At 69.3% G+C, this 46,994-nt stretch carries 43 protein-coding genes, 1 tRNA gene and 1 other RNA gene; 39 read left to right on the plus strand and 6 right to left on the minus strand.

The window, feature by feature from the left end:
- Window positions 1-518: 518 nt before the first annotated feature.
- The 11 genes from JYK17_RS34300 (at window position 519) to JYK17_RS34350 (ending at window position 14,067) form a co-directional block, all read left to right on the plus strand.
- On the plus strand, window positions 519-1,994 hold the full coding sequence (locus JYK17_RS34300; RefSeq protein WP_222811915.1) for a xanthine dehydrogenase small subunit: 1,476 nt from the start codon (window positions 519-521) through the stop codon (window positions 1,992-1,994).
- Window positions 1,991-4,375: a xanthine dehydrogenase molybdopterin binding subunit gene (xdhB, locus tag JYK17_RS34305; RefSeq protein WP_108015678.1), complete on the plus strand. Its 2,385-nt coding sequence runs from the start codon at window positions 1,991-1,993 to the stop codon at window positions 4,373-4,375. The genes JYK17_RS34300 and xdhB overlap by 4 nt, the downstream gene beginning before the upstream one ends.
- A 1-nt stretch (window position 4,376) precedes the next feature.
- Window positions 4,377-5,186, plus strand: coding sequence for a xanthine dehydrogenase accessory protein XdhC (gene xdhC, locus JYK17_RS34310; RefSeq protein WP_108015679.1), 810 nt, complete (start codon window positions 4,377-4,379; stop codon window positions 5,184-5,186).
- A gap of 201 nt (window positions 5,187-5,387) precedes the next feature.
- Complete coding sequence (locus tag JYK17_RS34315) at window positions 5,388-5,891, plus strand: nucleoside deaminase (protein ID WP_108015680.1); 504 nt, start codon at window positions 5,388-5,390, stop codon at window positions 5,889-5,891.
- 245 nt (window positions 5,892-6,136) lie between these two features.
- Window positions 6,137-6,487 carry an ArsR/SmtB family transcription factor gene (locus tag JYK17_RS34320; RefSeq protein WP_108015736.1) on the plus strand — a complete coding sequence of 117 codons (351 nt, stop codon included), beginning with the start codon at window positions 6,137-6,139 and terminating at the stop codon, window positions 6,485-6,487.
- Window positions 6,488-6,613: 126 nt separating this feature from the next.
- On the plus strand, window positions 6,614-7,096 hold the full coding sequence (locus JYK17_RS34325) for an NADH-quinone oxidoreductase subunit B family protein (protein ID WP_108015681.1): 483 nt from the start codon (window positions 6,614-6,616) through the stop codon (window positions 7,094-7,096).
- Window positions 7,093-9,126 carry a proton-conducting transporter transmembrane domain-containing protein gene (locus JYK17_RS34330; RefSeq protein ID WP_222811916.1) on the plus strand — a complete coding sequence of 678 codons (2,034 nt, stop codon included), beginning with the start codon at window positions 7,093-7,095 and terminating at the stop codon, window positions 9,124-9,126. Before JYK17_RS34325 ends, JYK17_RS34330 begins: the two co-directional genes overlap by 4 nt.
- 10 nt (window positions 9,127-9,136) lie before the next feature.
- Window positions 9,137-10,093, plus strand: coding sequence for a respiratory chain complex I subunit 1 family protein (locus JYK17_RS34335; RefSeq protein ID WP_108015683.1), 957 nt, complete (start codon window positions 9,137-9,139; stop codon window positions 10,091-10,093).
- Entirely contained in the window at window positions 10,090-10,782 is a 693-nt protein-coding gene (locus JYK17_RS34340) for a hypothetical protein (protein WP_108015684.1), read from the plus strand. The genes JYK17_RS34335 and JYK17_RS34340 overlap by 4 nt, the downstream gene beginning before the upstream one ends.
- A complete protein-coding gene (locus JYK17_RS34345) occupies window positions 10,782-12,578 on the plus strand; it encodes a proton-conducting transporter transmembrane domain-containing protein (RefSeq protein WP_261996466.1) in 1,797 nt (598 codons plus the stop codon). The genes JYK17_RS34340 and JYK17_RS34345 overlap by 1 nt, the downstream gene beginning before the upstream one ends.
- 4 nt (window positions 12,579-12,582) lie before the next feature.
- A complete protein-coding gene (locus tag JYK17_RS34350; RefSeq protein ID WP_222811917.1) occupies window positions 12,583-14,067 on the plus strand; it encodes a hydrogenase large subunit in 1,485 nt (494 codons plus the stop codon).
- A gap of 232 nt (window positions 14,068-14,299) precedes the next feature.
- Here JYK17_RS34350 and JYK17_RS34355 read toward each other — a convergent pair whose 3' ends face one another.
- Window positions 14,300-14,551 carry a DUF397 domain-containing protein gene (locus JYK17_RS34355; protein WP_308011730.1) on the minus strand — a complete coding sequence of 84 codons (252 nt, stop codon included), beginning with the start codon at window positions 14,549-14,551 and terminating at the stop codon, window positions 14,300-14,302.
- On the minus strand, window positions 14,548-15,429 hold the full coding sequence (locus JYK17_RS34360; RefSeq protein ID WP_222811918.1) for a helix-turn-helix domain-containing protein: 882 nt from the start codon (window positions 15,427-15,429) through the stop codon (window positions 14,548-14,550). The genes JYK17_RS34355 and JYK17_RS34360 overlap by 4 nt, the downstream gene beginning before the upstream one ends.
- Window positions 15,430-15,563: 134 nt before the next feature.
- Between JYK17_RS34360 and JYK17_RS34365 the strand changes: the two genes are divergently transcribed.
- Both JYK17_RS34365 and JYK17_RS34370 read left to right on the plus strand, forming a co-directional pair.
- Window positions 15,564-16,904 (plus strand): tetratricopeptide repeat protein, encoded by a 1,341-nt coding sequence (locus JYK17_RS34365; protein WP_222811919.1) that lies wholly within the window; start codon window positions 15,564-15,566, stop codon window positions 16,902-16,904.
- Between the two features lie 55 nt (window positions 16,905-16,959).
- Window positions 16,960-17,664: a 2'-5' RNA ligase family protein gene (locus JYK17_RS34370; RefSeq protein WP_128802337.1), complete on the plus strand. Its 705-nt coding sequence runs from the start codon at window positions 16,960-16,962 to the stop codon at window positions 17,662-17,664.
- Here JYK17_RS34370 and JYK17_RS34375 read toward each other — a convergent pair.
- Entirely contained in the window at window positions 17,560-18,105 is a 546-nt protein-coding gene (locus tag JYK17_RS34375) for an ATP-binding protein (RefSeq protein WP_128802336.1), read from the minus strand. The two genes, JYK17_RS34370 and JYK17_RS34375, sit on opposite strands and share 105 nt — an antisense overlap.
- Window positions 18,106-18,504: 399 nt before the next feature.
- Between JYK17_RS34375 and fxlA the strand changes: the two genes are divergently transcribed.
- From fxlA to fxlM, 4 genes are all read left to right on the plus strand, one after another.
- Entirely contained in the window at window positions 18,505-18,708 is a 204-nt protein-coding gene (gene fxlA, locus JYK17_RS34380) for an FxLD family lanthipeptide (RefSeq protein WP_181362656.1), read from the plus strand.
- A gap of 79 nt (window positions 18,709-18,787) precedes the next feature.
- On the plus strand, window positions 18,788-21,841 hold the full coding sequence (locus JYK17_RS34385; RefSeq protein WP_222811920.1) for a lantibiotic dehydratase: 3,054 nt from the start codon (window positions 18,788-18,790) through the stop codon (window positions 21,839-21,841).
- Window positions 21,841-23,016 (plus strand): lanthionine synthetase C family protein, encoded by a 1,176-nt coding sequence (locus tag JYK17_RS34390; protein WP_241662340.1) that lies wholly within the window; start codon window positions 21,841-21,843, stop codon window positions 23,014-23,016. The genes JYK17_RS34385 and JYK17_RS34390 overlap by 1 nt, the downstream gene beginning before the upstream one ends.
- A gap of 87 nt (window positions 23,017-23,103) precedes the next feature.
- Window positions 23,104-24,333, plus strand: a complete 1,230-nt coding sequence (gene fxlM, locus JYK17_RS34395; protein WP_108015691.1) for a methyltransferase, FxLD system — start codon at window positions 23,104-23,106, stop codon at window positions 24,331-24,333.
- A 143-nt stretch (window positions 24,334-24,476) separates the two neighbouring features.
- On the opposite strand, the gene JYK17_RS34400 is transcribed toward fxlM, so the two are convergent.
- Window positions 24,477-24,995: a hypothetical protein gene (locus tag JYK17_RS34400; RefSeq protein WP_128802334.1), complete on the minus strand. Its 519-nt coding sequence runs from the start codon at window positions 24,993-24,995 to the stop codon at window positions 24,477-24,479.
- Window positions 24,996-25,659: 664 nt separating this feature from the next.
- Between JYK17_RS34400 and JYK17_RS41325 the strand changes: the two genes are divergently transcribed.
- From JYK17_RS41325 to JYK17_RS34420, 4 genes are all read left to right on the plus strand, one after another.
- Window positions 25,660-26,667, plus strand: coding sequence for an AAA family ATPase (locus JYK17_RS41325; protein WP_372465360.1), 1,008 nt, complete (start codon window positions 25,660-25,662; stop codon window positions 26,665-26,667).
- A gap of 846 nt (window positions 26,668-27,513) precedes the next feature.
- Window positions 27,514-28,908 (plus strand): S8 family peptidase, encoded by a 1,395-nt coding sequence (locus tag JYK17_RS34410; protein ID WP_222811922.1) that lies wholly within the window; start codon window positions 27,514-27,516, stop codon window positions 28,906-28,908.
- A 174-nt stretch (window positions 28,909-29,082) separates the two neighbouring features.
- On the plus strand, window positions 29,083-29,535 hold the full coding sequence (locus JYK17_RS34415) for a GntR family transcriptional regulator (RefSeq protein ID WP_222811923.1): 453 nt from the start codon (window positions 29,083-29,085) through the stop codon (window positions 29,533-29,535).
- Complete coding sequence (locus JYK17_RS34420) at window positions 29,532-30,434, plus strand: phosphotransferase enzyme family protein (RefSeq protein WP_222811924.1); 903 nt, start codon at window positions 29,532-29,534, stop codon at window positions 30,432-30,434. Before JYK17_RS34415 ends, JYK17_RS34420 begins: the two co-directional genes overlap by 4 nt.
- Here the strand turns inward: JYK17_RS34420 and JYK17_RS34425 are convergent.
- A complete protein-coding gene (locus JYK17_RS34425; RefSeq protein ID WP_222811925.1) occupies window positions 30,431-31,813 on the minus strand; it encodes an NsdA family TPR-like regulatory protein in 1,383 nt (460 codons plus the stop codon). The two genes, JYK17_RS34420 and JYK17_RS34425, sit on opposite strands and share 4 nt — an antisense overlap.
- A gap of 630 nt (window positions 31,814-32,443) precedes the next feature.
- On the opposite strand from JYK17_RS34425, the gene JYK17_RS34430 reads away from it, so the two are divergent.
- From JYK17_RS34430 to JYK17_RS34505, 16 genes are all read left to right on the plus strand, one after another.
- Entirely contained in the window at window positions 32,444-33,256 is an 813-nt protein-coding gene (locus JYK17_RS34430; RefSeq protein WP_222811926.1) for a DUF4097 family beta strand repeat-containing protein, read from the plus strand.
- A 103-nt stretch (window positions 33,257-33,359) separates the two neighbouring features.
- Window positions 33,360-33,650 (plus strand): hypothetical protein, encoded by a 291-nt coding sequence (locus JYK17_RS34435; RefSeq protein ID WP_222811940.1) that lies wholly within the window; start codon window positions 33,360-33,362, stop codon window positions 33,648-33,650.
- Entirely contained in the window at window positions 33,647-34,312 is a 666-nt protein-coding gene (locus JYK17_RS34440; protein ID WP_372465359.1) for a GGDEF domain-containing protein, read from the plus strand. Before JYK17_RS34435 ends, JYK17_RS34440 begins: the two co-directional genes overlap by 4 nt.
- Window positions 34,312-35,442 (plus strand): conjugal transfer protein, encoded by a 1,131-nt coding sequence (locus JYK17_RS34445; RefSeq protein WP_222811927.1) that lies wholly within the window; start codon window positions 34,312-34,314, stop codon window positions 35,440-35,442. The genes JYK17_RS34440 and JYK17_RS34445 overlap by 1 nt, the downstream gene beginning before the upstream one ends.
- Window positions 35,439-35,822: an RRQRL motif-containing zinc-binding protein gene (locus JYK17_RS34450; RefSeq protein ID WP_222811928.1), complete on the plus strand. Its 384-nt coding sequence runs from the start codon at window positions 35,439-35,441 to the stop codon at window positions 35,820-35,822. The genes JYK17_RS34445 and JYK17_RS34450 overlap by 4 nt, the downstream gene beginning before the upstream one ends.
- Before the next feature lie 137 nt (window positions 35,823-35,959).
- Window positions 35,960-38,155, plus strand: coding sequence for a cell division protein FtsK (locus JYK17_RS34455; RefSeq protein ID WP_222811929.1), 2,196 nt, complete (start codon window positions 35,960-35,962; stop codon window positions 38,153-38,155).
- Between the two features lie 141 nt (window positions 38,156-38,296).
- Window positions 38,297-38,554 carry a hypothetical protein gene (locus JYK17_RS34460; protein WP_222811930.1) on the plus strand — a complete coding sequence of 86 codons (258 nt, stop codon included), beginning with the start codon at window positions 38,297-38,299 and terminating at the stop codon, window positions 38,552-38,554.
- 25 nt (window positions 38,555-38,579) lie between these two features.
- Window positions 38,580-38,849 (plus strand): hypothetical protein, encoded by a 270-nt coding sequence (locus tag JYK17_RS34465; protein WP_222811931.1) that lies wholly within the window; start codon window positions 38,580-38,582, stop codon window positions 38,847-38,849.
- Window positions 38,846-39,040 (plus strand): hypothetical protein, encoded by a 195-nt coding sequence (locus JYK17_RS34470; protein WP_222811932.1) that lies wholly within the window; start codon window positions 38,846-38,848, stop codon window positions 39,038-39,040. The genes JYK17_RS34465 and JYK17_RS34470 overlap by 4 nt, the downstream gene beginning before the upstream one ends.
- 13 nt (window positions 39,041-39,053) lie before the next feature.
- Window positions 39,054-39,521: a hypothetical protein gene (locus JYK17_RS34475; protein WP_222811933.1), complete on the plus strand. Its 468-nt coding sequence runs from the start codon at window positions 39,054-39,056 to the stop codon at window positions 39,519-39,521.
- Window positions 39,522-39,532: 11 nt separating this feature from the next.
- Complete coding sequence (locus JYK17_RS34480; protein ID WP_222811934.1) at window positions 39,533-40,327, plus strand: deazapurine DNA modification protein DpdA family protein; 795 nt, start codon at window positions 39,533-39,535, stop codon at window positions 40,325-40,327.
- An 89-nt stretch (window positions 40,328-40,416) separates the two neighbouring features.
- Complete coding sequence (locus tag JYK17_RS34485) at window positions 40,417-41,334, plus strand: bifunctional DNA primase/polymerase (protein WP_222811935.1); 918 nt, start codon at window positions 40,417-40,419, stop codon at window positions 41,332-41,334.
- On the plus strand, window positions 41,331-41,654 hold the full coding sequence (locus JYK17_RS34490; RefSeq protein WP_234548032.1) for a hypothetical protein: 324 nt from the start codon (window positions 41,331-41,333) through the stop codon (window positions 41,652-41,654). Before JYK17_RS34485 ends, JYK17_RS34490 begins: the two co-directional genes overlap by 4 nt.
- Window positions 41,655-41,665: 11 nt before the next feature.
- A complete protein-coding gene (locus JYK17_RS34495) occupies window positions 41,666-43,213 on the plus strand; it encodes a YfjI family protein (protein ID WP_222811942.1) in 1,548 nt (515 codons plus the stop codon).
- Window positions 43,214-43,515: 302 nt separating this feature from the next.
- Window positions 43,516-43,743: an excisionase family DNA-binding protein gene (locus tag JYK17_RS34500; RefSeq protein WP_222811936.1), complete on the plus strand. Its 228-nt coding sequence runs from the start codon at window positions 43,516-43,518 to the stop codon at window positions 43,741-43,743.
- A gap of 85 nt (window positions 43,744-43,828) precedes the next feature.
- The gene (locus tag JYK17_RS34505; protein ID WP_222811937.1) at window positions 43,829-45,112 is read left to right on the plus strand and encodes a tyrosine-type recombinase/integrase; all 1,284 of its coding nucleotides are present in this window, start codon (window positions 43,829-43,831) and stop codon (window positions 45,110-45,112) included.
- A 62-nt stretch (window positions 45,113-45,174) separates the two neighbouring features.
- Here JYK17_RS34505 and JYK17_RS34510 read toward each other — a convergent pair.
- Window positions 45,175-45,262, minus strand: a tRNA-Ser gene (locus tag JYK17_RS34510).
- 73 nt (window positions 45,263-45,335) lie between these two features.
- On the opposite strand from JYK17_RS34510, the gene ffs reads away from it, so the two are divergent.
- Both ffs and JYK17_RS34520 read left to right on the plus strand, forming a co-directional pair.
- An RNA gene (gene ffs, locus JYK17_RS34515) (signal recognition particle sRNA small type) lies at window positions 45,336-45,430 on the plus strand.
- A 60-nt stretch (window positions 45,431-45,490) separates the two neighbouring features.
- The coding region (locus JYK17_RS34520; protein ID WP_222811938.1) for a DNA polymerase III subunit gamma and tau at window positions 45,491-46,994 on the plus strand (1,504 nt) is incomplete at its 3' end.

Consider the following 46,994-nt stretch of genomic DNA (forward strand, 5'->3'; position numbering starts at 1 on the left):
TCAAGGACAGCCCGCCCGGATTCGACCCCACGGCCGCCGCCTTCGACGCGGACGACAACGCGAGCAACGGCTTCGTGGAGACCGAGCAGTACTGACCACCGAAAAACCCAGCAGTACTGAACACCGAAGGGCCGGACCACGCCACGTGGTCCGGCCCTCGGTCCGATGCCACCCCTTGACCCCCGATGCCACCGGCCACTAATTTGCGATAAGCGACGACCCGTATGCACGAAGGAAAGGAGGCGACCAGCGGATGAACACCAGCTCTGATCTCGGTCGCCTCGCCCAGCGCAACGTCTGGGTTCCCGGTCGTATCGCGCACGGCTGCTGACCAGCCGTTCTCCTGTGCCCTCTCGCGGCACGTTCCGGGTTTTTCCCCGTCACCATCTTCCGGTACACCGTTGACGCGTGCCGTTTTGCGCCCGCTCCTGTGATGTGGCGCGTCTGAACACAGAAAGCTGCCTGAAATTGGCGAACATCATGAATCGATCTGTCACGCACCGAAACGAAGGCCTGTCATGACAGAGGCGCGCATCACGGTCAACGGGAAAGAAACACCGATCGCACCGGCCGCACCCCACACCACCGTGCTGGATTTTCTGCGCGAGCGCGGTCTCACCGGCACCAAGGAGGGCTGCGCCGAGGGTGAGTGCGGCGCGTGTTCGGTCCTGGTGGCCCGTCCCGGGGTGCACAAGCCCACCGACTGGGTGGCGGTCAACGCCTGCCTGGTACCGGCGGCGGCGCTCGACGGCCAGGAGGTCATCACCTCCGAGGGGCTCGCCACCGTCGGCGCACCCGGCACACCCCCCGAACTGCACCCGGTGCAGCAGGAGATGGCGGTCCGCGGCGGCTCCCAGTGCGGTTACTGCACGCCGGGATTCGTGTGCAGCATGGCCGCGGAGTACTACCGTCCGGGCCGCTGCGCGCACGCGGACCCGAGCGGCGGCACCGAGGCACACACCGACCCCGAGCACGGCCCCAACGGCTTCGACCTGCACGCCCTGAGCGGCAACCTGTGCCGGTGCACCGGCTACCGCCCGATCCGCGATGCCGCCTTCGCCGTAGGGGAACCCGCCGACGAGGACCCGCTCGCGCGGCGCCGTGAGCAGGCCCCGCCCGCCGCGGTCGCCACCGAGTACGCCCGGGACGACAGCACGTTCCTGCGCCGCGGCACCCTGGCCGAGACGCTGCGGGAGCTGCGCGAGCGGCCCGACGCGGTGGTGGTCGCCGGCTCCACCGACTACGGCGTCGAGGTCAACATCCGCTCCCGCCGGGCGGGTTGCGTCATCGCCATCGACCGGCTGCCCGAACTGCGGGAGCTGCGCGTGGAGTCCGACCACATCGAGATCGGTGCGGCGCTGACCCTCACCGAGATCGAGCGCCGGCTCGACGGCCAAGTACCGCTGCTGGCAGAGCTGTTCCCGCAGTTCGCGTCCCGGCTGATCCGCAACGGCGCCACCCTCGGCGGCAACCTGGGCACCGGCTCGCCCATCGGCGACAGCCCGCCGGTGCTGCTCGCCCTGGAGGCCTCGCTGCTGCTCGCCGACGCCGACGGGGAGCGCGAGGTCCCGCTGGCGGACTACTTCACCGGCTACCGGCAGAGCGTGCGCCGTCCCGGCGAGCTGATCCGCGCCGTACGCATTCCGCTGCCACTGGCCCGGGTCACCGCCTTCCACAAGATCGCCAAGCGGCGCTTCGACGACATCTCCAGCGTCGCGGTCGCCTTCGCGCTCGACATCGAGGACGGCATCGTCCGCAGGGCACGGATCGGCCTGGGCGGGGTTGCCGCCACCCCGATCCGCGCCCTCGCCACCGAGGCCGCCCTGGAGGGCAGGCCGTGGACGGTCGAGACCGTCGAGGCCGCGGCCCGGGTGCTGCGCGGCGAGGGCACGCCGATGGACGACCATCGCGCCAGCTCCCTCTACCGCTCCGCGATGCTCGGCCAGAGTCTCAAGAAGCTGCACGCACAGACCACCGAGGCGGTGTCGTCATGAGTCATCTGTCCGAGCGTCCCGAGAAGCCCGCCGTCGGCGTCGCCCTGCCGCACGAGAGTGCCGTCCTGCACGTCACCGGCACCGCGCTCTACACCGACGACCTGATCCACCGCACCAAGGACGTGCTGCACGCCTACCCCGTGCAGGTGATGAAGGCGCACGGCCGGATCACCAGGCTGAACACCGGGCCCGCGCTCGACGTGCCCGGCGTGGTCCGGGTGCTGACCGGCGCCGACGTACCCGGTGTCAACGACGCCGGCATGAAGCACGACGAGCCGCTCTTCCCCGACGAGGTCATGTTCCACGGCCACGCGGTGGCCTGGGTGCTCGGCGAAGACCTGGAAGCGGCCCGGCTCGGAGCCGCGGCCGTGGAGGTCGAGCTCGACGAGCAGCCCGCGCTGATCACCCTGCAGGACGCGATGGCCGCCGACAGCTACCACGGCGCCCGGCCGCTGATGGAGAGCGGCGACATCGACGCCGGTTTCGCCGACTCGGCGCACGTGTTCACCGGTGAGTTCCAGTTCTCCGGCCAGGAGCACTTCTATCTGGAGACCCACGCGGCCCTCGCCCAGGTCGACGAGAACGGGCAGATCTTCATCCAGAGCAGCACCCAGCACCCCTCGGAGACCCAGGAGATCGTCTCCCATGTGCTCGGTGTGCCCGCCCACGAGGTGACCGTGCAGTGCCTGCGCATGGGCGGCGGCTTCGGCGGCAAGGAGATGCAGCCGCACGGGTTCGCGGCCGTCGCCGCGCTCGGCGCCAAGCTCACCGGCCGCCCTGTCCGCTTCCGGCTCAACCGCACGCAGGACCTGACCATGTCCGGCAAGCGGCACGGCTTTCACGCCTCGTGGAGGATCGGCTTCGACGCCGACGGCCGTATCCAGGCCCTCGACGCCACGCTGACCGCGGACGGCGGCTGGAGCCTGGACCTGTCCGAGCCGGTCCTCGCCCGGGCGCTGTGCCACATCGACAACACGTACTGGATCCCCAACGCCCGCGTCGCCGGGCGCATCGCCAAAACCAACACGGTCTCCAACACCGCCTTCCGCGGCTTCGGCGGCCCCCAGGGCATGCTGGTGATCGAGGACATCCTGGGCCGCGTCGCCCCGCAACTCGGCCTCGACCCCATGGAGTTGCGCGAGCGCAACTTCTACCGGCCCGGCCAGGGGCAGACGACGCCGTACGGCCAGCCGGTCACGCAGGCCGAGCGGATCTCCACCGTCTGGCACCAGGTGCAGGAGAACGCCTCCCTCGCCGACCGCAGGCGCGAGATCGCCGCGTTCAACGCCGCGCACCCGCACACCAAGCGGGCGATCGCGGTCACCGGCATCAAGTTCGGCATCTCGTTCAACCTCACCGCCTTCAACCAGGGCGGCGCGCTGGTGCTGATCTACAAGGACGGCTCCGTCCTGATCAACCACGGCGGCACCGAGATGGGCCAGGGCCTGCACACCAAGATGATCCAGGTGGCCGCGACCACCCTGGGCATCCCGCTGCACAAGGTCCGCCTCGCCCCGACGCGTACCGACAAGGTGCCCAACACCTCGGCGACCGCGGCCAGTTCGGGCGCCGATCTGAACGGCGGCGCCATCAAGAACGCCTGCGAGCAGCTGCGTGAACGGCTGCTGCGGGTGGCCGCCACCCAGCTCGGCGCGAACGCCTCCGACGTACGCATCGTCGAGGGCGTCGCGCGCGCCCTGGGCAGCGAGAAGGAGCTGGCCTGGGACGAGTTGGTGCACACCGCGTACTTCCAGCGGGTGCAGCTGTCGGCGGCCGGGTTCTACCGGACCGAGGGGCTGCACTGGGACGCCAAGACGTTCCGCGGATCGCCGTTCAAGTACTTCGCCCACGGCGCCGCCGCGACCGAGGTGGAGGTCGACGGCTTCACCGGCGCGTACCGCATCCGGCGCGTGGACATCGTGCACGACGTCGGCGACAGCCTTTCCCCGCTGATCGACATCGGCCAGGTCGAGGGCGGCTTCGTGCAGGGCGCGGGCTGGCTGACGCTGGAGGACCTGCGCTGGGACACCGGCGACGGGCCAGGCCGCGGCCGGCTGCAGACCCAGGCGGCGAGCACGTACAAGCTGCCGAGCTTCTCCGAGATGCCCGAGGAGTTCAACGTCACGCTGCTGGAGAACGCCACCGAGGAGGGCGCCGTCTACGGCTCCAAGGCCGTGGGCGAGCCCCCGCTGATGCTGGCGTTCTCGGTGCGGGAGGCGCTGCGGCAGGCGGCTGCCGCGTTCGGGCCGCGCGGGGTGAGCGTCGAGCTGGCCTCGCCCGCGACACCGGAAGCGGTGTACTGGGCGATCGAGGAGGCCCGGGCCCTTCGCGACCCGGCCGCCGTCGACGGCCGCGCGGTGGAAGCGCTGAGCGGTGCCTGACATGACCTGGGTCGCCGCGGTCGCGCGGTTGCGGGCACGCCGGGAGACCGGCGTCCTGGTGACCGTCGCGACCGTGCGCGGCCACGCCCCGCGCGAGGCCGGCGCGAAACTCGTCGTGGGGGAGACCGGGACCTGGGGCTCGATCGGCGGCGGCAACGTCGAGGCCGTCGCGATCGGCCGCGCCCGGGAGATGATGGCCGCGGCCGAGCGGGAGCCGGAGCTGATGGACTTCGCCCTGAACGACAAGGTGACCAACCAGCACGGCGTGCAGTGCTGCGGCGGCACGGTGACGGTGCTGCTCGAACCGCTGCCTGTGGTACGGGCGGTGGCGATCTTCGGCGTCGGCCACGTGGGCCTGGAACTGGCGCGCATCCTGTCCCGCCAGGACCTCGACCTCCATCTGATCGACACCCGCTCTGACATCCTCACCAAGGAGCGGCTCGGCGTGCTGGCGGACGCGGTGGCGCAGGTGCACGTGCATCACACGCCGCTGCTGCCCGAAGAGGTGCTTCAGGAACTGCCGCGCGGCACTCACGTCCTGATCATGACCCACGACCACGCCGAGGACGCCGCGCTGTGCGACGCCGCCCTGCGCACCGATCACCTCGGCTCCATCGGTCTGATCGGCTCGGCGGCCAAGTGGGCGCGGTTCCGCAAGCGGCTGTCCACCGAGGGAGGTCACGAGGACTCCGCCATCGACCGGATCAAGACCCCGATCGGGCTGCCCGACATCACCGGCAAGGAGCCCGCGACCATCGCCGTGAGCGTCGCGGCCGACCTGCTGCGCACCTTCGAGACCGCCGGGACCTGACGTCGAAACCGCCGGGACCTGACTTCGGACGAATCTCCAAGGGTGCCCCGCCGACCAGCCAGGTCCTTCATGGTTTCGGTGACTGACCCCCGACGGTACCCGGCGGGTGTACTTGCGAACGACGCCGATACGACGCCGAATGCGACACCGAAAACGACGCCGATACGGGGAATCCCCGCCGTGTGCCCACAAGGAGTGACCGTGACCGCGTACACCCAGGAAACGAGCATCGCCGACCTCGAGCGCGGCTGGCTGGACGAGGCCATCGGCCTCGCCACCGACAGCGTGCACAACGGCGGCGGCCCGTTCGGCGCCCTGATCGCCAAGGACGGCGAGGTTGTCGCGATCGGCAACAACAAGGTCACCTCGGACCTGGACCCGACCGCCCACGGCGAGGTGAGCGCGATCCGCCTCGCCTGCCGGAAACTGGGCACCTTCTCGCTCGACGGCTGCGTCCTGGTCACCTCGTGCGAACCGTGCCCGATGTGCCTCTCCTCCGCCCTGTGGGCGCGCGTGGACCGGATCGTCTACGCCGCCGACCGCGACGACGCGGCGGTGGCCGGCTTCGACGACCGCAAGTTCTACGACCTCTTCGAGAAGCGCCCGGCGGAACTGTGGCCGATGGCGATCGAACGCCTCGACATGCCCAACCGCACGGCCCCGTTCGACGCCTGGCTGGCCAAGTCGGACCGTATCGACTACTGAAACGGCGCCACCCGCGGCGGACCGATTCCCACACACCCCCCTCGCAGCACCTAGAGAGTTGCTAAACTTAGCAATTGTTGATTTCTGCACCGCCGGCTCGCGGCGGTGCGGCCCTCCCGCGCGGATTCCGCCTGGCCGTAGCCGCAGGCGAGGATGGGCCACATGTGTGTGACGAGTGGGTGGACGCGATGTACCGAGGACAGGCCGCCGCGGCCGTGCTGCTCCGCTGGGGAGGTGACGGCACGGTGAGTACGCCGCTGTACCAACTCAAGGCCGAGTTCTTCAAGACGCTCGGTCATCCCGCGCGCATCCGGGTCCTGGAGCTGCTGAGCGAACGCGAGCACGCGGTCGCCGAGATGCTGCCCGAGGTCGGGATCGAGCCCGCCCACCTCTCGCAGCAGCTCGCGGTGCTGCGCCGGGCGAACCTCGTGGTCACCCGCAAAGAGGGCTCGACCGTGTACTACTCGCTGACCAGCCCGCACATCGCCGACCTGCTCCGGGTCGCCCGCACCATCCTGTCCGGAGTGCTGGCCGGCCAGGCCGAACTGCTCGCCGACCTGCGGGCCGCCCAGAACCAGGGGAAACCGCCGTCGTAGCGACGCCGCCGTTCGAACCGGCACGGTTCCAAACCGGAGCAAAGTGTCGGCAAACGTCGTAACTCCAGCCGTGGGACGTCTCGTTGGTCTCCCACGGACACGTCCTCACCGAGTCACGGAGTAGGCATGGGCTTGCTGCGCAGGATCCGCGAGACCGGGCGGGCGGCGGAACCCGCCCCGCCGCGCCCCGAGGGCGACGTGCCCGAGAAGGCGCGGGAGCTGGGCGGCTCGGTCCAGGTGCGGTGCGTCGACGCGGGCTCCTGCAACGGCTGCGAGATCGAGATCGCGGCGGCTTTCAACCCGGTGTACGACGCCGAGCGGTACGGCGCCCGGCAGGTGGCCTCGCCCCGGCACGCGGACGTGGCCCTGGTGACCGGGCCGGTGACACGGAACATGGCGGAGCCGCTGCGGCGCACGGTCGCCGCGATGGGCGAGCCCCGTCTCGTGGTCGCCGTCGGCGACTGCGCGATCAACTGCGGGGAGTTCGCTGGTGGTCACGGCGTGGAGGGCGCGGTCGCCGATGTCGTACCGGTGGATCTGACCGTGCCCGGGTGCCCGCCGGAGCCGGACGCCATTGTGGCGGCCCTGCGGAGAGTGACCGGGCGGTGAGCGCGATTCCGGCCGCCCTCGCGACGGCCACCACCCTGGGCGGCGCGGGCGCGCTGGCCGGGCTCGGACTGCCGTACCGGCTGCGCGTGCCGGTCGTCGGACTGCTGACGGCCGGTGCGGGCGTGGCCGGTGCTGCGGCGGGCGTGGCCGCGCTGGGAGGCAGCCGGTGGGCCACCGACCTGCCCGGACTGCTGCCGCTGGTCGGAACGCATCTGGCGGTGGACGCGCTGGCGGGCGTCTTCATGGCGGTGGCCGGGGCGGTCGTCGTCGCGGTCGCGGTCTACGGCGTCGGCTACGCGGCCGGGCACGGTCCGCACGGGCTCGGCTCGCGCACCGCGCAGGCGATGCTGCCGCTGTTCGCGCTCACGCTGGTCCTGGTACCGGCGGCGGCCTCGGTGTCCACGTTCCTGGTGCTGTGGGAGCTGATGGCGCTCGTCTCCCTGCTGCTGGTCCTCGCCGAACACCGCGAGCGTGCCTCGGTACGGCAGGCGGGCGTCTGGTACGCGGTGATGACCCACCTCGGACTGGTGCTGCTGCTGGCCGCGTTCGCGCTGTTCGCCGCCAGGGCGGGCGGCGAGACCTTCGCCGCGCTGCGGGCCGGCGCGCACACCGTCTCGCCCACGGTGCGCGGACTGGTCTTCGTCCTGGCCGGGCTGGCGTTCACCTCCAAGGCGGGCGCCGTGCCGCTGCACGCCTGGCTGCCGCGCGCGCATCCCGAAGCACCCAGCCCCGTCTCGGCGTTGATGAGCACCGCCATGGTCAACCTCGGCGTCTACGGCCTGATCCGCACCGGCCTCGACCTGCTCGGCGGCGGCCCGGCCTGGTGGTGGCTGGGCCTGATCGCGGTGGGCGGGGTCAGCGCGGTGTACGGAATCCTCCAGGCGGCGATGGCCTCCGACCTCAAGCGCCTGCTGGCCTACTCGACCAGCGAGAACATGGGCCTGGTCTTCATCGGTGTCGGCGCCTGCGGGCTCTTCACCTCCTACGGCGACCGGCCGCTGGCCGCGCTGGCGCTGGCCGCCGCGCTGCTGCACGTCGTCAACCACGCCGCGTTCAAGGCCCTGTTGTTCTGCGCGGCCGGGTCGGTGGTGCGCTCCACCGGGCTGCGGGACCTCGACCGGCTCGGCGGCCTGCGCTCGCGGATGCCGGCCACGGCCGGACTGTTCGCGCTCGCCGCTCTCGGCGCGGTGGCGCTGCCACCGGGCAACGGGTTCATCAGCGAGTGGCTGCTGCTGCAGTCCCTGATCCACGGCCTGCAGGTGCCGGGCGTCGCGGTGGCCGTCGTGCTGCCCCTGTCGGTGGCGCTGATCGCGCTGTCGGCCGGCATCGCCGCCGCCGCGTTCGTCAAGGCGCTCGGCGTCGGCTTCTTCGCCCGGCCCCGCAGCCCACGCGCGGACGGCGCGCGGGAGGCACCGCCCCTGATGATCGCCGGAATGGGACTGCTCGCCGCCGCGTGCGTGGCGCTCGCCCTGGTGCCGGGGCTGCTGGGCGACGCCCTCGACCGTGCCGTGAGCGCGATCGGACTGCCCGGCAGCGGCGCGCTGTCGGGAGGCGGAGTGCGGGTGCGGCTCACGGACATCTCGGCGTCCCTGTCGCCGCTGTGGGTGGTGGCCGCCCTCGCCGTCGCGATCATGGCGGCCGTGGGACTGCCCCGGCTGTACGGGCGCCGCCGGCGCCGAATGAACGCGCGCTTGTGGGACTGCGGCGGCGGGGCGCCGACCCCGCGCATGGCGTACACGGCGACCTCGTTCGCCGAGCCGCTGCAGCGCGTCTTCGACGACGTCCTCGCCCCCGAGCAGGACCTGAACGTCACGCCCGTGCGCGAGTCGGCGTACCTGGTGGAACGGGTGCGCTTCGAGCGCCGGGTGCCCGACCGGATCGAACACCGGCTGTACGAGCCGGTGTTGCGGGCCCTGGCCGGGACGGGCCGGTCCGCGCGGCGGCTGGCGGGCGGCAGCGTCCACCTGTATCTCGGCTACGGCTTCGTCGGCCTGGTCGTCCTGCTGGTGGCCTTGGCGGTGGGCTGGTGAGAGCGAACTGATGAGTGCTGTCGGATATGCGGCCGTGGCCGGGCAGATCGTCGTCGTCGGCGCGGGGGCGCCGCTGCTGACCGGGTGGATGCGGCAGGTGCGGGCCCGGTTGGAGGGCCGGGCCGGGGCCGGGGTGCTGCAGCCCTGGCGGGACACGCGCAAGCTGCTGCGCAAGGAGCCCATCACGCCGGTCGGGACCGGGAGCGCCTTCCGGACCGCGCCCGCGCTGCTGGTCGCCACCACCGTCGTGGCCGCCGCCCTGGTGCCGCTGCTGTCCACCGACACCCCGGTCAGCTCCCACGCGGACCTCATCCTGGTGGTGGCGCTGATCGCGCTGGGCACCGTGGCGCTGGCCCTCGCCGGACTCGACACCGGCACCGCGTTCGGCGGGATGGGCGCCTCCCGGGAGATGACCGTGGCCGCGCTGGTGGAGCCGACCATCCTGCTGTCGGTGTTCGCGCTGTCGATACCGGCCGGGACGACCAACATCCCGGCCATCGTCAGCGGCGCGGTCGACGAACCGGGCCGCCTCGCCTCACCGGCCGGACTGCTGGCCACCGCGGCCCTCGCGGTCGCCGTGCTCGCGGAGACCGGGCGCATTCCGGTGGACAACCCCTCCACCCACCTCGAACTCACCATGATCCACGAGGCGATGGCGCTGGAGTACGCAGGACCCGACCTGGCCCTGGTGGAACTCGGCGCCCAGATGCGGCTCACCCTGCTGCTCGGGCTGCTGTCCTCCCTGTTCGTGCCCTGGGGCATCGCCACCGGCACCTCCTGGGCGGCCCTCGCGGTGGCGCTGGTGCTGTTCGCGGCGAAGGTGTGCCTGCTGGGCGCGGTGCTCGCGGCGGCCGAGGTGTTCTGGGCGAAGATCCGGCTGTTCCGGGTGCCCGAACTGCTGGCCGGGTCCTTCCTGCTGGCGCTGCTCGCGGTGACCGCCTCCTACTTCCTGAGCGGAGCGTCATGAGCGGCGGCCTCTACACCCAGCTCCTCGACCTGGCCTGCGGCGCCTTCCTGCTGGCCGCCGTGATCGTGCTGTGGGTGCGCGAACTCACCGCGATCATCCGGGTCTTCGCCCTGCAGGGCATCGCGCTCGCCGCCCTCGCGGTCCTGCTCGGCGCGCACGAACACCGGTGGGACCTGGTCGGCGTGGGCGTCGGCATCGGAGCGCTCAGAGCGGGCGTGCTGCCGTATCTGCTGCGCCGCGCGCTGGCCACCCTCACGGCGGACCGGCAGCGCTACGGCACCGCCGCGGCCGAGACCCGGGAGACCCAGCCGCTGGTCAACGTCGCCGCCTCGCTGCTGACCGCGGCCCTGCTGACGCTCCTGGCCTACGCGGTCGCCCGACCCCTGACCGCGCTGGACCCGACCCCCGCCACCCGCGCCCTGCCGGTCGGTCTCGCCGTCGTCCTGATCGGCTTCTTCGTGCTGGTGACCCGCAGGCGGGCGCCCGCCCAGGTGGTCGGCTTCCTGCTGCTGGACAACGGCATCACCGCGACCGCCCTCCTGGCCACCTCCGGAGTACCGCTGATCGTCGAACTCGGCGTCTCCTTCGACGTGTTGCTGGCGGTGCTGGTGCTTCAGATGCTGACCACCCGGATGCGGGAGGCGTTCGGCACCACCGACATCGACGACCTGCGGGAGCTGCACGACTGATGGACCCCACCGCTTCCGCTCTGCTGCTCACCGCGCCCGCCGCCGTGCCGTTCCTCATCGCCGGCGCGTACGCGGTCCCCGCCCTGCGCCCCCGCGCGACCGCCGCGACCCACGCCCCCGCACAACTCGCCGAGCCCCGCCGACGCGTGTCCGCCCAGGGTTCCGTCCTGGTGACGGAGGCACCCGAGTCCGCACTCGTGCCCGGACCCGCCCCCGTGCCCGGACCCGCCCTCGTGCCCGAGCCCGCCCCCGTGCCCGAGCCCGCCACCGTGCCGGGACCTCCCCCCGTGCCCGCACTCGCCACCGCGTCCGAGCCCGCCACCGCGTCCGAGCCCGCCACCGTGCCCGAGCCCGCCACCGTGCCCGAGCCCGGCACGGCGCCCGAGCGGCCTGGGCGTGGACGTGGACGCGGGTGGGACTGGACCGGGCTCCTCTCACCCGCAGTGATCCTCACCTGCGCCGGCCTGCTGGCGAAGGACGTGGACGACGGCGGATCCCGGCGGGCGTATTCGGGTCTGCTGCGTGCGGACGCGCTGACCGTGTGGATGCTGCTGGTGGTCGGCGCGGTCGCCCTGGTCGCCTGCGGCTCCGCGCCGACGTATCTGAGCGGCGAGCGGGCCGCAGGGCGGGCGAGCGAGCGGTCCGTGTGGCGCTACCACGTTCTGGTCCAGGCGTTCCTGGCCGCGATGTGCCTGGCCGTCGTCACCGCCAACCTCGGCGTGCTGTGGGTCGCCGTCGAGGCCACCACGATCGTCACGGCCTTCCTCGTCGGCCACCGCCGCACGCGGACGTCGGTGGAGGCGGCCTGGAAGTACGTGGTGATCTGCTCGGCGGGCATCGCGCTGGCCTTCCTCGGCACCGTGCTGATCTACTACGCGGCCCGGCAGGCCGGCATCTCCGAGGCATGGGCGCTGGACTGGCCCACCCTCGCCGCCCGCGCCCACCGGCTCGACCCGGCGGCGACCCGGCTCGGCATCACCCTCGTCGTCCTCGGCTTCGGCGCCAAGGCCGGTCTCGTCCCGCTGCACGCCTGGCTGCCCGACGCCCACAGCGAGGCACCCGCGCCGGTGTCCGCCCTGATGTCCGGAGTCCTGCTCTCGGTCGCCTTCGCCGCGATCCTGCGCTACCGCGTCATCGCGGACGCCGCTCTCGGCGCCGGCTTCACCCGGGTCCTGCTGGCCGGGATCGCGCTGCTCACCCTCGCCCTCGCGGCCGCACTGCTGCTCGCCCAGCGCGACCACAAGCGGATGCTGGCCTATTCGTCCATGGAGCACATGAGCCTGATCGCCCTGGCCACGGCGATCGGCAGCCCGCTCGCGCTGTCCGCCGCACTGCTGCACATCGCCGGCCACGGGCTCGCCAAGTCCGTCGCCTTCTGCGCCTCCGGCCGCATCCTCCAGCTCACCGGCACCACGCGGATCGGACGCGTGCGTGGCCTGATCGCGAAGGCGCCGCCGCTGGCCGGGGCGTTCGGGCTCGCCGCGTTGGCGCTGATGGCGTTCCCGCCGTTCAGCCTCTTCGCCTCCGAACTCGGCATCGCCCGGGCCGGTTTCGCCGCCGGGCGGGGGCTCGCCTGGGTCACCGCGGCGGCCCTGCTGCTCGTACTGGTCGTCTTCGCCGCGCTCGCCGTCCGCGTCGCCCGGATGCTGCTCGGCACGGGAACACCGGTAACGGAAAGCCCGTCCGCCGTATGGCCGTTGATGCTGGGCCTGGCTGCCTGCGCCGCCCTGGGCGTGAGCCTCGGCCCGCTCACCGACCTGCTGCACACCGCGGCCGGGACGATCGGAGGCCACTGACGTGATGCGCACCACGCACGAGATCGACGCCACCGAACTGCCCCTGCGGGCCGAACGGTTGCTGGCGGACGGCCACCGGCTCGCGCTGATCGCCGCCCACCACGACGACGACGGCCTGCGCGTCGTGTACCTGTTCGTCTCCGGCCCGCCGGACACCCGTACGGAACTCCACGTCCGCCTCGACCCCGACCGGCCCGAGGTGCCTTCGCTCGCCCATCTCTCCTTCCCCGCGGGCCGGTTCGAGCGCGAGATGCGCGACCTGTTCGGCATCGTCCCCCTCGACCACCCCCTGCCGCGCCGCCTGGTCCGTCACTTCCACTGGCCGCGCGGCTGGTACCCGATGCGCCCCGACGCGGGACCGGCGCCGGCCTTCGGCGAGCAGGAGGGGCCGTACCCCTTCCTGGAGGTCGAGGGCGACGGCGTGTACGAGATCCCGGTCGGCCCGGTGCACGCCGGCCTGATCGAGCCCGGTCACTTCCGCTTCTCCGTCGTCGGCGAGACCATCCTCAAGCTCAAGGCCCGCCTCTGGTTCGTCCACAAGGGCGTGGAGAAGCTGTTCCAGGGGCGCTCGGTGGCAGCGGGACTCCCGCTGGCCGAACGCATCAGCGGCGACACCGCCGTCGGCCACGCCCTCGCGTACTGCCTGGCCGTCGAGGAGGCCACCGGCACCGAGGTCCCCGTGGCGGCCCAGAACGCCCGCGCGATGCTCCTGGAACTGGAGCGGATCCACAACCACGTCGCCGACCTCGGCATGCTCTGCAACGACGCCGGCCACGGCGTCCTCAACGCCCAGGCGCAGCGGGTGCGCGAGCAACTCCTGCGCCTCAACAAGGAGATCACCGGCCACCGGCTGCTGCGTGGCGGCGTCGTCCCGGGCGGCGCGGCCCTGCACGCCCTGCCCGACCCCGGGCGCCTGAAGGCGATCGGCGAGGACGTCCGCGAGATCGCCGACCTGGCCCTGGGCCACTCCACCGTCCGCGACCGCTTCACCGGCACCGCGATCCTGCACGCCGACGCCGCCCGCACGATGGGCTGCCTCGGCTACGTCGCCCGCGCCAGCGGCCTCGGCGCCGACGCCAGGACCGGCCACCCGTTCACGCCGTACGACGGCACAGGGCTCACGGTGCCCGTCCACGACAGCGGCGACGTCCTGGCCCGCTTCCTGGTCCGCGCCGAGGAGATCGACGTCTCCCTGACCCTGATCGAGTACTTCACCGAGGGACTGTCGGCCCCCATGACCGTGCTGTCACCCCCGCCGCCGTCCGCAGCGGCCCCCCGCACCGGCGTGGGCATCGTGGAGGGCTGGCGCGGCTCCATCACCACCCGCGTCGAACTGACCCCCGACGGCACCCTGACCCGCGTCAAGCCGGTCGACCCGTCCTTCTTCAACTGGCCCGCCCTACCGGTCGCCCTGACGGACACGATCGTCCCGGACTTCCCCCTGACCAACAAGAGCTTCAATCTCTCGTACGCGGGCAACGATCTCTGACGGTTTCGAGTGGGGCCCATTGCAAGGGGGGTTCAGATTCTGCTCGCACTGGGCGCCAGTCGCTGAACGGCGCCCACCGGCCGATGCAAGACTCCCGATGGCGATAGTTTCCCCAGCGATACTGTCGTCGGCGCTACCATTCCCCCTTCACGCCCGTCTTGAGACGGGGGCACCTGTGCCCACCATGACGGCTCTCACGGCTGTCTCTCACGCGCCAGTTCGCCTTTGGGTATCAACGCTCGCTGATCGACCCGTTGGCAATCCCGCCAACCAGCGCGCGCATCGTCGCCGTCGAGAAGAGCAACGGCCCACGGCTGATGTCCTTGGAGTCGCGTACTGCGGCGCGGTCGCCCAGCGCAGCAACTTCCACGCAGTCGTTCGCACCCCCGCTGTATGAGCTTTTCCGCCACCGCGCGCGTGCGAGATCGACGTCGTGCGGAGCTGTCGTGACATAGCGCGGGACGGCCATGCGGGGCGTGCTCACTCTTCGAGCTCCTTGCTGATGTGTGCGATGCGGGTGCGGGTCTCCGACGTGTCGAGGGCGGTGTCCCTCAACTGCTCAAAGATTGCCGTGTAGTTGTCGACGTCCTCCGGGGATTCGAGATACACGGAGTTCTTGGGGTTCTCCAGCCACACCAGGTTCGGCGTGGGGGCGGGGAAGGTCAGGATGACGAACGGGCCGTACAGGCCGGGATGCGCTCCGAGGGAGAACGGCAGCAGCTGGACGGTGACGTTCGACTGCTCGCTCGCGTCCACCAGTTTCCGCAGCTGATCGTGCATGACTTCTGTGGAGCCGACCGTCCTGCGCAGCACGGCTTCGTCGAGGATCGCCCAGAGTCTGGCGGGGGTTTCACTGCCCAAGCGGCTGTTCTGCCGCTCCATGCGGACCCTGACCAGAGACTCGACCTGTGGCGGTGACAGCTCCTTCCTCATCTGGGAGATCACGGCACGGGCGTAGCTCTCGGTCTGGAGAAGTCCCGGCACGAGCATCGGCTGGTAGCTGGCGAGGTGCGTCGCGCCGGCCTCCAGTGCGAGGTACCCGTCGTAGCGGGTCGGGGTGAGCACTGTCGAGTACTTCCGCCACCAGGGCTTCTGCTGTTCCTTGTCCGCCCGTACGAGATCGAGCACGTCGGCGCGCCGGTCCTCGTCTTTGACGCCGTACAGGTCCAGCAGAGCCCGGACGAGGATTGGCGTCGTACCTCGTTCGCCGTTCTCGATCCGGCTCAGCGACCCCTGGTTCACCTCCAGTTGATCGGCGACCTCGGTGAGGGTGAGCCCGGTTGCGTCACGCAGCTCCTTCAGTCGGGCCGCGAGCTGCCGTCGGTACACCGACTGCGGGACCAGGCTTTTCTTCAAGGCCATGCCGGAAGTCTCTCCGTACCGGCGACACCTCTACAACCCATACGAGTCAACTTCACCAGACATATTGTCCAGTTGCTTGTTGCGTCGGCATGCTGTCAGGCGTCACGGCGCGTGTTCGTAGGGGAGGGTGGGCCATGCCTCGGACAACGCTGCTTCGGCAGCTGCTCCAGCAACGGCACCTGACGACGCACGAGGCTTTCGCGGCCCAGTACGAGCGGGCCGCCGCCCGGCTGGCAGAGCTCGACCAAGACCCCCGACTGGCGTCCCTCCAGGTTTCTCCACGTCAGTTCGACCGCTGGTACGGCGGGGAGCTGCTGACTCTGCCCCGCCCTGACGCCTGCCGGGTTCTGGAGCACATGCTGGGCAGATCCGTGTCCGAGCTGTTCTCCACGGCGCACGAGGGCGACTCCGCGCACGACCACAACGAGGAGGCGAGCACGGGCCGGCAGGGGACGAGTGCGCCTCCGCCACGCGAGGACGACGAGAACCCACTGGACATCGTCACCCGGGCCCGGCAGCTCACGGCCGGCAACGCCGACGACGCGACGCTCGCCTTCCTCGACTCCTCGCTGGAGGACATCGCCGGCCGGTACGAACAGGACGGGCCGTACGTCCTGCGCCCCCAGGCCCGCCAGGTGCGGCAGCTCGCTCACACTCTCCTCGACGGCCGCCAGCCCCCACGCGCCCGCCGGGAGCTCTTCCGCCTCGCCGCTCGCGCCTCCGGCCTGCTCGGCTACATGGCGGTGAACATGGGCGACTTCGCGCTGTCGGAGGCGTACTGCACCGAAGCCCGGGATCTCAGCCGTGAGATCGGCGACCTGGACACCGACCTCTGGGCGTGCGGCACCCTCTCCTTCAGCCTGTACTACGCCGGCCGGTACGACGAGGCGGACGCCTGCGCCGCCGCGGCCGTCGAGCGCGCCCCACGCCACGCCCAGTCCATCCGCCTACTCGCCAACGGCCGCGCCCAAGCCCTCGGCAAGACCGGCGACCGGCGTGCCGTCGAGCAGGCCATCGGACAGGCGCTCCGCCTCTCCGACCTCCACGAGGTGACCGTCGGGCTGACCTCCTGCATCTCCTTCGAGCCGTACGGACGGGCAAGAACCCTGGCCAACGCCGTAACATCACACGTGGCGTTGCGGAACACGGCCCAGGTACTGCGCGACGCCGAGCACATCGACGATCTCGTGGAGCACTCGACCTCCTCCTGGAGCCGTTCGCTCGTACGTCTCGACGTCGCCACTGCGCTGTTGCAGCAGCGCACGCCCGAAATCGACCACGCGATGGCGCTGGGCTGTGAGGCCCTGCGGCTGTGCGGTGACACACCGATCAGCTCCGTCTACCAACGCTCCCGAGACCTGCACGAGCAGGCCGGGCCGTGGCGTGATCACCGGGCGGTACGCGATTATGGCGACGAGTTCCGGACCTGGAGCTCGCAGCCAGCGGCCCTGGCCATGGCCTCATCCGCGTCGTAGGCGCCGAGGGTGTCGTCGTACTCCAGGGCAGTGTGAAGCCGAAGGAGTACGTCGGGTGCCCCTGCTCAGCGCCGATCCCGCCGCGTTCCCCGCCGAGCCCCCCGCCGACACGCACGATCCAGCGGTCACCGCGGCCCACGACTGGGCGGCGTTCAGGGCACTCGACGAGATGACCGACCACTGGGCACGCCCTGGCTGGTCGGACGGCAGCCGGGCGTACTACTGGATGCTGACCTTCCCGGATGATCAGCGGCTCGCTGCTCTCGCCGGGCACTGTCTGGAGGAGCTGGCGTCCCTCGGCCTCGACCCGGTGCCGACGGACGGCTTGCACATCACCCTCGCCCGAGTCGGTACGCCGGGAGCCGTCAGCCCTGGCCAACTGGACAGCCTGGCCCGGGAAGTCGAGGCGCTGCTGCCTTCCGCGTTCTCCGTACACGCCATGCCGCTGGCCGGGTCCCGAGGCGCTGTCCGCCTGTCTCTCGGCCCCTGGGAACCCCTGCTCCGGCTGCACCACGCGCTGGCCCGGGCGGGGAGCAGCGTCGGCCTGGCCCCGAAAAAGCCGACGTCCGCCTTCCGGCCGCACCTGAGCCTCGCGTACAACAATCGACGGCGTCCCGCCGCGCCCGTCGTGGAGACGGTCTCAGGACTTCGCGCTCTACCGGCTGTCGAACTCTCCGTCTCCGCCATCCAGTTGGTGGAACTCCGCCGCGAGGGGCGAACGTACCGCTGGGATGTGCGGAGGAACGTCGCGCTCAGGTAGCCCGCCGGTGGACAAGGCGAGAATCACGACCAATTCCTTGCCGATCGCCGTCGGCCGGACGGACCACGCGGAGGCCAGCTCGCCGACGAGCAGCAGTCCGAGACCACTGCCCGTCAACTCATTGACCGGCTCCTCGGCAGAGCGTGCCCGCACCCTGGAGACATCCCGTCCCGTGTCATGGACGCGCAGTACCGCCACGTCCTGGTAGATCTCCACACACATGCGGTCCGGTCCGCCGACTGTGTGCCTGAGCGCGTTGCCCACAAGCTCCGAGGCGATAAGAACGGCGTCGTCGACCCGTTCCGGTGCGGCACGTCCATCGAGGAACTCTCGTACGTGTCTGCGCGCGAGACCCGAAGGCTCGGTGCAATCCGCCAACTTCACCCAATGACGCCATATCGGCATCCGCCTGCAGAGGCGCTCTTCGTCCACCGCGTCCATCGCCGCTTCTCGTTTCCGCTTGGCACTGGATCGATCAGCCTCGTCACGCCGGAGCCGCGGCGGTACGCCGCAGCTCCGCCTCTCCGCGCGCTGCCGGACGGCGGACAAACGGCGTGCTGACGGCGTACCGCCGCCGACGGCCCCCGACGAGGCTCTTCGTCGAGGCGCCGGACCTTTGGCGTCTCGGCTCACGTGGCTGGAGGCAACGCGGAATGCGCGCCAGTGCTGGGCAGACCGCACCACACGAGGTGCCCCCGGGCACGCAGCGGACGGGACCCGGTCGACCGGAGAGGGGCCGCACCCAAGCTGCGAACGCAGAAAGCCGGCCTGCGGCAATCCATACGCAGGCCGGTCGGAACGACGAACCGTTCGGAACCTTCCGACAGAACAGGAAATGCGATGACCGCAACCATGCTCAGCCCGATCATGACGGCCACCACCGGGGCGTCCGCTGCGACGGCCACCCCCGAGGCGCCCGCCGACCCGTTCGACGTCGACCTGACCATCGTCACGGAGATCGGCGCCGACCTGCTCCCCAAGGCGTGCGGGACCGGTGACGGGTGCGCGGCTTCCTGCGCATCGTCCTGCGCCAGCGCCGTCTGACGACGGCTCATGCGCGGGGTCGGGGGCGCAGCCGCCCCCGACCCCGCTGGTTCACAGCACTGACGGCGGAGGCATGGGGATGGGAAGCGACGGAAAGCTCTACCAGCACACAGGCGCGGCGCTGTTGCGGGCCGCCGCGATGCCGCTGACGGGTCTGCCGACTTGGTGGCCAGACCCCTCCGACACAGAGGCGTGCCGCAGGTGGCTGAAGCAGGTGTGGGCCGATGCGCGGTTCGCCGACGCCGTCCGGCAGGGAAGCGACGATCTGGCCACACGGGTCGACGCGATCTGCGCTGGGCATCCGACACGCTACAAGCAGGTCCGTCGCGCCGCCATGGCGACCATCCGCTACTTGTTGCGGGCCACCGGGCGACCGACCCCGTTCGGCCTCTTCGCGGGAGTCACCGCAGCCGGCGTGGGTTCGACCCCACATGTGAGGTGGGGAGGCGCGCATCAGGCCGTGGTGCGGGTGGACACCGAGTGGCTGGACGACGTCATCGTCCGCTTGGAGGCGTGCCCGGCCCTGCTGGAGCGCCTGGATGTCGTCATGAACAACCTGTCGGCGCGCCGCGGTGGACGTCTGCACGTCCCACACGGCGGACCGATGGGCGCCACCATCCGGCGCACCAGCGCGGTCCGCGTGATCGAGGACCTCGCGCGCGGCCCGGTCCGCTTCGCCGCCCTGGCTGAGCAGTTGGCGGCCTCCTTCCCCCGAACCGAGCCGCGGAACATCCGCACACTGCTCGGCGCGCTGGTGCGCGAGAAATTCCTGATCACCAGTTTGCGCGCGCCGATGACCGACACCGATCCGCTGTCCCACCTGATCGAGCGGCTGCACGGCGCGGACGCGCGCACGGTGCCGCAGGTGGCGCAGGTTCTGCACGAACTGGAAGCTGCGCAACGCGCCGTGCACGAGCACAACCGGCGCCCGGCGATCGCGCAAGGGCCGGCTCGGGAGGAACTCACGGGTCGCCTGCGTGGGCTCTCCGACGCGGGTCGAAGCCCTTTGGCCGTCGACCTGAGGCTGGACGCCGAAGTACGGATCCCCGAGAGCGTCGCGCAGGAGATGGAGAGAGCTGCCGATGCTCTACTGCGGCTCACGCGCCGACCGGCGGGCCAGGGTGTGTGGAAGGAGTACCAGGTCGCGTTCTGGGAGCGGTATGGCACCGGCACGCTCGTGCCGGTGAAGGAGGTCGTCGACCCGGCGTCCGGACTCGGCTATCCGGCCGGGTACCCCGGCAGCCGCATGACCGCACCGCCCCCGGCAGTGTCCGAGCGTGACGAGCGGCTGCTGGCCCTCGCCTGGCAGGCGCTGGCCGACGGCAGCCAAGAGGTCGTCCTCACCGACGGCCTGATCGACCGCCTGGCCGGCGATGCGCCGACCGGGCAGGAGGTACCACCACACGTGGAGATGTGCGCGCGCCTGCACGCCGACAACATGTCCACCCTTGAGCGCGGGAACTTCACGCTCACGGTGACACCGGCCCGCGCCGCGGGGACGCTCACCTCCCGGTTCACTGCGGTCGCCACCGGCACGGGACTCGACGAGGTCTACCGCCAAGTTCCCACGGGCGTCGAGAACGCGCTGACCGCCCAGCTCTCCTTCCCGCCCCTTTACCCGCACACAGAGAACGTCGCCCGTATCCCCGCTTATCTTCCTCACGTCATCCCGTTGGGCGAGCACCGCAGCCCCGACGACAACACCACTCCGACGGTCATCGACGTCGACGACCTCGCGGTCACAGCCACGCACACCCGCCTGTACCTGGTCTGCATCTCCCGCCGTCGCCTGGTGGACCCGCAGGTCTTCCACGCCATGGCCCTGGACAAGCAACCTCCGCCCCTGGCCAGGTTCCTGGCGCACCTGACACGCTCCTTCGGCCCTGCCTGGACCGGCTTCGACTGGGGGCCGCACGGCGCACGGCTGCCATTCCTGCCGCGCGTCCGCTACGGGCGAGTGATCCTCTCTCCCTGTCGCTGGAACCTGACCGCCGACGACCTGCCAAGCCGTGGCGCGGACATGCGGGAGTGGACCGACGCTCTCGGCCGGTGGCGGAAGCGCCGGCACTGCCACGGCACCGTCGAGCTGCGGGAGGACGACCGGGCACGTCGGCTCCAGCTCGACGTGCCCGCCCACGCCGCGGTCCTGCGCGCCCACCTGGACCGGGAAGCCCATGCCGTGCTCATGGAGGCGCCGGCCGAGGAGGCCTACGGCTGGATCGGCGGCCACGTCCACGAGATCGCCCTGCCGATGACCAGCACCCGCCGACCGATACCCGACCCGCTCTCCGGCTTCCTCCCCGTCCTCACCAACAGCACTCTCGGGCCCGTGCCGGGTGCGGTGCAGGCACCCTGGCTGAACGCCAAGATCTACAGCCACCCCGAACAGTTCGACGAGCTGATCGGCACTCACCTCGCGTGCCTCGTGGCCCAACTTCCAGGCACACCCGAGTGGTGGTTCGTCCGATACCGCACCCCGAACGACTTCGACCACCTGCGTCTGCGTATCCGCACCCGCAGCCCCGGGCAGTACGCCGCCTGCACCGAGCTGGTCGGCCAATGGGCCGCCGGGCTGCGACGCCAAGGGCTCAGCAGCGGGCTCGTGTTCGACACGTACACCCCGGAGATCCGACGCTACGGACCAGGTGCGGCACTGCGCAGGGCCGAGGCGGTCTTCACGGCCGACTCGGCCTACGCTCTCGCCGCCCTGCAGGGCCCCGCAGCCGACGGCATCGACGGACGCGCGCTGGCCGCGGTCGGCATGGTGGACATCGCCTGTGGCTTGCTCGGCCCCGACGAGGGCATGCAATGGCTGGCGAACCGCCCCGCGCCTCCGGCCCGCGTCGAGCGAGGCGTCAGCGACCAGGCCGTCGCACTCGTTCGCCACACCACGCCTCGGGCCCGCGGCTGGGGCGAGGCGCTCGCCCAAGCGTGGCACCGTCGCGCCGTGGCCCTGGCGCTGTATCGCGAGCGCCTCGCGGAGAGCATGGACCTCGACTCCGTGCTGGAATCCTTGCTGCACATGCACCACAACCGTCTGCGCGGCCTGGACCGGGAGGACGAGAGGATCTGCCGACGCCTTGCCCGTCAGTCCGCCGTCGCATGGGCCGCCTGGCCGGGGGAGAGCCGCTGATGAACTACGACGCGCCGCCCACACCCACGGGGCCCGGCTGGGGGCAGTCGCTGTACTCCGGCGCGGCGGGAGTCGCGCTGCTGCACGCCGTCAGGGCCCACACCGGCGAAGAGGACCGGGACGCGCTCCGGCCGTGGGCCGCCGCCATGCTCAAGGGCCCGATCCAGGCTGTGCCCGAAGCATGTGGCCTGTACGAGGGCGCCCCGGCCGTCGCCTACGTCCTCAGCTTCACGCACACGAACACCGCCACACGCGCCCTGGCCACCCTGGACACACACCTCGCCGACGTCACACGCCATCGTCTCAAGCGGGCGCACGCCCGCATCGATCGCGGCGCGTTGCCCACCCTGGGCGAGTTCGACCTCATCAGCGGACTGACCGGGCTGGGCGTGTACCACCTGCACCGCGGCCACAAGACGGAGCTTCAGGACGTCCTCGCCTACCTGGTGCGGCTGACGGAACCGATCACCATCGAGGCGCAACGTCTGCCCGGCTGGTGGACAGGAGACAGCCCTGATCTGCGACCGATGCCGCAATGGCCAGGCGGACACGGCAACTTCGGCCTCGCCCACGGCATCACGGGACCGCTGGCGCTGCTGGCCACGGCCCTGCGACAGGGCCACACAGTGCCCGGGCAAACGCAAGCCATCACCCGGATCTGCGGCTGGCTCGACCGGTGGCGCAACGACACAGGCTTGCGCGCCTGGTGGCCGGACTTGATCACACGAGCCGAACACCGACTCGGCGAGCTCCAGCGCTCAGGACCGAGACGCCCGTCCTGGTGCTACGGCACCCCCGGCATCGCCCGCGCCCAACAACTCGCCGGCCTCGCCCTCGGCGACCGTGACCGGCAAAGACAAGCCGAGCAGGCCCTGGCCGGATGTCTGGCCGACGACCAGCAGCTCGCCCAGCTCACCGACACGTCCCTCTGCCACGGCTGGGCGGGGCTCACCCAGACCATCTCCCGTGCCGCCGCCGATGCCGTAGACGACGAACTCGCGTCGCATATACCCCGCCTGAATGCGCGGCTCAACAAGCATGTGGACCATCGCGGACTGCCGGACGGCGTCGGCCTGATGGACGGATCGGCAGGCATCCACCTGGTTCGTCTCACCGACCCCGTCAGCACGGCGATCACCGCTTCCTGGGACCGTTGCCTGCTCCTGAGGGGATGAAGCCGCGACCCACACCCGCGCACCGCAACAAATACGTACGATCTGCCCCTGCCGCCCGCGCGGCCGGGCACCTTCCGGAAGGACGCGATGAACACCACCACTGGCGCCTCCCCCGAGCACCTGCGCAACCGCCTGGTCGACGCCATTCTGAAAGAGGACCTCTCCGGCCTTCGCGACGCACGCGTCGAAGGCATCATGCGGAGCGTCCCCCGCCACGCCTTCCTCCCCGAAGCACCCATCGAGGAGGCGTACGCCAACAAGAGCGTGACGATCAAGGAGAACCCCGACGAGGACGCGCTCCCGCTGAGCTGTGCCTCCCAGCCCGATGTCGTGCACTTCATGCTGGTCCAGCTCGCCGTCCGCGAAGGCGACAACGTCTTCGAGATCGGGGCCGGCACGGGCTACAACGCCGCCCTGCTCAAGCACCTCACCGGGGAGTCCGGCCAGGTCACCACCTGCGACATCGACGCCGACGTGACCGCTTACGCCCGCCGGACGCTGGATGCGAACGGATACGAAGACGTTCGCGTGGTCACGCGGGACGGTGCCCTCGGCGCCCCGGAGTTCAGCCCGTACGACCGAATGATCGCCACGGTTGGCATGTGGGACCTCCCCGGCGCCTGGTGGGACCAACTCGCCGTCGGCGGACGCCTCGTGGCCCCGCTGCGATGGCGCGGACTTTCCAGGGCTGTGGCCTTCCAACGCGAGGAAGGGCGGATGCGGTCCGACTCCGTCAAGATGTGCGGCTTCCTCCCGGTGATCGGCCAGGACGGAGAGCGGAACGGCTACATCGACGACGACCGGCTCGTCAGGCTCTACTGGGACGAGGACCAGTCCATTGCCTTGGACCTCCTGCGCGACGCGCTCACCCAGCCGAAGGCGGTCGCTTGGACCGATGTGACGGTCGGCCCCGTCGAGTCGTTCGACGGCGTCTGGCTACGGCTGAGCGCCACGGAGCGAGCGACCTGCCGCATCACCGCGAAGCCCGCAGCAATGGAGGCCAGCCTCCACCGCCCCGCCTCACCAGCCCTGAGCCCCGCCCTCGTTGAGGGGGACTCCATCGCATACCTCACTCTGGAGCGGACCGCCGAAGACTCTGAGACAAAACCCCGTTTCCGGCTGGGAGCCGTCGGCTACGGTCCCGCCGGCGCCGATCTCGCCGAGCGGATCTGCGCGCAGATCCGCGCTTGGAGCCCGGCCCGGACCGCGGAACCCGTGGTCACGGCCTACCCCGTGGACACATCGGACAGCGACCTCGCCGACGGAGCCGTGATCGACCGGCCCTCCGTGCGGCTCGTCATCGCCTACCGATCCTGACGCCGGTGGGCGTGACTGTTGGCAGGCGCGGCCGTGCTCACCGAAACGAAAACAGCGCCGCGTCGGAGCACGGTGGTCGGCTCTGGGCGAGGTTCGTACTGGGGCGTCGCGCTCGCGACCTGTGGGTGGAGAAGGGTACGTGTTCAGCTGATCCCGGGCGGCTCCTCCTGCCCCGGTCTTCCACGTCCGACCGTCAGGGACCAGCGCACGGCCGAGGGTGCCTCCACGGAGACGACTCCGCTGTGGTCCACGCCCGCGACCTTCACCTGGTTGTAGGTGGTGCTGGTTTCGGTGGCGAGGCATTTCTGCGTGAAGGAGACGTGTACCGACTGCACCGCGACGTTCATGGTGCCCTTCCCCCGGCAGCGCACCGCGACGATGAGTGCGTCGCCCTTCCTTCCCTTGCTGAACTCGATGCCGGCGTTCCCGGTGGTGGCCTTCTGGCGGCCGGCGAGGGTCTCGTCGGGGTCCAGTTCCGGCGGCTGCTGGGCGGGGGGTGGGGTGCTGCGGGGGGTGGTGGTGGCGTCGGCCGAGTTCGAGCGGGCGGTGCTGGTGGAGGGCGCGGGGTGCCGGGCGGCGGTGTGGGCCGGCGTGCAGGCGGCGGCCGGGAAGAGTGCTGTGGTGCACGTGATGCTCAGCACCGTGAGGGTTCGGCGGGACATGTCACTTCTCCCAGATGTCCCGGCCGACGCGGTGCGGCGAGCCGAGACCGAATTCGAGCCGGCCAACGTCGAAGGGCCCCACCGCAGGCGGTGGGGCCCTTCGACATCGTGCCCGGTGAGGCACTGGCGGAGGATACGAGATTCGAACTCGTGAGGGGTTGCCCCCAACACGCTTTCCAACTATCCGCAGGGCCGTACAGCGGCGTCCGTAGGCGTTCACAGGCCAGTTCAAACGGGGTGTGCGTGCGTTGGTGAACGGTGGCGGCCGCCGACGCACTGGACAAGAAACAGGACAACGAGGCGCAAGGCGCTCCCACCCAGCCGGGCCCGTTCGAAACTTGGGGCCCTCGCTGCTCACAGCCGCTGAGCGCCATGGCTGGCTATGACGTATCTCGAATCAGCCGCATCCCGCACAAGCAGGTCAAGCCGGGGCACGCGGCCACTGTCAGTGCCGTCCGACAGACTGGTTGTAGAGACGCCAGGTGGACTAGTCAGCCGCAGATCGCTGTGGTTTAGGCCACCAGGCTATAGGCTGTTCTCCATGGTAGAGAGGACATTGGTGAGCCCTATGGGCGAAACTGAAACATACGAGCGAGATCTAGTCCACCTGGCGAGGGTTGCGATGGCCGGGCGAGCACAAGACGTGCAAACCCTGGTCCAGCGCATGGCCCGTCGCTACCAACGATCAAATGAATCCCTTGCTGGCTCGCTTCGAGAGCTGCTGCGTTCAGCCCCAACTGCACAGACGCCCTTGCGTGGATTTGGTAACACCGCCTCCCTCCCCCTGGACAGCGATAGCCGCCTGCCCCTGATCAGGGCGGAGCAGCTCGGACCGGCAGTTCGTCCAGTCTTGGCTCCGCCCGTGAGAGCGGCCGTGGAGCAACTCCGTGACGAGCATCGGAGCGCAGACCGACTCGCACGACAAGGTCTAACACCTAGTCGTACCGGGCTGTTCACTGGACCTCCCGGTGTTGGCAAGACACTCGCTGCCCGATGGCTTGCGGACGAACTGAAGCTACCGCTGCTCGTTCTAGATCTTTCCTCCGTAATGAGCAGCTACCTCGGCCGAACTGGGGGAAATATTCGCAAGGTGCTTGATTACGCGAAATCAAGCCCATCGGTCCTGCTACTGGACGAACTTGACACAGTAGCTAAACGGCGCGATGACATGGCCGAAGTGGGAGAACTGAAGAGGCTTGTTACGGTCCTCCTCCAGGAAATTGATGACTGGCCTTCTGGGTCATTGCTACTGGCTGCTACGAATCATGCCGATCTTTTGGATCCGGCAGTGTGGCGGCGATTCGATCTGGTAGTCCAATTCCCCTTGCCCGGGCCAGTCGAGCTAGAGGAAGCGCTTCTCCACTATTGCGGAAACGAGGCACCGAGAAATATTGCATTCCTAGCGAGGATTCTTCACGGTGCCTCGTTCGCTGATGCGGAGCGTTTCGTTATGACGGCTCGCAGGAAAGCGGCCCTCGGTGGCGATCATACGTTCGATGTCTTGCTGAGCATGGGACAGGAACGTTTGGCGCAAATGAACCATGTCGAACGCCTTCAGGTGGCACTGGATCTAGTGCAAGATGGGAGCCTCTCGCAGAGGAGGGCTAGCGAGTTGACGGGAGTCAGTCGCGACACGATTCGACGCAAGCAGCGCACGGACCAAGAGCAGTAGGGCTAGGGGGACACTATGGCTGGGGAGCGCAACTTCTTACTCGGACACGGCGAACGTCTCGTCGAGAGAGTGACACCATCGACGGGTGGAACAACGCCCGTACTCCCATACACGGCAGAGGAGGCCCGACAGCGGCTTCTTCCTCAACTCCAGACCGCAGTGGAGACATTCGATTCCTTGCCAGACGAGGCTTGCCCCTCAGGGAAGACGGTAGGCCTAGTCACACTGCATCCCCAGTGGATTGCCAAGTCCTACCATCCCGCTGACTTCCTTCGGGATAACGGGCTTTCGTACATTGGCTCCCGGGGCGCAAAGGTCACGCCAGAAAAGTGGACGCGTCAAGGCGAACCTGTCGAGTTGGATACAACGGAGCTATTTGTATCCGGGCAGCGAGAATCATTTTCGCAGCTTGCGGAGCGACTAGAGTCTTCTAGCGCATTCCCTGAGGGATCGGCATTGCAGAGAGTCGAGGCATTCCGAGCCCCGATCGCTTCGGATAAGCAGCGCGGGGTTATGTCATTGCCTCCCGCCTCATCCATTTTCGAGGTGGGTCTTCATATCCCGAGCGTGGACCGTGATGCCATCGTTAGATCATTCCAGCGATGGGCACGTGCATGTGGCGCCTCGGCCGACCTCGCTAGGAGCATCCCGGTATCTGGGCTGATTTTTATGCCCGTCGCCGTCCAGCCGGATGAACTGGACGAGCTCAGCAGGTTCTCTTTCCTCCGGGTCATTCGACCGATGCCGAAGCTTCGCACGCTGCATCCAGTTGAGCGCAGCCTCTCCGTAGGTGACCTGCCTCCGATTGAGGTGCCAGAAGAGCCCGTAGTCGACAGTTCTATCCGCATGGCCATCTTCGACGGCGGACTACCGTCAAACGGCCCCATGAGCCCGTGGGCCCAGTCCCTCGATGTGCCTGGGGTCGGCGCAGCCGTGGAAGAGTGCGTTGATCACGGCCATATGGTGACGTCAGCCGCCCTCTTCGGCTGCCTGACTCCGGGAGAGGTCGCACCGCGACCTTTCAACAGCGTGGACCACTATCGGATCCTCGACGACGTAGAGGAGGACTCCTACGCTCTCTACACAGCACTAAATCGCATCCGCGATGTGTTGGAAGAGAAGAACTACGACTTCGTGAACCTCAGTCTCGGCCCGGAGCTCCCTATCGAGGATGATGAGGTACACCCGTGGACAGCGGTACTGGACGAATACCTCTCCCATGGACAGACCTTCATGACCGTAGCAGCCGGAAATAACGGCAACGACGACTGGGCCTCAGGAAATGCCCGTGTCCAGGTGCCATCCGACTGTGTGAACGCCCTCGCTGTTGGATCCGCCAATAGCAAACTGAAAAACTGGGATCGTGCTGGTTACAGTGCAATTGGCCCAGGACGCTCGCCAGGCCTGGTGAAGCCAGACGTGCTGAGTTTCGGAGGCACTCAGTACGAGCCCTTTATCTTCCTTCCGGGCAATGGGACAGATTCCCCATTGTCGGCGATGGGGACGAGCTTCGCAGCCCCGGCCACCCTCAGGATGGCCGCAGGCATTCGAGCGCACTTCGGCGGACACATTAAACCCCTCGGTCTTCGGGCTCTGCTCGTACATTGTGCCGAGCGCGGTATCATGCCTGTAGAAGAGGCTGGTTGGGGACGGGTTCCTGACCAGATCGACGCCTTCGTAATCTGCCCTGCTAACTCGGTTCGCGTTTTGTATCAGGGGGCAATCGAGCCAGGCCAGACGATGCGAATGCCAATTCCTCTGCCCGAGGATGTAAAGACGGGAAACGTCGAAATTAGCGCGACCTATTGCATCAACTCACCGACTGACTCGCGTAGCCCAAGTACATACACGGCCAGTGCCATCGAACCTGTTTTCCGTCCACATGCGGAAAGATTCAGTAGCGAAGACAGTGTGCACCCGAAGACCGATTCATTCTTCAGGTCGAGTGACTTCCTCCCAGAGAATGATCTGCGAAAGGGGGCACACAAGTGGGAGACCACCAAACACAGGACCCTCACCAAGAGGGCCTCATCTTTGCTCCGGCCGGTATTCGACGTGAAATACCATTCCAGGATTGAGCAGCTCGTCGGCGTCGCAACTGAGAAGGTAGAGTACGCGCTTGTGATCACTCTCACCTCATCCCGAGATGCGGACATCTATAACAAGGTTGTCCGTACTTATAGCGGGCGATTGGAAATCTTGCAGCCGCAGGTAGAAATTCCAATCACTGTGCAGCCGTAGCCTCCCCACTGAATGCATGCTCCCAACGGCGAGAGCCGCTCACCTTGAGTGGCTCTCGCCGCGGTCCATCGTGCAGCTCGCGGCAGATGCCCAACTCATCGGTCAGTTGGGTGGGAAGCTGGACACTGTGAGGCGCAACATGGACGCCAGCGAGATCGAGGAAGGGGAGGACACGTGCCGCAGGGCAGTCCGCGAGGTACGTACCTGGAGGTCTCGGAAGCCCTCCGCGAGAAGATCAGGAAAGGCGAGATCACTGAAGCGCTGCCATCTCAGTCCGCACTCGTGAGCGAGTACCGCGTGAGCCGCAGCACCATCGAGCGGGCGCTTGCCGCACTCAAGGGTGAGGGCGCCATCGAGTCGGTACAGGGTGCTGGGTGGTTCGTTGCAGGGACCGGCGACCGCCGGCCGTTGGTCGAGAAGGTGACCGACCTGTTGAGGGCCGATGGGGTCAACGTCGGTGACAGCTTCCCCACCGAGAAGGAACTGTGTGAGCGGTTCGGAGCCTCGCGGACGGCCGTCCGCTCCGCCATCGCGCAGATGGAGGGTCAAGGGCTCATCGGCAAGGGCGGCACGCGAGGTCGGCAAGTACGTGCGTTGCCGGCCGGTCGGGGGACGCAGACGGCATGACGATGACCGAACGAACTGAGTTCGACGCTGACGGCGCGGGCGCCATCCTGCGCAAGGCGTGCGAGGTTGCGCACGTGGAACCGGACGGCATCGAGATGCTGCGGTTCGGGGACCATGCAGTGTTCCGCATAGACGGCGGCCGTATCGTCTCCCGGGTTGGCCGCAGTCCTGACAGGCTTCCCTCCGTACGGAGGGAAGTGGCCGTGGCGGAATGGCTCGCCTCCGAGGGATACCCAGCGGCGCGACTCGTAACGGCGGCCGAACAGCCGGTCGTCGTTCAGGGCCACCCGGTGACGTTCTGGGAGGGGCTCTCCAACGGCGACACGTACGCGAGTACGGGGGAAATGGGTGCACTGCTGCGCTGGCTCCACAATATGGAGTCGCCGCCTTTTTCGCTCCCGCCTCTCCAGCCTTTTGACAAGGTCGCACAGCGCTTGAATCATGCCGCCATCCCGGACGCAACGCGCAGGTTTCTCCGAACCATGGCCGACGATTTGGCGGCTGACTACGGCCGTCTCCAGTTCGCGCTTCCGGCGGGTCATCTGCACGGTGACTTCAATGTCGGCAACGTCCTGCGTGACGCAGTCGGCCGTCCGAAGGTCATTGACTTGGACGGGTTCGTCACGGGCCCCCGAGAGTGGGACCTCATGCAGACTGCCATGTACTACGACAGCTTCGGTTGGCACACAGAATCCGAGTACGCCGATTTCGTTGCAGGGTACGGTTTCGACGTGCGGGAATGGTCCGGATATACCATTCTCCGGCGCATCCGCGAACTGCTGATGGTTACGTGGCTCTCGCAGAATGCCGGTACCAATCCGCGTGCAGCCGAGGAAGTCGAGAAGCGGGTAGCGACTCTCCGCTCAGGAGGATCACGCCGAGACTGGGCACCTTTCTAGGGCGTCAAGGCGCATTGCTGCCACAGGCGGAAGATGCGCGCTTCTTCCACGAAAGTGCGGAATTCCACAGCGCCTCGCATTGTTGAGCCAACGCGTTCGCGAAATTCTCGAACGTACTGAACGCAGCGTGCTGACTTCAGTCCCTCGCCGATTTTTAGTGCAGTCTTGGCAATTTCGCAGCCGCGCCCGACTTCACCTTGGTTGATAAAAGCCTCGGCCTGCACCATCGTGGCGAAGAAATCGCTTCGATTGTTCAGACCGTCGCCGAATATTGACCCCGCGCCTCGTTCCGCCGCCTCTGCGGATCGACCCAAATCGCGGAAACAATGGCCGATCTCTGCTGCAAGTTCTATTTCATCGAAATACGCGATGTATGGCGGATCGCTGTCCGGGGTCCGCTGACTGAGTTTGCGCTCTGCCTCGACCAAAGCGAGGTCGCACCCTCGTTCGTCGCCGAGACGGGCCAGGGCTCGCGCCTCCATGGCGCGGAACTGCGCGGACATCGTGGGACCTAGCACGCCGGCCGGTCCTGTATAGGCCGCACGAGCAAGAGTGGCCGCGTCCTGATAGCGCCCGAGGAACGTGGCCTGGTGGCTCATTGCGGAAAGGATGCTGCCGCCAAGGAGCCGGTCGCCTGCTGCTTGCGTCATGCGCAGTGCCTGGATGAAGTACCGCTGACCGATGCCGTGAAGGCCGCTGTCGTACGACATCCACCCGGCTAGCAAGAGCGCTTCCGCCACGGCCGAGTGGAGCTGTTTGCCCACGGAGTCGGAGTACTTCCCGTCCAGCATCGGGCGGACGTCGGTGTGCAGGTACTGGATCAGTGCGCGTCGGGCGTGACCACCGCCGAACTTGCCATCGAGCATGCTGAATGCGTCAGCGGTGGAGCGGATCATTTCCACGTCCACCGTGCCGATCGCACGGCTGCCCGCGCGCGTCAGCTCCCCGTCGGACGGAGCGACGATCCAGCGTAGGGAAGCCGTGTTCCAGGCGGCTGAATCCGGCTGTGCTCTGACCAGTACCTCAGCCTCGGCAAGGTCGGCACGCCAGAGGTCTGTGATGGTCTTGGCTGTTGTCTCGTATCTGTCTGCGAATTCAAGTCCGAGGTCAGGCTGTACGGAGGACACAGCTGCGTCACTCATGCCGACGTCGTCCAGGGTGAGCCGGCGCCCCACCTTCTGCCCGACGGCATCCGCGATGAACTGCGGCATGTTGCCGCGCGGGATTGCCCCCTTGAGCCATCGCGAGACGTACGTGTGATCGCAGGTGATGTCTTCACCTGACCGAGCGGCAGCGGCGACCACCGCGCGAGCAAGGGACTTGTGCGAGAAGTCGCCTTCCTGCATGAGCGCGGCCAGTCTGGCGTTCCGGTCTGCCATAGGACCCCCAGAGTGCGGCCGTAGTACCAGCTTGACTCATCGTCACTCTACGCAGGTCAGACCCGGGGTGCAGGGGGTTCGCACCTAGGAGTGCACGAGTGCACCCCCAAGTACTCGCTCCCGAATTGGGCCCCGGATGGCGACAGTTGAACTCACCACCGCACAGGACAGGCCGGCGGTTCCGAGTCGAAAGCCACGGGTTGACGGCGCGGGATCCTTCTGCCAACGTGAGTGGTAGGTAATACACACCACGCTTCACGGTGTGTGGCACCGAAGCACGACCAATGGGGGCCACGTCCACCGGACGCGGTCTCAAGGGGCCCGGGACAGAGCGGGCCGAGGGCGCACCCGACCCTGGTCATTCGGGAGGGCTTAGACCGAAAGGTCACGTCTCCATACGCCTACAACGGGGTCATGCCGAGCTACCTGATACGGGCGCGGCACCCCCGAAGGAGACATCTTCACCGCCCCGGCATCACGCCGTGAGGGCGCCCGATCGGATCGGGCCCGGGGCACTTGGCCTGCCGCTTCGTGCGGCATTGGCCTGCTTACCGAGCGCGGCGGCTCCCGGACAAGGACATCCCGTCGCGCTCGGTCTTCCTTTCCCGACGCAGTCAGGAGCAGTAGCCCATGACCGAGCGCATCATCCCCGTGGACGTCGTTGGCCCGATCGCCCTGGATCTGGCGATGAGCACCGGCTGTATCCGCGTCGTTGTCGACCCGGCGCTGAAGCAGGCGCGCATGATGCTTGCGACGGAGGCGACCTCCGGCCCGTCCGCCGACGCGATCCGCGACACCACCGTCAGCCTCACCGGCCAGAACCTCCGGGTCCGCGTCCCCGACGTGGCTGGCGGGATCGGCGGGAGCTCCACGATCCGGGTGGGTGGCAACACCATGACGTTCTCCGGTGGCAACGGCGTGCAGATCGTGAACGGCAACGTCCACATCACCGGGCACGGCGGCGGCAAGGTGTTCGTCAACGGCCGCGAGGTCACTGCGAGTGGCCCGGCTGGGGACGCTCTCACCCCGATCACCGCCACGATCCACCTGCCCGCCAAGTCGGTGGCCGCGATCAGCACCAACAGCGCGAACACCGTCGTCACCGGCGCGCTGGCGCGGCTGGAGTACGACGGCACCTCCGGGACGCTGACCGCTGAGCAGGTCGGCGACCTGGAAGCCGTCGTCACTTCCGGCAGCGTCATCGTCGGCGAGGTCAGCGGCCCGCTGGACCTCAACCTCTCGTCCGGCAACGCCAACATCGGCGCCTACAGCGGCCCTTGCGCCCGGCTGAACCTCACCTCCGGCAACGTCCGCATGGCCGCCACCGCGCAGGCCAGCGGCCGCCTCACGGTCAACGCCACCTCGGGGAGCGCGCGCATCACCGGCGCCGCTCACCTGAGCGTCCGCCGCCGGGTGACCAGCGGCCACGTGCAGATCAGCTAGCACCGCCTGACCCCCGTTCTTCGCGGGGCGGTCGCTCCCGGACAGGACAACCGACCGCCCCGCGCCCTTCCCGACGCTTTCAAGGAGAGACCCCACCATGCGTATGCGCACCTACGTCGCCGGCCAAGAGGCGTACGGCGACATCGAGTTCGCGGAACTGGCGCTCGGCATCGACGTCGACCTGTTCCGCGGCCCGCTGGAGTTCGAGACGGACGACGACCGTGCCGCCCGCGAGGACGCGGCCCGTGACGTCCTCGCCGACCTGGTCGCGGAGGCGGCGGCCGGTGACGAGATCGCCGGTTGGGACGCTCTGTACGCCGACGCGCTGACCCGCACCGTGCCGTTCCTGCGCTCGGTTCGCGGCCACCTGCCGGGGGCGGGGGAAGCGGCGTGAGTGAGCTGATGTTCGCCGCCGCTGCCGGTCTGCCGCTGGCGGCCGGGTGGTCGGTTCACGCGCTGCGGCTCGCACGCCGGATCGAGGCCGCTCGCCGCGACCCGCTGACCGGCTTGTGGACGCGGGATGCGTTTGAGGCCAATGCCGTAAAGAGCCTGTCGAAGGGACAGCAGCGCGCCGTTTTCGTGCTGGACCTGAACTGGTTCAAGGAGATCAACGACACCCACGGTCACGCGGCCGGTGATGCGGTGATCCGCGCGACCGGCATGCGGCTGGGGGCGTGGGCGGCCGGGCACCACGGGGTGGCCGGACGGCTGGGCGGGGATGAGTTTGCCGCCGTGGTCGACGTGTGCGGCAAGTCCGACACCGTCACCGGCAACGTGAGCGCCAAGGTGCTGGAACTGATCGGCAGCCTTGAGCGGCCGGTGGTATTCGAGGGCCGGGACATCGACGTGTTCGTCTCGATCGGGGGCGCCCGCTACTGGCGTGGTGTCGCCGACCTGTCCGCGTTGCTGCGGCAGGCGGATGAGCACATGTACCGGGCCAAGCGCGAGGGCGGGGGAGCCAGCATCGCCCCGCGCTCCGAGACGACTCCCGCACTGCCCACCGTCCACGGCCGCCGCTACGGCCGGCCGGGCACCACCGGCAAGGAGGTGGCGTGATGAACGCCCGCAAGCCGCTGACGAACACTCAGATCGGTGTCCTGAGTGCCGCGTTCGTGCCCATGCTCGCCACCGGCGTGATCGGCGGTATCGGCACCTACAGCAACATCGGGCACGCCTACGGCAAGGGCACCGCGCTCGGGGCGCTCGCCGCCGGTGAGGGCGCCACTGCCGTGCTCGCCCTGGTCCTGCTGGGCTTGACCATGCTGGGCCAGTCCTCGCCGCGCATCGTGCGGATGGGGCTGTGGGCGCTCCCGGCAGCCGCCGCCGTCATGGGCGCCATGGCCGCACCTGACGCCGGCCGGACCATCATCTACGCCCTGACCCCGATGGGCATGTCCGTCTCTGCTGAGGGCATGGCGTTCCTCGCCCGGCGGATCGTCGTGCACACCGACGGCCGTGACGCGGAAAACGAGCGGCGCACCGCCGACCTCGTACAGGCCCTCGCCTACCACCGCGCCCGCGCCGCTCAGCACCCGAGCGGTCGGGTTCAGTGGTGGTCGGAGCGCAAGTCTTGGCGCCTGGCCCGCAAGGTTGGGATCGGGGATGCGGCGCTGGGATCGAGACTGCTCGATGTCCAGCGCGAGCGGATCACCGCCGGGGCGGATGCCGCACTCGGCTCGATGTTTGGCGGCACCACCCCCGCCCTCGCCCCGACTCCCGACACGGACGCGCATGCGGAGGAATCTCCCAAGGCCATGAGGAATCGGTCTACGGCTGATCTGCGGGAATCGACCCCGGCTCCGGTGGTGACACTGGCCCGAATCTCGGTCCCCGATCCGGTCGCGGTCGACCTGGGCAAGTCGATTCTCCCGCTCAAGCCGCTCGCCCCCGCCCCGGTCCCGATCGCCCCGCCCTCGCTTCCGGCGCCGGTGGTGCGGTCGGTCCCGGCGGCATCGAGTCGACCCCGTCGGGCGACCGGCCGGGTGCCTCAGGTGGCGCGGCCGGTACGGCGCAAGCGCACGGCGGGTCAGTTGTTGGCTGAGGCCCGCAGGGTCACCGCCGGGTGGCCGGACAGCCGGATCACTGCGGAGGGCATCCGCCGCGAGGTCCACACCTCGCCGGCCAACGCCCGGATGCTGCGGGACACGCTGCTGTCTGAGCGTGCCGCCGTGGCCACCGGCCCGTGAAGCGGCTGACGCTGGCCGACTGCTTCGACCCGGACGGCGAGCGCTTCGGCATTCCCACCTACCCGTGGCGCTACGCCCCCGATGACATGGCCACCCGCCGCCAACTCCGCATCCGTGGACTGCGGCCCGGCGGTCAGGGCATCGCAGCGCAGATGCTGAGGCCGCGTCGCCGTCGGGAACCGCTGACCGCGTACCTGTACCGCATCGACCTCGCTCGCCCGGTGCGTCCGATGACGCCGGGCCGGTGGCGTGCGCACGAAGCGATGATGCGCGCCCGCCGCCGTTGCCCCGAGTGCGGCACGGATGCCGGATACGTCATCCCGCCCACGCTCGGAACCTGCGTGACCTGCGCCTTTCCCGAGGAACAGCGCGCCGCCTGAAACACACAAGGCACACAGTCTGTGTGCCCTTCCTCGCCCTGTCTGGGCTGACTCTCTTCTCACGGGCCCGGCCGCCCACCTCCTACAGCGTCGGCCGGGCCCGCTATCCCTCACACCCGGAAGTGGAAGGAACCTCAGTGAAGCACCCCGACGACGACAACGAACTCTTCAACCGGCTGGAAGCCGAGATGGCCACCGCCGGCACTGCCCCTGGGGAGGGGGCGGACGTGGTCGACCTCGACAAGGCCCGCGCCGCGCGCGAGTCGACCCCGACCGTTGACCCCGAGTCGGGCGACCCGACCGCCCGCCGGTTGGTCGACGATCCGACCGTGAAGGCGGCCGGTCCGGGCTACCTCGGTCGACTGGCCGCGGCCAAGCGCCGGGACGTGGTCCCTCTGTGGCTGCGCTCGGTTGCGGAACTCAAGACCGCCACGGCGTGGGTGGCCCGGCACTACGCTCACACGGCCGGGTACCACGCACTGCGCTCCCCGGTGTATGCCGCCCGGTTCACCATGCAGGCGCCCACCGGTCTGGCGCGGTTCGTGGGCGGCACCATGCGGTGGATGGCCGACCGCGAGGGCGAACCGGTCCGCCTCGCTGCGGTCCGTCGCGAGGACGCTGCCGAGTACCTGAAGCTGTCCCGGCAGCGGGACGGCCGGGTCCGGCTGCGGACCCTGGTCACGGTGTTGGGCCTGTTCATCGGCCTGGGGCTTGCTCTGGCGATTTACGTCATGGCGCCCGACTGGTTGCAGGCGCTGTCGGTCGGTGCCCTGGTGCTGGCGCTGGGCATGAACGGACGTAAGGCCGATCAGCCGGTCATTCACCGGGCGGTTGAGGTGCCCAAGGCGTCCAAGCTCACCTCAGACATTGTCCTGCGGGCGCTGGGGGCGATCGGCATTCCCGCGATCAATCAGGCGCAGGCCAAGGGGCGGGACGGGTTCGAGTTCACCGCCCCGATCACCCGCGACGGCCCCGGCTGGCGCGCGGAGGGCAACCTGCCCTTCGGCGTGACCGTCACCGACGTCATCGAGAAGCGCGAGCGCCTCGCATCCGGTCTGCGCCGGCCGCTGGGCTGCGTGTGGCCGGAAGCCGAGTCGGAGGAACACCCCGGCCACCTGGTGCTGTGGGTGGGGGACCAGACCCTCAAGGCCGCGCCCAAGCCCGCATGGCCGCTGCTCAAGTCGGGCACGGTGGACCTGTTCAAGGCCATCCCGTACGGCACTGACCAGCGTGGACGCTGGGTTGAGGTCACGCTCATGTTCATCGCCGGCGTCATCGGCGCGATCCCCCGCATGGGCAAAACCTTCCTCCTGCGTCTGCTCATGCTGATCGCCGCGCTGGATCCGCGGGCGGAGTTGCACACCTACGACATGAAGGGCACCGGCGACCTCGACACGGTCGGCGAGGCGGTCTCCCACCGGCACGGCGTCGGCGAGGAAATCGAGACGATCCTGTACGTGCTGAACGACTTCCGCGCCCTGCGGGAGGAGTTGCGACGCCGTACCAAGGTGATCCGCTCGCTGCCCCGGGACATCTGCCCCGAGTCCAAGGTGACCAGCCAGCTTGCGGACAAGCGGTCACTGGGGTTGCACCCGATCGTGATCGGGGTGGATGAGTGCCAGGTGCTGTTCGAGCATGCCGAGCACGGCAAGGAGTTCGAGGAGATCGCCACCGACCTGGTCAAGCGCGGCCCGGCCACCGGGATCGTGCTGCTGCTGGCCACCCAGCGCCCGGACGCCAAGTCGCTGCCCACCGGCATCTCCGCGAATGCCAGCACCCGGTTCTGCCTGAAGGTCATGGGCCAGACCGAGAACGACATGGTCCTCGGTACGTCGTCCTACAAGCGCGGGGTGCGGGCGACCATGTTCGCCTGGGGGGATAAGGGCCTGCACTACTTCGTGGGTGAGGGCTCGGACGCCCGGATCGTCTCCAGCACGTTCCTGGACGCGCCGATGGCCGAACGCGTCGCCGCCCGCGCCCGCACCGTGCGCGAGAAGGCCGGACTCCTGTCCGGCTACGCCCTCGGGGAGGCACCCGAGGCGGTCACCGGCCCGGCATACGACCTGCTCGCCGACGTGGTCGCGGTGGTGCCGGAGGCGGAGGAGCGGGTGTGGAACGAGCGGATCGCCGCACGCCTCGCCGAACTCCGCCCCGACGTCTACGGCGGGTGGAAGGGCGAGAACGTCACCTCCGCGCTCAAGCCGCACGGCATCAAGACCCGCGACGTGGCCGGCACGACGGAGGACGGCGCCCGCACCACCCGGCGCGGCATCGTCCGCGCTGACGTCCTCAAGACGATTGCGGAGCGTAACGAAAAGCCGGGCGCCGCATAGCCCCGGCACGGTGCTACCGGTAGCAGGTGTGCCTGCTACCGGTAGCACCCTCGCTAGCACCCCAAACCGCACCCCATCTGCGATCTAGCGGATAGCACCCCACCTGCGGAAACCCCCGAAAACCCGCCCGGAGGGCACCTGATGACCCCCATCCTCGCTGCTATCGCCTGCCTGCTCATAGTCACGCTCGGTTACGCCGGGCTGTGTGCGGCCTCGCCGTTCGGCGACTGCCGCCGCTGCCGTGGCATGGGCCACGCGATGAAGACCGACGGCAAGGGACGGCTCAAGCGCGGCAAGGACTGCCGCCGCTGCCACGCGACCGGCAAGCGCATCCGCGTCGGCCGCTGGCTCTACAACCGCTGGGCCCGCATCTACCGCTCCGGCACCAACACCCCCTGACCGCCCGCCTGAAGGAGCCCCCGCCATGCGCAAAGCCTTCGCATCCGCCACGGCGGTCATCGCCGCCGTCCTCGCCCTGACCGCGTGCAGCCCCGACTACGCCCCCGGCCCGGCTGGAACCGTCAGCGACCGCAGCGCCGCCTACGTCAAGTCCGGCGGCTGGCGCTACCGGCTCACCGTCACCACCACCAACGGCCGACGCCACGACTTCCGGGTCACCCGCGACGACTACCGGCACTGCTTCCACGGCTCCGCCTACCCCACCTGCACCCACCGCCAGGAAGGCAACCCGTGATCTTCGACATCTCCGCCGTTCTGCTGTTCGGCGCCGCGTCCGCCCTCGCCGTCAAGACCAAGTCCGCCGGCGGCGGCGCCGCGATCGTCCTGTTCCTGTTCGGGTTCTTCACCGCCGGGACTGGCGCATACGACCCCATCGTCAGCGTCGTCAAGGCGACCGCCGACGCCCTGTCCGCCCTCGGTAAGTGAAGGAGGCACTCCCGTGAACAAACCGACCGCGTACGGCCGTCCGTCCGGGTATGAGGTGGCGGCCGTGGAGGTCCACCACCCCATCCCAATCACCCCCGCGCATACCGCCCCGCTCATCCCGGTACAACCGGGCGCGATCCCGTCCGTGGCGAGCGTCGTTCTGCCGGACGGCCGCGTCGTCACCGGCTACGCCATAAGCCCCGCACAGCCCGAACCGGTCGTCGCCAAGCCAGCCGTCTCGCGCGCGGCGGTGAACGTCGCCCTCGGGGGCGTCGGGTTCCTCGCCGTGTGCGGCGGACTGCTTCTGCTGACCACGTTCATTACCGCGCTGACGGCGCTGATCACGCAGCTCATCACCCTCGCCGCCGTCTGCTTCGGCGGGTTCGTGGCCGTGCAGATCTTCAAGCCCCACGGCCAGACAGGCGGGAACGTCTTCAACATCCGCAAAGCCGTGATCAAGCGGAACAAGTTCTACGGCTGAGGGGGCCTGGCTTGCGTTTCTACCTGACCACTCACAAACGTCACTGGGTCCGGCTGACCAGCGTGCCGCTGTTCCTGAAGTCCGAGCACTTCGTCAACGCGGTCAAGCTGGATGAGGCGCGTGGCCCGTACGCGGTGGACTCCGGCGGATTCTCGGAGCTCCAGCGCCACGGCCGCTGGACGCGCACCCCACGCCAGTACATCGAGGATCTGCTCCGCATCTGGGAATGCGTGGGCCCCTACGACTGGGCCGCACCGCAGGACTGGATGTGCGAGGACCTCATCATTCACGGCGGCACGGCCGGACCGAACGTCTTTGCCGGCACTCACCTCAGCGTGCCGGAGCACATCCGCCGCACCGTCGCCAACTTCCTCGAACTGCGCTCCCTCGCCCCTGAACTGCGAATCGCCCCGGTGCTTCAGGGCCGGACGGTCGCGGACTACGAGTGGTGTGCGGATCTCTACGAGCGGGCCGGAGTGGACCTGACCCGTGAACCCACAGTCGGGCTCGGCTCGGTTTGCCGCTTGCAGTCCACCCGCGAGGGTGCGGCAATCGTGTCCGCGATGGCAGCGAGGGAGCTGAAGCTGCACGGCTTCGGCTTCAAGATTCTCGGGTTGGAACGGGTCGGTCATCTGCTCGCGTCGGCTGATTCCGCAGCGTGGAGCTACCACGCGCGCCGACGGCCCCCACTCCCCGGTCACACGCACAAGAACTGTGCCAACTGCATTGATTACGCGATGCGTTGGCGTACGCGCGTTCTGGCCAGCATGCCGCCGTGGGAACAGCCCTTCCTCGACGCGGCTTAGCTTCGCCCGAGGGCGGCGGCTCCCGGACAAGGACAACACGCCGCCCTCGGTCTCCCATCCCGACGAAACAGAATCAGGAGACCTCCAGCATGACAGCTGACGGCACGACCCGGCGCCCCGCCGGCGGGAATCACCCGGACGGGAGCCTTCTGTACACCGCCCTCGCCCTCGCGGCGGCCGGCGTCCCGGTCCTGCCCCTGCGGGCGGGCAAGGTCCCGTTCGGCAACTGCCGGATCTGCAAGGACAACGCCTGCGGCGGACGCCCCCACATGAAGGCGGCCGGTCCCTGCCGGTGCCCCGCGCCGTGCCACGCGTGGGCCGCCGCCACCACCGACCCGCACGTTCTCACCTCGCCCGCGTGGGCGGCCGTGTGGCGTGAGGCGGTGGCGATCGCTTATCACCCCGGTGGGGCCGGGCTGACGGTCGTGGACCTCGATAACGCAGCGGCCGTCGACTGGGCCCGCGGCGCACTGCCCCCGACCCGGATCGTGCCGACCACTCGCGGCGAGCACTGGCTTTACCTGGGTGCCATGCCGTCGGCGAACGCGGTCCGGCCGGGTGTGGACGTCAAGTCGCTCGCACAGTACGCCCGTTGGCTCGGTCCCGGGGCCGGCTGCATGGTGCCTCTGACGGCGACCGTGCGCACCCTGGTCGTGAAGGAAGACACCACCCCCGCCCCGCGCGGGGTGGCTTCTTCTCTCCCCGCCCGCGCCCCGTGGTCGCGAGAGGTAGCCACCGGGTGCCGCCACACCGACGGCTACGTCCGCACCGGACTGGAACGCGGCCTCGCCCTCGTACGCTCGCGCACCGAATCCGGCGCCGGATCACAGGCGTTTGGAGTCGCCCGGTTCCTCGCCGCACAGCACACCGCGTGCCCGGGACCGTGCGGCCTCGCCGCGATCGGCGAGGAGATCGTGACCGCCGCCGTCTCCGTGGGCGTCCCCGAGGCGTACGCGCGCCGCGCCGTCACCAACGGCCTTGAGACGGCTGTGGAGCGCGCGGCATGAACAAAGCATCCCGAAACCCTACGAACGGCCCCCAGGGCGCCGTACAGGGCGCGCTACGGCCGGCCGGGGGCGAACCGAAGGGTGCCGCCCGCAAGGGCGTCCTTTCTGCCGTTCGTTCTCACCCGCACACGGTCACCGTCATCGGCATCACCCCGGGGCTTCACATCCAGTTGGAGGGCATCCCCGTCGCGGACTGGCTCTGCGCCTGCGGGCACCACGTCCGCGCCCGGGGCCGCGCCGCCGTCGCCCGGCTGACCGCCCGCGTGAGCGTCGGCGACTGCCCTCACGCCACCACCGCCGAAGGGAGGACGGCCTCATGACTCCACAGCCTGTGGACAGCCCCGACCTATGGGCCGGACTGCCCACCCTGGAAGACCCGCCTGGCGAGGACGACACAGCACCGGAGGTGTGGGAGGACCCCATTCCCCTCACCGGCCGCCGCGAGCGCCCGCCGTTCCCCGCGCACGTCCTCCCCGCGTGGCTGGGGGAGTTCGTGACCGCCGTAGCTGAGGAGACGCAGACCCCGGTGGACCTCGCCGGATCGATCGCGCTGGCCGTGCTCGCCACGGCGGCCGGCGGCCGGTCCGTGGTCCACGTACGCGGCAACTGGCGCGAGCCCACCAACCTCTACACCGTGGTCGCGCTCCCGCCCGCCAACCGCAAGTCGGCCGTCTTCGCTCTGCTGACCAACCCCCTGTATGAGGCGGAGAAGCAGCTCAAGACGGCGATGAAGCCGGTGATCGTGGAAGCGGAGTTGACCGCAAGGTTGGCCAAGGAAGCGGCCGACAGGGCCGCCGCCAAGGCCGCGTCCGCCGACGGCGACAAGCGCGACGACATGGTGGCCACCGCCGTGGGCCTGGCACAGACGGCCGACACGCTCACGGTCCCGGCCGAACCGGTGCTCTTGGCGGACGACTCGACACCCGAGACGGTCACCTCACTCATGGCCGAACAGGGCGGCCGCCTGTCGGTGATGAGCGCGGAGGGCGGCATCTTCGACATCATCGCCGGACGCTACTCGGGAGCTCCCAACATGGAGGTCTTCCTCAAAGGGCATGCTGGGGACCGGTTGCGGGTCAACCGGCAGACCCGCCGCGAGTACATCGACGCACCCGCGCTGACCATCGGCCTCGCCGTGCAGCCGGACGTGCTCAAGGACATCGGGAAGGTGAAGGGGTTCGAGGGACGCGGCCTTTTGGCCCGGTTCCTGTACTCCCTGCCGGTGTCCACGGTCGGTAACCGCGAGATCATCACCGACCCTGTCCCAGAAGAGACGGCCGCCACCTACAGCGCGAAGGTCATCGACCTGACGCTGTCGTTGGCGGAGTGGACCGACCCGGCCGTCATCCAGCTCTCTCCCGAGGCGGACGCGGCCCTGATCGCCTATCAGAAGCGCATCGAACCGCAGCTCAAGGCACGCGGCGGCAAGCTGGGCCACATCTCCAACTGGGCCGGAAAGCTCGCCGGGGCAACCGCCCGCATGGCCGCGCTGCTGCACCTCGCCGACCACGGCGGAGGCGGCTACGCCCACCCCGTCACCGCCAACATCATGAACGCGGCCATCGAGCTGGGGCAGTACTACACCGCCCACGCCCTCGCCGCGTTCGACGCCATGGGAGCCGACCACACCACTGCCCGAGCTCACAGCGTCCTGGAAACGCTGCGCACCCACCGGTGGACCGAGGTCAGCAAGCGCGACCTGATGGTCAAGCTCTCCCGCTCCGAGTTCCCCACCGCCGCGGACCTGGATCCGACGCTGAACCTGTTGGAAGACCACGGCTACGTGCGAGCCCAACCCATCGTGCGGACTGGGGGACGCGGCCGGCCGCCCTCGCCGCGCTACCTGGTCCACCCCCGGCTGACCGATCGCGCCACCTGAAGCCGCCCACAGAAACCACAGAATCACAGAAATACCCGCCGGAGCCCTCTGACCTGCACAGACAGTGCGCTCACGGAGGTCGCGACACTCCGCCACAGAATCTCGCAGAGAAGCCACAGAAATACGGGCCCGCCCTGCCCCGCCGGGCCCGTCCCTTATTTCTGTGGAACCTTCGTCGATTTCTGTGGAAGCCAGCACCGCCCCACATCAGTGCAGGTCAGCGCTGCGATCCAGGGTTTCTGTGTATTTCGTGGTTTCTGTGGCGCCACCTCCCGTGAACCCTTCCCCACCGGAGTGAAGCCTTGGACGAACACGGCACCCTCGCCACCCCCAGCGACGACGACCCGACCCTCGTACTCCTCAAGGTCGAAGAGGCCGCCCGCCGACTCCGCATCGGCCGGACCACGTGCTACGCGCTGATCCGCTCCGGAGAGCTGGAGTCCGTACCCGTCGGCCGTCTCCGCCGCGTCCCCGCCGACGCCCCGGCCGCATACGTCGCCCGCCTCCGCGCAGCCCAACGCGCCGCTTGACGACGCCCGGGGCGGCAGCACTCCCGGACAGGACAACTCGCCGCCCCGGTCTCCCATCCCGACACCAAGAAACAGGAGCCTGCCTGTGGCAGAGAAAAAGAAGGGCACCCGCCGTGCCAACGGCGAATCCGCGATCTACTTCGGGGCGGACGGTCGTTGGCACGCGCGCGTGCCGATGGGCTACAAGGACAACGGGGAGCCCTACCGTCGACACTTGACGCGCAAGACGCGTGATGACCTGGTTGAAGAAGTCAAGAAGCTGGAGAAGCAGCGCGACGGGGGGTCGGCCCAACAGCCGGGCAAGGCGTGGACGGTCGAGAAGTGGCTTCAGCACTGGGTGGAGAACATCGCCAAGCCGACCGTCAGCGAGAACACGTACGACGGCTACGAGGTTGCCGTTCGCGTGCACCTCGTGCCCGGTGTCGGCAAGCACCGTCTTGACCGCTTGCAGCCTGAGCACCTGGAAAGCCTGTACCGCCGTATGCAGGCGAACGGGGAGCGCAAAGCGGGAACGGCTCACCAGGCACACCGCACTGCCCGAACCGCACTGGGGGAGGCGGTACGGCGCGGCTACGCGGCGAAGAACGCGGCCGCACTGGCGAAGCCGCCACGGATGGAAGAGGACGAATCCGAGGTTGAGCCCTACTCCGTGGAAGAGGTCCAGTGCCTGTTGCTCGAAGCCAACAAGCGCAGGAACAGTGCCCGCTGGATGCTCGCGCTCGCACTCGGGCTGCGGCAGGGCGAGACGCTCGGACTGCGCTGGTCTGACGTCGACCTGGACAACGAGTATCTGAAGCTGCGCCGGAATCGTCTGCGGCCCCGTTACGAGCACGGGTGCCCGGAAGCCTCGCCGTGCGGCCGTAAGGCGGGGTACTGCCCCGCCAAGGTGCAGGTCCGGCGTGAGACCAAGAACACCAAATCGCGCGCCGGCCGCCGCGCCGTGCCCCTGCCTGGCCCGCTAGTCGCCATGCTCCGTACACACCGAGAGACACAAGCGCGCGAGCGCAAGGCGGCCCGTGACCTGTGGACGGAGTCGGACTATGTGTTCACCAAGCCGCTCGGTGGTCCGCTGAGCCCGAACACGGACTACCACGACTGGAAACGCCTGCTGGAAGACGCGGGCGTTCGGGACGGTCGGCTGCACGACGCCAGACACACGGCCGCCACCGTGCTCATGCTGCTCGGTGTCCCGGCCCGGGTCATCGATCAGATCATGGGGTGGGAGCCGGGCACCTCCGCGAGCATGCGAGCGAGGTACCTGCACGTGCCGGACGCCATGCTCAAGGACGTTGCCCGGAAGATCGCCGAAGCCATCTGGGGAACCCCGGAGACTACCGCTGTGGACAAAAACCAGGACAACGAGGGCTGAGGACAACGTCGAAGGGCCCCACCGCAAGGTGGGGCCCTTCGACATCGTGCCCGGTGAGGCACTGGCGGAGGATACGAGATTCGAACTCGTGAGGGGTTGCCCCCAACACGCTTTCCAAGCGTGCGCCCTAGGCCTCTAGGCGAATCCTCCGCCGGAAACATTACATGACCGAGAGGAGTGCTTGCGAACTCGTTCGCACCCCCTCGGATCAGGTAGCCTGTGCGCAGCCCCTCACGCGGCGCTAACTGACTGAACTCCCCCAGGGCCGGAAGGCAGCAAGGGTAGGTCGGCTCTGGCGGGTGCGTGGGGGGCGTCTGCGTTCCCGGCTGCGGGAGCGGGCGGGGCCGGTTGTCAGTGGGCGCCTATAACCTCGTAGGCGTGTCGTCTCTCGCGCTGTACCGCCGCTATCGCCCGGAGACCTTTGCGGAGGTCATCGGGCAGGAGCATGTCACCGACCCGCTGCAGCAGGCGCTGCGGAACAACCGGGTCAATCACGCGTACCTGTTCAGCGGGCCGCGCGGGTGCGGGAAGACCACCAGCGCGCGGATTCTGGCGCGGTGCCTGAACTGCGAGAAGGGGCCGACGCCAACCCCGTGCGGCGAGTGCCAGTCCTGCCAGGACCTGGCGCGCAACGGCCCGGGTTCCATCGACGTCATCGAGATCGACGCCGCTTCGCACGGTGGTGTGGACGACGCCCGTGAGCTGCGCGAGAAGGCATTCTTCGGCCCGGCCGCCAGCCGGTACAAGATCTACATCATCGACGAGGCCCACATGGTCACGTCGGCCGGTTTCAACGCGCTGCTGAAGGTCGTCGAGGAGCCCCCGGAGCACCTCAAGTTCATCTTCGCGACCACCGAGCCCGAGAAGGTCATCGGGACGATCCGTTCGCGTACGCACCACTACCCCTTCCGGCTCGTACCCCCCGGCACCCTGCGCGACTACCTCGCCGAGGTCTGCGGACGCGAGGAGATGTCGGTCGAGGAGGGCGTGCTGCCGCTGGTGGTGCGCGCGGGCGCGGGTTCCGTGCGTGACTCCATGTCCGTCATGGACCAGCTGCTCGCGAGCGCCGGGGCGGACGGTGTGACATACGCCATGGCCACCTCCCTGCTCGGCTACACCGACGGCTCGCTCCTCGACTCCGTCGTCGAGTCCTTCGCCACCGGTGACGGCGCCGCCGCCTTCGAGGTCGTCGACCGCGTCATCGAGGGCGGCAACGACCCGCGGCGCTTCGTCGCCGACCTGCTGGAGCGGCTGCGCGACCTGGTGATCCTGGCCGCGGTCCCGGACGCCGCGGAGAAGGGGCTCATCGACGCCCCGGCCGACGTCATCGAGCGCATGCAGGCCCAGGCGGGCACCTTCGGCGCCGCCGAGCTCAGCCGCGCCGCAGACCTGGTCAACCAGGGCCTGACCGAGATGCGCGGCGCCAACTCGCCGCGCCTCCAGCTCGAGCTGATCTGCGCCCGCGTCCTGCTGCCCGCCGCCTACGGCGACGAGCGCGCCATGATGGCCCGCCTCGACCGCCTGGAGCGCGGCGTGAACTTCTCCGGGGGCGGCGCCGCTCCCGCGATGGGGTACGTGCCGGGTCCCGAGGCGCACGGTGGATCGATGACCGGCCCCGGCCTCGGCTCCGGTCCCGGCTCCGGTATCGCTTCCAATTCCGGTCCCGGTTCCGGTTTCGGTCCGGGTCCGTCCGGTGATCCGGTCCCGCCGGGTGGCGGACCCGCCGCGGCCCGGGCGGCCGTCCGCGCCTCCGGGGCCCCGGCCGGCCCCGCGAACCCCTCCGGAGCGGGTACGGCCGCACGGCCCGGTGAGACACCCGCGGCCCCCGCATCCGTACCCGGGCCGTCTTCCGTTCCGGCTCCCTCATCCGTGCCTGCCCCCG

It is taken from the genome of Streptomyces plumbidurans (assembly GCF_019857225.1).
GTDB lineage: Bacteria > Actinomycetota > Actinomycetes > Streptomycetales > Streptomycetaceae > Streptomyces > Streptomyces plumbidurans.

What these genes read in the sequence shown, in the direction of transcription:
- JYK17_RS34360 (WP_222811918.1), bottom strand. Translation starts at nt 15,429, where the DNA reads ATGGCCTTGAAGAAAAGCCTGGTCCCGCAGTCGGTGTACCGACGGCAG.
- JYK17_RS34350 (WP_222811917.1), top strand. Translation starts at nt 12,583, where the DNA reads ATGCGCACCACGCACGAGATCGACGCCACCGAACTGCCCCTGCGGGCC.
- fxlA (WP_181362656.1), top strand. Translation starts at nt 18,505, where the DNA reads ATGACCGCAACCATGCTCAGCCCGATCATGACGGCCACCACCGGGGCG.
- JYK17_RS34490 (WP_234548032.1), top strand. Translation starts at nt 41,331, where the DNA reads ATGAACAAAGCATCCCGAAACCCTACGAACGGCCCCCAGGGCGCCGTA.
- JYK17_RS34400 (WP_128802334.1), bottom strand. Translation starts at nt 24,995, where the DNA reads ATGTCCCGCCGAACCCTCACGGTGCTGAGCATCACGTGCACCACAGCA.
- JYK17_RS34445 (WP_222811927.1), top strand. Translation starts at nt 34,312, where the DNA reads ATGAACGCCCGCAAGCCGCTGACGAACACTCAGATCGGTGTCCTGAGT.
- JYK17_RS34335 (WP_108015683.1), top strand. Translation starts at nt 9,137, where the DNA reads ATGAGTGCTGTCGGATATGCGGCCGTGGCCGGGCAGATCGTCGTCGTC.
- JYK17_RS34460 (WP_222811930.1), top strand. Translation starts at nt 38,297, where the DNA reads ATGACCCCCATCCTCGCTGCTATCGCCTGCCTGCTCATAGTCACGCTC.
- JYK17_RS41325 (WP_372465360.1), top strand. Translation starts at nt 25,660, where the DNA reads ATGGCCCGTCGCTACCAACGATCAAATGAATCCCTTGCTGGCTCGCTT.
- JYK17_RS34300 (WP_222811915.1), top strand. Translation starts at nt 519, where the DNA reads ATGACAGAGGCGCGCATCACGGTCAACGGGAAAGAAACACCGATCGCA.
- JYK17_RS34340 (WP_108015684.1), top strand. Translation starts at nt 10,090, where the DNA reads ATGAGCGGCGGCCTCTACACCCAGCTCCTCGACCTGGCCTGCGGCGCC.
- JYK17_RS34385 (WP_222811920.1), top strand. Translation starts at nt 18,788, where the DNA reads ATGGGAAGCGACGGAAAGCTCTACCAGCACACAGGCGCGGCGCTGTTG.
- JYK17_RS34375 (WP_128802336.1), bottom strand. Translation starts at nt 18,105, where the DNA reads ATGGACGCGGTGGACGAAGAGCGCCTCTGCAGGCGGATGCCGATATGG.
- xdhC (WP_108015679.1), top strand. Translation starts at nt 4,377, where the DNA reads ATGACCTGGGTCGCCGCGGTCGCGCGGTTGCGGGCACGCCGGGAGACC.
- JYK17_RS34485 (WP_222811935.1), top strand. Translation starts at nt 40,417, where the DNA reads ATGACAGCTGACGGCACGACCCGGCGCCCCGCCGGCGGGAATCACCCG.
- xdhB (WP_108015678.1), top strand. Translation starts at nt 1,991, where the DNA reads ATGAGTCATCTGTCCGAGCGTCCCGAGAAGCCCGCCGTCGGCGTCGCC.
- JYK17_RS34325 (WP_108015681.1), top strand. Translation starts at nt 6,614, where the DNA reads ATGGGCTTGCTGCGCAGGATCCGCGAGACCGGGCGGGCGGCGGAACCC.
- JYK17_RS34435 (WP_222811940.1), top strand. Translation starts at nt 33,360, where the DNA reads ATGCGCACCTACGTCGCCGGCCAAGAGGCGTACGGCGACATCGAGTTC.
- JYK17_RS34390 (WP_241662340.1), top strand. Translation starts at nt 21,841, where the DNA reads ATGAACTACGACGCGCCGCCCACACCCACGGGGCCCGGCTGGGGGCAG.
- JYK17_RS34365 (WP_222811919.1), top strand. Translation starts at nt 15,564, where the DNA reads ATGCCTCGGACAACGCTGCTTCGGCAGCTGCTCCAGCAACGGCACCTG.
- JYK17_RS34430 (WP_222811926.1), top strand. Translation starts at nt 32,444, where the DNA reads ATGACCGAGCGCATCATCCCCGTGGACGTCGTTGGCCCGATCGCCCTG.
- JYK17_RS34465 (WP_222811931.1), top strand. Translation starts at nt 38,580, where the DNA reads ATGCGCAAAGCCTTCGCATCCGCCACGGCGGTCATCGCCGCCGTCCTC.
- fxlM (WP_108015691.1), top strand. Translation starts at nt 23,104, where the DNA reads ATGAACACCACCACTGGCGCCTCCCCCGAGCACCTGCGCAACCGCCTG.
- JYK17_RS34425 (WP_222811925.1), bottom strand. Translation starts at nt 31,813, where the DNA reads ATGGCAGACCGGAACGCCAGACTGGCCGCGCTCATGCAGGAAGGCGAC.
- JYK17_RS34345 (WP_261996466.1), top strand. Translation starts at nt 10,782, where the DNA reads ATGGACCCCACCGCTTCCGCTCTGCTGCTCACCGCGCCCGCCGCCGTG.
- JYK17_RS34410 (WP_222811922.1), top strand. Translation starts at nt 27,514, where the DNA reads ATGGCCATCTTCGACGGCGGACTACCGTCAAACGGCCCCATGAGCCCG.
- JYK17_RS34420 (WP_222811924.1), top strand. Translation starts at nt 29,532, where the DNA reads ATGACGATGACCGAACGAACTGAGTTCGACGCTGACGGCGCGGGCGCC.